55 protein-coding genes, 2 tRNA genes and 5 pseudogenes (2 of these 62 only partly in view) are annotated in these 56,130 nt (G+C 60.5%); 30 read left to right on the plus strand and 32 right to left on the minus strand.

Going from position 1 to position 56,130, the window contains the following annotated elements:
• The 6 genes and pseudogenes from nusB to rlmB form a co-directional block, all read right to left on the minus strand.
• Positions 1-274, minus strand: a pseudogene (nusB, locus tag AC0L4F_RS16640) (transcription antitermination factor NusB); it reaches 162 nt to the left of the window's first position.
• An 80-nt stretch (positions 275-354) separates the two neighbouring features.
• Positions 355-907, minus strand: a pseudogene (locus AC0L4F_RS16645) (6,7-dimethyl-8-ribityllumazine synthase).
• A 6-nt stretch (positions 908-913) separates the two neighbouring features.
• The gene (gene ribB / locus AC0L4F_RS16650) at positions 914-2,026 is read right to left on the minus strand and encodes a 3,4-dihydroxy-2-butanone-4-phosphate synthase (protein ID WP_244690233.1); all 1,113 of its coding nucleotides are present in this window, start codon (positions 2,024-2,026) and stop codon (positions 914-916) included.
• A gap of 81 nt (positions 2,027-2,107) precedes the next feature.
• Positions 2,108-2,743: a CDGSH iron-sulfur domain-containing protein gene (locus AC0L4F_RS16655; protein ID WP_244690235.1), complete on the minus strand. Its 636-nt coding sequence runs from the start codon at positions 2,741-2,743 to the stop codon at positions 2,108-2,110.
• 12 nt (positions 2,744-2,755) lie between these two features.
• Positions 2,756-3,088, minus strand: a complete 333-nt coding sequence (locus tag AC0L4F_RS16660; protein ID WP_244690237.1) for a hypothetical protein — start codon at positions 3,086-3,088, stop codon at positions 2,756-2,758.
• 83 nt (positions 3,089-3,171) lie between these two features.
• Positions 3,172-3,954, minus strand: coding sequence for a 23S rRNA (guanosine(2251)-2'-O)-methyltransferase RlmB (gene rlmB / locus AC0L4F_RS16665; RefSeq protein WP_244690239.1), 783 nt, complete (start codon positions 3,952-3,954; stop codon positions 3,172-3,174).
• Positions 3,955-4,133: 179 nt separating this feature from the next.
• On the opposite strand from rlmB, the gene AC0L4F_RS16670 reads away from it, so the two are divergent.
• Positions 4,134-4,217, plus strand: a tRNA-Tyr gene (locus AC0L4F_RS16670).
• Between the two features lie 330 nt (positions 4,218-4,547).
• Here the strand turns inward: AC0L4F_RS16670 and AC0L4F_RS16675 are convergent.
• From AC0L4F_RS16675 to AC0L4F_RS16695, 5 genes and pseudogenes are all read right to left on the minus strand, one after another.
• A complete protein-coding gene (locus AC0L4F_RS16675) occupies positions 4,548-4,922 on the minus strand; it encodes a hypothetical protein (RefSeq protein ID WP_244690241.1) in 375 nt (124 codons plus the stop codon).
• Positions 4,923-4,952: 30 nt separating this feature from the next.
• Positions 4,953-5,705 (minus strand): annotated as a pseudogene (locus AC0L4F_RS16680) (NADH:flavin oxidoreductase); the annotation flags it as partial.
• 113 nt (positions 5,706-5,818) lie between these two features.
• The gene (locus AC0L4F_RS16685) at positions 5,819-7,339 is read right to left on the minus strand and encodes a tripartite tricarboxylate transporter permease (protein ID WP_244690246.1); all 1,521 of its coding nucleotides are present in this window, start codon (positions 7,337-7,339) and stop codon (positions 5,819-5,821) included.
• A gap of 28 nt (positions 7,340-7,367) precedes the next feature.
• Positions 7,368-7,895, minus strand: a complete 528-nt coding sequence (locus AC0L4F_RS16690) for a tripartite tricarboxylate transporter TctB family protein (protein WP_244690248.1) — start codon at positions 7,893-7,895, stop codon at positions 7,368-7,370.
• A gap of 69 nt (positions 7,896-7,964) precedes the next feature.
• Positions 7,965-8,975 carry a Bug family tripartite tricarboxylate transporter substrate binding protein gene (locus AC0L4F_RS16695; RefSeq protein ID WP_244690250.1) on the minus strand — a complete coding sequence of 337 codons (1,011 nt, stop codon included), beginning with the start codon at positions 8,973-8,975 and terminating at the stop codon, positions 7,965-7,967.
• Positions 8,976-9,682: 707 nt separating this feature from the next.
• On the opposite strand from AC0L4F_RS16695, the gene AC0L4F_RS16700 reads away from it, so the two are divergent.
• From AC0L4F_RS16700 to AC0L4F_RS16725, 6 genes are read left to right on the plus strand one after another with little or no spacing between them, the layout of a single operon-like run.
• Positions 9,683-10,738 carry a Gfo/Idh/MocA family protein gene (locus AC0L4F_RS16700; protein ID WP_244690252.1) on the plus strand — a complete coding sequence of 352 codons (1,056 nt, stop codon included), beginning with the start codon at positions 9,683-9,685 and terminating at the stop codon, positions 10,736-10,738.
• A 25-nt stretch (positions 10,739-10,763) separates the two neighbouring features.
• Positions 10,764-11,636, plus strand: a complete 873-nt coding sequence (locus AC0L4F_RS16705) for an NAD-dependent epimerase/dehydratase family protein (RefSeq protein WP_244690254.1) — start codon at positions 10,764-10,766, stop codon at positions 11,634-11,636.
• Positions 11,637-11,663: 27 nt separating this feature from the next.
• A complete protein-coding gene (locus tag AC0L4F_RS16710) occupies positions 11,664-12,527 on the plus strand; it encodes a sugar phosphate isomerase/epimerase family protein (RefSeq protein WP_244690256.1) in 864 nt (287 codons plus the stop codon).
• On the plus strand, positions 12,524-13,447 hold the full coding sequence (locus AC0L4F_RS16715) for a thiamine pyrophosphate-binding protein (protein WP_244690258.1): 924 nt from the start codon (positions 12,524-12,526) through the stop codon (positions 13,445-13,447). Before AC0L4F_RS16710 ends, AC0L4F_RS16715 begins: the two co-directional genes overlap by 4 nt.
• On the plus strand, positions 13,405-14,307 hold the full coding sequence (locus tag AC0L4F_RS16720) for a thiamine pyrophosphate-binding protein (protein ID WP_244690260.1): 903 nt from the start codon (positions 13,405-13,407) through the stop codon (positions 14,305-14,307). The genes AC0L4F_RS16715 and AC0L4F_RS16720 overlap by 43 nt, the downstream gene beginning before the upstream one ends.
• The gene (locus AC0L4F_RS16725) at positions 14,307-15,743 is read left to right on the plus strand and encodes an aldehyde dehydrogenase family protein (protein WP_244690263.1); all 1,437 of its coding nucleotides are present in this window, start codon (positions 14,307-14,309) and stop codon (positions 15,741-15,743) included. The genes AC0L4F_RS16720 and AC0L4F_RS16725 overlap by 1 nt, the downstream gene beginning before the upstream one ends.
• Positions 15,744-15,896: 153 nt before the next feature.
• On the opposite strand, the gene AC0L4F_RS16730 is transcribed toward AC0L4F_RS16725, so the two are convergent.
• The gene (locus AC0L4F_RS16730) at positions 15,897-16,733 is read right to left on the minus strand and encodes an IclR family transcriptional regulator (protein WP_244690265.1); all 837 of its coding nucleotides are present in this window, start codon (positions 16,731-16,733) and stop codon (positions 15,897-15,899) included.
• Between the two features lie 88 nt (positions 16,734-16,821).
• On the minus strand, positions 16,822-18,630 hold the full coding sequence (gene atzF / locus AC0L4F_RS16735; RefSeq protein ID WP_244690267.1) for an allophanate hydrolase: 1,809 nt from the start codon (positions 18,628-18,630) through the stop codon (positions 16,822-16,824).
• 141 nt (positions 18,631-18,771) lie between these two features.
• Here atzF and AC0L4F_RS16740 point away from each other — a divergent pair, with 141 nt between their 5' ends.
• The 10 genes from AC0L4F_RS16740 (at position 18,772) to AC0L4F_RS16785 (ending at position 27,653) form a co-directional block, all read left to right on the plus strand.
• Entirely contained in the window at positions 18,772-19,674 is a 903-nt protein-coding gene (locus tag AC0L4F_RS16740) for a LysR family transcriptional regulator (protein ID WP_244690269.1), read from the plus strand.
• 247 nt (positions 19,675-19,921) lie between these two features.
• Positions 19,922-21,040, plus strand: coding sequence for a BMP family ABC transporter substrate-binding protein (locus AC0L4F_RS16745; RefSeq protein ID WP_244690271.1), 1,119 nt, complete (start codon positions 19,922-19,924; stop codon positions 21,038-21,040).
• A 1-nt stretch (position 21,041) separates the two neighbouring features.
• Positions 21,042-22,151, plus strand: a complete 1,110-nt coding sequence (locus tag AC0L4F_RS16750) for an ABC transporter permease (protein WP_244690273.1) — start codon at positions 21,042-21,044, stop codon at positions 22,149-22,151.
• Positions 22,151-23,077: an ABC transporter permease gene (locus AC0L4F_RS16755; RefSeq protein WP_244690276.1), complete on the plus strand. Its 927-nt coding sequence runs from the start codon at positions 22,151-22,153 to the stop codon at positions 23,075-23,077. The genes AC0L4F_RS16750 and AC0L4F_RS16755 overlap by 1 nt, the downstream gene beginning before the upstream one ends.
• A 26-nt stretch (positions 23,078-23,103) precedes the next feature.
• Positions 23,104-24,114: a formamidase gene (locus AC0L4F_RS16760; protein ID WP_244690278.1), complete on the plus strand. Its 1,011-nt coding sequence runs from the start codon at positions 23,104-23,106 to the stop codon at positions 24,112-24,114.
• Positions 24,111-24,788 carry a biuret amidohydrolase gene (gene biuH / locus AC0L4F_RS16765; protein ID WP_244690281.1) on the plus strand — a complete coding sequence of 226 codons (678 nt, stop codon included), beginning with the start codon at positions 24,111-24,113 and terminating at the stop codon, positions 24,786-24,788. The genes AC0L4F_RS16760 and biuH overlap by 4 nt, the downstream gene beginning before the upstream one ends.
• Positions 24,789-24,855: 67 nt before the next feature.
• Positions 24,856-26,382: an ABC transporter ATP-binding protein gene (locus AC0L4F_RS16770; protein ID WP_244690283.1), complete on the plus strand. Its 1,527-nt coding sequence runs from the start codon at positions 24,856-24,858 to the stop codon at positions 26,380-26,382.
• A complete protein-coding gene (locus AC0L4F_RS16775) occupies positions 26,382-27,047 on the plus strand; it encodes a cysteine hydrolase family protein (RefSeq protein WP_244690285.1) in 666 nt (221 codons plus the stop codon). Before AC0L4F_RS16770 ends, AC0L4F_RS16775 begins: the two co-directional genes overlap by 1 nt.
• Positions 27,040-27,372, plus strand: a complete 333-nt coding sequence (locus tag AC0L4F_RS16780; protein WP_244690287.1) for a cupin domain-containing protein — start codon at positions 27,040-27,042, stop codon at positions 27,370-27,372. Before AC0L4F_RS16775 ends, AC0L4F_RS16780 begins: the two co-directional genes overlap by 8 nt.
• On the plus strand, positions 27,345-27,653 hold the full coding sequence (locus tag AC0L4F_RS16785; protein ID WP_244690436.1) for a hypothetical protein: 309 nt from the start codon (positions 27,345-27,347) through the stop codon (positions 27,651-27,653). Before AC0L4F_RS16780 ends, AC0L4F_RS16785 begins: the two co-directional genes overlap by 28 nt.
• A 70-nt stretch (positions 27,654-27,723) precedes the next feature.
• Here the strand turns inward: AC0L4F_RS16785 and AC0L4F_RS16790 are convergent, their stop codons facing one another.
• The 7 genes from AC0L4F_RS16790 to AC0L4F_RS16820 all read right to left on the minus strand — a co-directional run bounded on the left by AC0L4F_RS16790 (position 27,724) and on the right by AC0L4F_RS16820 (position 34,557).
• On the minus strand, positions 27,724-28,626 hold the full coding sequence (locus tag AC0L4F_RS16790) for a GIY-YIG nuclease family protein (protein WP_244690290.1): 903 nt from the start codon (positions 28,624-28,626) through the stop codon (positions 27,724-27,726).
• Positions 28,627-29,523: 897 nt separating this feature from the next.
• Positions 29,524-30,378: an HpcH/HpaI aldolase/citrate lyase family protein gene (locus AC0L4F_RS16795; protein WP_244690429.1), complete on the minus strand. Its 855-nt coding sequence runs from the start codon at positions 30,376-30,378 to the stop codon at positions 29,524-29,526.
• Between the two features lie 2 nt (positions 30,379-30,380).
• Entirely contained in the window at positions 30,381-31,244 is an 864-nt protein-coding gene (locus AC0L4F_RS16800; protein WP_244690292.1) for a CaiB/BaiF CoA transferase family protein, read from the minus strand.
• Positions 31,222-31,581 carry a CoA transferase gene (locus tag AC0L4F_RS16805; protein ID WP_244690294.1) on the minus strand — a complete coding sequence of 120 codons (360 nt, stop codon included), beginning with the start codon at positions 31,579-31,581 and terminating at the stop codon, positions 31,222-31,224. Before AC0L4F_RS16805 ends, AC0L4F_RS16800 begins: the two co-directional genes overlap by 23 nt.
• 14 nt (positions 31,582-31,595) lie before the next feature.
• Positions 31,596-33,086, minus strand: a complete 1,491-nt coding sequence (locus AC0L4F_RS16810; protein WP_244690296.1) for a tripartite tricarboxylate transporter permease — start codon at positions 33,084-33,086, stop codon at positions 31,596-31,598.
• A gap of 13 nt (positions 33,087-33,099) precedes the next feature.
• Positions 33,100-33,612, minus strand: a complete 513-nt coding sequence (locus AC0L4F_RS16815; RefSeq protein ID WP_244690298.1) for a tripartite tricarboxylate transporter TctB family protein — start codon at positions 33,610-33,612, stop codon at positions 33,100-33,102.
• A gap of 6 nt (positions 33,613-33,618) precedes the next feature.
• Entirely contained in the window at positions 33,619-34,557 is a 939-nt protein-coding gene (locus AC0L4F_RS16820) for a tripartite tricarboxylate transporter substrate binding protein (protein WP_244690300.1), read from the minus strand.
• A 99-nt stretch (positions 34,558-34,656) separates the two neighbouring features.
• Between AC0L4F_RS16820 and AC0L4F_RS16825 the strand changes: the two genes are divergently transcribed.
• Positions 34,657-35,616, plus strand: coding sequence for a LysR family transcriptional regulator (locus AC0L4F_RS16825; protein ID WP_244690303.1), 960 nt, complete (start codon positions 34,657-34,659; stop codon positions 35,614-35,616).
• A gap of 297 nt (positions 35,617-35,913) precedes the next feature.
• Here the strand turns inward: AC0L4F_RS16825 and AC0L4F_RS16830 are convergent, their stop codons facing one another.
• On the minus strand, positions 35,914-36,834 hold the full coding sequence (locus AC0L4F_RS16830; RefSeq protein ID WP_244690305.1) for a LysR family transcriptional regulator: 921 nt from the start codon (positions 36,832-36,834) through the stop codon (positions 35,914-35,916).
• Positions 36,835-36,953: 119 nt separating this feature from the next.
• Here AC0L4F_RS16830 and AC0L4F_RS16835 point away from each other — a divergent pair, with 119 nt between their 5' ends.
• From AC0L4F_RS16835 to AC0L4F_RS16860, 6 genes are all read left to right on the plus strand, one after another.
• Entirely contained in the window at positions 36,954-38,519 is a 1,566-nt protein-coding gene (locus AC0L4F_RS16835) for an extracellular solute-binding protein (RefSeq protein ID WP_244690307.1), read from the plus strand.
• Positions 38,520-38,646: 127 nt separating this feature from the next.
• The gene (locus AC0L4F_RS16840; protein ID WP_244690430.1) at positions 38,647-39,276 is read left to right on the plus strand and encodes an ABC transporter permease subunit; all 630 of its coding nucleotides are present in this window, start codon (positions 38,647-38,649) and stop codon (positions 39,274-39,276) included.
• Positions 39,277-39,289: 13 nt separating this feature from the next.
• Entirely contained in the window at positions 39,290-40,216 is a 927-nt protein-coding gene (locus AC0L4F_RS16845; RefSeq protein ID WP_244690310.1) for an ABC transporter permease subunit, read from the plus strand.
• 8 nt (positions 40,217-40,224) lie between these two features.
• Positions 40,225-42,192 (plus strand): sn-glycerol-3-phosphate ABC transporter ATP-binding protein UgpC, encoded by a 1,968-nt coding sequence (gene ugpC, locus AC0L4F_RS16850; protein WP_348524114.1) that lies wholly within the window; start codon positions 40,225-40,227, stop codon positions 42,190-42,192.
• Between the two features lie 501 nt (positions 42,193-42,693).
• Entirely contained in the window at positions 42,694-43,041 is a 348-nt protein-coding gene (locus AC0L4F_RS16855; RefSeq protein WP_244690312.1) for a hypothetical protein, read from the plus strand.
• Positions 42,969-43,220, plus strand: a complete 252-nt coding sequence (locus AC0L4F_RS16860; RefSeq protein WP_473446752.1) for a hypothetical protein — start codon at positions 42,969-42,971, stop codon at positions 43,218-43,220. The genes AC0L4F_RS16855 and AC0L4F_RS16860 overlap by 73 nt, the downstream gene beginning before the upstream one ends.
• A gap of 140 nt (positions 43,221-43,360) precedes the next feature.
• Here the strand turns inward: AC0L4F_RS16860 and AC0L4F_RS16865 are convergent, their stop codons facing one another.
• The 10 genes from AC0L4F_RS16865 to nthB all read right to left on the minus strand — a co-directional run bounded on the left by AC0L4F_RS16865 (position 43,361) and on the right by nthB (position 50,366).
• Positions 43,361-44,122, minus strand: a complete 762-nt coding sequence (locus AC0L4F_RS16865) for a CbtA family protein (RefSeq protein ID WP_244690316.1) — start codon at positions 44,120-44,122, stop codon at positions 43,361-43,363.
• 57 nt (positions 44,123-44,179) lie between these two features.
• Positions 44,180-44,563 (minus strand): nitrile hydratase accessory protein, encoded by a 384-nt coding sequence (locus AC0L4F_RS16870; RefSeq protein ID WP_244690319.1) that lies wholly within the window; start codon positions 44,561-44,563, stop codon positions 44,180-44,182.
• An 85-nt stretch (positions 44,564-44,648) separates the two neighbouring features.
• Positions 44,649-45,125: a hypothetical protein gene (locus tag AC0L4F_RS16875; protein ID WP_244690321.1), complete on the minus strand. Its 477-nt coding sequence runs from the start codon at positions 45,123-45,125 to the stop codon at positions 44,649-44,651.
• Positions 45,126-45,155: 30 nt separating this feature from the next.
• The gene (locus AC0L4F_RS16880; RefSeq protein WP_244690435.1) at positions 45,156-46,133 is read right to left on the minus strand and encodes an acetamidase/formamidase family protein; all 978 of its coding nucleotides are present in this window, start codon (positions 46,131-46,133) and stop codon (positions 45,156-45,158) included.
• Between the two features lie 10 nt (positions 46,134-46,143).
• Entirely contained in the window at positions 46,144-46,815 is a 672-nt protein-coding gene (locus AC0L4F_RS16885; RefSeq protein WP_244690323.1) for an ANTAR domain-containing response regulator, read from the minus strand.
• The gene (locus tag AC0L4F_RS16890) at positions 46,812-48,011 is read right to left on the minus strand and encodes a transporter substrate-binding domain-containing protein (RefSeq protein WP_244690325.1); all 1,200 of its coding nucleotides are present in this window, start codon (positions 48,009-48,011) and stop codon (positions 46,812-46,814) included. Before AC0L4F_RS16890 ends, AC0L4F_RS16885 begins: the two co-directional genes overlap by 4 nt.
• A gap of 60 nt (positions 48,012-48,071) precedes the next feature.
• Complete coding sequence (locus tag AC0L4F_RS16895) at positions 48,072-48,602, minus strand: DUF1097 domain-containing protein (RefSeq protein ID WP_244690327.1); 531 nt, start codon at positions 48,600-48,602, stop codon at positions 48,072-48,074.
• A gap of 167 nt (positions 48,603-48,769) precedes the next feature.
• Complete coding sequence (locus AC0L4F_RS16900; RefSeq protein ID WP_244690329.1) at positions 48,770-48,955, minus strand: CbtB domain-containing protein; 186 nt, start codon at positions 48,953-48,955, stop codon at positions 48,770-48,772.
• A gap of 44 nt (positions 48,956-48,999) precedes the next feature.
• Entirely contained in the window at positions 49,000-49,620 is a 621-nt protein-coding gene (nthA, locus tag AC0L4F_RS16905; protein ID WP_244690331.1) for a nitrile hydratase subunit alpha, read from the minus strand.
• Positions 49,621-49,691: 71 nt separating this feature from the next.
• The gene (nthB, locus tag AC0L4F_RS16910; RefSeq protein ID WP_244690333.1) at positions 49,692-50,366 is read right to left on the minus strand and encodes a nitrile hydratase subunit beta; all 675 of its coding nucleotides are present in this window, start codon (positions 50,364-50,366) and stop codon (positions 49,692-49,694) included.
• A 478-nt stretch (positions 50,367-50,844) separates the two neighbouring features.
• Here nthB and AC0L4F_RS16915 point away from each other — a divergent pair, with 478 nt between their 5' ends.
• Positions 50,845-51,228, plus strand: coding sequence for a DUF1636 domain-containing protein (locus AC0L4F_RS16915; protein ID WP_244690335.1), 384 nt, complete (start codon positions 50,845-50,847; stop codon positions 51,226-51,228).
• A 651-nt stretch (positions 51,229-51,879) separates the two neighbouring features.
• Here AC0L4F_RS16915 and AC0L4F_RS16920 read toward each other — a convergent pair.
• Positions 51,880-51,969: transfer RNA gene (locus tag AC0L4F_RS16920), tRNA-Ser, on the minus strand.
• A 253-nt stretch (positions 51,970-52,222) separates the two neighbouring features.
• Between AC0L4F_RS16920 and AC0L4F_RS16925 the strand changes: the two are divergent.
• The 5 genes and pseudogenes from AC0L4F_RS16925 to AC0L4F_RS16945 form a co-directional block, all read left to right on the plus strand.
• Positions 52,223-53,064, plus strand: a pseudogene (locus AC0L4F_RS16925) (SPOR domain-containing protein).
• Between the two features lie 44 nt (positions 53,065-53,108).
• Positions 53,109-54,296, plus strand: a complete 1,188-nt coding sequence (locus tag AC0L4F_RS16930; protein WP_244690337.1) for a D-alanyl-D-alanine carboxypeptidase family protein — start codon at positions 53,109-53,111, stop codon at positions 54,294-54,296.
• Between the two features lie 15 nt (positions 54,297-54,311).
• Positions 54,312-54,920: a dTMP kinase gene (tmk, locus tag AC0L4F_RS16935; protein WP_244690340.1), complete on the plus strand. Its 609-nt coding sequence runs from the start codon at positions 54,312-54,314 to the stop codon at positions 54,918-54,920.
• Positions 54,917-56,050, plus strand: a pseudogene (locus tag AC0L4F_RS16940) (DNA polymerase III subunit delta'). Before tmk ends, AC0L4F_RS16940 begins: the two are co-directional and overlap by 4 nt.
• 8 nt (positions 56,051-56,058) lie before the next feature.
• Positions 56,059-56,130: the 5' end (the start) of a TatD family hydrolase gene (locus tag AC0L4F_RS16945; RefSeq protein WP_244690342.1), read on the plus strand. It continues 729 nt past the right edge of the window; only the first 72 of its 801 coding nucleotides appear in the window; the start codon lies at positions 56,059-56,061; its stop codon lies off the right edge, out of view.

Below are 56,130 nucleotides of genomic sequence, written 5' to 3' on the forward strand. Positions count from 1 at the left end.
GAAACAACCCGCGCAACACCGGATCAATCCGGGCAATCGGCCATTTCGCCACCAGCGCCCGATCGGTCATCTGGTCGATTTTGGCCTGATTGTTCACCGCATCGCCCACCAAGGCGCGGAACATGTCGACATCGCCCTCGTTCATTTCGTCACCGTCATAGGTGGCGCCAAAACGATGTTCGATGAATTCATGCGTGATGCTGGGCACCGATTGGCCGCTGTGTTCCATCTGGAACAACGCCTGCACGGCATACAGCCGCGCGGCGGATCTCATCTTGCGTTTCTGGTTGCCTGACAGGGGTTTGGCCGGTGGTTCAGCCGGGGTGTCGGGGGCCGTGTCGTCGAAATCTTGGCTCATGCGGTCGGGTTGCCTTTTGTCTCACCAGCGATCTGGTATTCGTCCCGGTCGGGGCGGAAACCCACCCCCTTGCGGGAAGCGCCCCACTTACGGCTGAGCGCGATCAGATGCAAGGCCGCAGCCGCCGCCCCGCCGCCTTTGTTGCCCTGCGCCGTATCTGCGCGCACCTCTGCCTGGGGTTTGTTTTCCACGGTCAGGATGCCATTGCCAATGCAAAGCCCCTGCAACCCCAAAAGGGTGATCCCGCGCGACGAATTCGTTGCAGACGGTGTCGTAATGCGTGGTCTCGCCCCGGATCACACAGCCCAGGGCGACATAGCCGTCAAAATTGCTTATCCGCTCTGCAATGCCAATCGCGGATGGCACTTCCAGCGCGCCGGGCACTTCGATCAAATCCCAAGTCCCACCGCATGCCTCGATCTCGGCCTTGGCGCCGGCCACCAGATTGTCGGCGATGTCCTTGTAATAAGGCGCAACCACGATCAAAAGCTTGACCGGCTTGTCAAACTCGGGACGTGGCAGGATGTAATGCGCTTCGGCTTCGGCCATTCTTAATTACTCCGTGATCGGGCGCGTGCCCACAATTTCAAGCCCATAGGCATCAAGGCCAACATATTTCGTGGCTTCGTTGTCGGACAGAAGGATCAGTTTCGACAGCCCCATCGCGCTGAGGATCTGGCTGCCCAAGCCCACTTCGCGCACGGTGCGCGGCCCGTCTTCTTCTGGTTCGCTCAGGACGCGCGCCTGTGGATTGCGGAACAGACACACAACCCCCCGGCCTTCTGCGGCGATGATCTGCATGGCTTTGTGCAGCTCGTCCGTGCCGCCGACCCCAAGGATGTCTTCCAGCGCCTTGAGCGCATGGGTCCGCACCAGCACCGGGTCCGGCGTGGTGATGTCCCCCTTGGTCAGCACCACATGTTCGACGCCCTTGACCAGATCGGTGAACACCCGCAGCGTCCATTCGCCGCCAAAGGTCGAGGTCACGGTCCGGGTGTCGGTTTCCTTGACCAGATTGTCGTTGCGCCGACGATAGGCGATCAGGTCGGAAATCGTGCCGATTTTCAGCCCGTGTTTCTGGGCAAAAGCCACCAGTTCCGGCAGACGCGCCATGGTGCCGTCTTCGTTCATGATCTCACAGATCACCCCCGACGGGTTCAACCCGGCCAGACGCGAGACATCCACCGAAGCCTCGGTATGACCGGCCCGGATCAACACACCGCCATCGCGGGCGCGCAGGGGAAAGACATGGCCCGGCGTGGCGATATCGGCCTCTGATGTGCGCGGGTCGATGGCCACGGCTACGGTGCGGGCGCGATCGGCGGCGGAAATCCCAGTGCTGACACCTTCGCGGGCTTCGATCGACACGGTGAACGGGGTTTCCGTGCGCGAGGAATTATTGGTTGCCATCGGCGGCAGGCCAAGCGCATCAATCCGATCACCCGGCATGGTCAAACAGATCAGCCCACGTCCATGGGTGGCCATGAAATTGATCGCATCAGGCGTGGCCATCTGCGCCGGGATCACCAGATCGCCTTCGTTTTCGCGGTCCTCATGGTCAACCAGAATGAACATCCGGCCATTGCGGGCCTCGTCGATGATCTCTTCCACCGGTGAAATCGCATCACCCCAGTTGCTTTCAACCGGGCCAGGATTTTCATACTTCATGGGCCGCATCTCCTTGCTACAGGGCCGCAATAGTGGATGGGCCGCAGATTGAAAAGCCTATGTGGGGTTCGGTGCGCGGCGTCACAATGGGTCGGCGACAAACCCGGCGTCTTTGTGGCTGCCGTCACAAAACGGTTTTTTCGCCGATTGGCCACACCGACAGAGCACCGCTTTCTCTGTCTGCTTCACCCGCCGCCCGGTGCCGGTTATCACCTCAACCGGACCGGTCAGAACCAGCGGGCCATTTTCGCGTGCCGCCACCGCAACCGGACCGGACAGATCGGGCACCTCCCCCTCAACACTCAGCGGTTCGCCGGTGGCCTGAAATCCGCCGTCGACATGGGAATAGTCGCAATAGGGTTTGGTCTTTGACATGCCGCACCGGCACAGCGTTGCCCGCGTGACCGTGTCATCGCCGATCTGCACCTCGCCTGCCAGCGCCAATGGCCCGTTTTCCAGAACCGCCACGCGGTTGATACGCGGCGCGGCCTCGCCCGGCTGGCCATCGCGGCGTTCATAGCTGAGCGCGCCTGAGGGACAGGTGCGGATCATTGCCGCGATTTCTTCGGCGCTGGCGGCGTCGGGCGCAACCCAGGGCAGGCGGGCCGGGTCAAACACCTCGGGCAATTTCAGGAAACAATTGCGCGCGTGGATACAGCGCGCCATGTCGAAACTGATGGCAATATCCTTGCCCTCATAGGTTTTCGCCTTGCCCATCAATCACTCTCCCTAGTCGAATATGTCTTCGATGGCGTCGAACGCCTCGTCCAGGAACCAGCTTACACCGCTCTTGCGCGACTTCTTCTTTTTCTTTTTCTTTTTGGATTTTTCCGGGCGCGTTTCCCAATAGGGGTTGGGGGTCGCCCCCTTGGAGCCGCGCGATTTCACCGGCTTGCGGGTCAGGTTCTTGCCATCCAGCCGCGCCGCCGGCATCAGTTTGAGATCATGCAGCGGCGCGCCACATGATGCGCAACTGAGCTCATGCCGCTTGTCCCCACGCAGCACCAGCGCCGCGCGGGTGCCGCAATAACAACATGTGGCAATCTTCGTCCCTTGCGGCATCTGGCGCTCCTGTGCCCGTGTGTGTGGCTGTGTCTGTGGCTGTATCTGTGCTAGCTATGCAGCGCAGCCGGGATTTTAACCCCTCAGCTTTGCCCCCGGCTGGCATAAAGCGACACCGCCGCCGCATTCGACACATTGAGCGAGCCAAAGGCCCCGGCAAATTCAATCCGCACCAGCGCATCACAGGTTTCCCGGGTTCGTTCCCGCAATCCCGGCCCTTCTGCACCAAGCACCAGCGCCACCGGGCGGTCGGTCTTGCCCTCCAGCGCCTGTTCAATGGTTTGCTCTGCCTCACCGGCCAGTCCAAGCACGAGATAGCCCATTGCCTGAAGTTCGACGATGGTATCGGCCAGATTGCGCACCTTGAGATAGGGTTGTCGTTCCAGCGCCCCGCTGGCGGTTTTTGCCAAGGCGCCGGTTTCCGGCGCGGAATGGTGGCGCGGGGCGATCACGGCGCGGGCGCCGAACACCTCGGCCGACCGCAGGATCGCGCCAACGTTATGTGGATCAGTGACCCGATCAAGCAGGATCAGACGCTGCGCGCCCGGCCCATCCGCCAGCGCCACATCGGTCAGCGAGCCCCAGTTCAGCGGCTTGACCTCCAGCACCGCGCCCTGATGCACCGATTGCGGGTCAATCACCGCCGGGAACTTGCGCGGATCGGCCTCTTCCGGGGTCATGCCGCTGGCGGTGATCGCCTCGGCCAGTTTGTCGGCCGCATTGCGGGTCACGATCAGGCGCAATTTTTCGCGCGCCGGGTTTTCCAGCGCGTCGCGCACCGCATGGATGCCAAACAGCCAGACGGTCTCTGCCGCCGCCACCCGTTTCGCCTGTTCCTTTTCAACGACCCATTTGGGTTTCTTCATGGCTGATCCTTTCGTTGCGACCACAATGGCCCCTTGTTCAGGCCCGTGCAACGCACCGCCGCTTGGCATGCGCATACCGGGCGAAAAACCTCCCCGCAAGAAAAGATGCCAAGTCGTGAAATTTCCCGGCTTTTCGCCTTGACCTCCCCCCGGCTCATCATTAATCAGCCCGACACAGTGGGCGACAGGCCGCAAGGTGTGGCAGGGGACTGTAACTCCCTCGCGGAGACGCACGCCTGGTTCGATTCCAGGGTCGCCCACCATTCATCATTGATTTGAATGGAAAATTACCCCTACTGGGGCCACGACCCGGGCATTGTCCGGGCGGTGTCATTTTGCGCGGTATTAATGCGCAAATCTGACGGCGGAGGGGTCACCGGGGGTTTCACCGGATTTCGCCGGCTTTCACTGAAGAATTCAAAAGCGAATTCATTTCGCGTCCCCTCCCGCGTTGGATGCGGAGCATGCGCGCACGTCATCCCGCGCGCGGAACAACGCCGCGCGCGCCTCGCGGCACGAGATCCCGAGTCACATTCGCGTCGATGGCCGGGTGTTGATGACCGGGTGTTGAGAGCCGCGGAAAGGAACCGCCGCTAGCTCTGCGCGACGAATTCCGGGAATGTTTCCAGATAGGTGATAAAGGTCTCTGACAGCCCCTCTTCGCGCAGAATGTCAGGGCCAACCGGTGTCTGCCGCCCGACAAAACCGGGACTGTCCGCCATAAGGTCGGGAAAGTTGTGGTGCAATATGCCCGCGTGCCCCAGAACCACGAAATCCGGGGCCAGCGCGTTGATCCGCAGGACATCTTCTGCCGTGCGAATTTTACCGCCAACGCCCATTTTCGCGTCACCGCGCGGCAAGTCCAGATACCATTGGCACAGCGTTTTCTGCTGAAAATTTTCATCATCGGGATATTTGAACACGTCGCGCATCGACATATCGACGAAATCCACCTGCCCCGTAGTCATGATCTCTGTCGTCAGGGCAAGCATGTCCCCAAAGAGCAGACCGTGGCGTTCTGGCGACAGCCGCACGCCTATTGCAAAGTCCTCTCCGCAGGATTTTCTGATTCCGGCAAGGATCTCATGCAGAAGACGGGCGCGATTTTCCGCGGTGCCACCATATTCATCATCGCGGTGATTGAACTGTGGGCTCAAAAACTGGCAGATGACAAAGCCATGCGCGGCGTGGAGTTCAACACTGTCGAACCCCGCCCTGTGGCACCGAACGGCGGCTGCAATGAAATCATCCCGCAGGGCTTTGACAGCCTCAAGGCTCATCGCCTCGGCGCCGGTCTCACGATCAAAGGAGGGCGCTTGCAGAGGCCCGTTGATCAGGTCGCGGGTCGCGCGGCGGCCACCGTGGAACAGCTGGACCGACGCATGACCGCCATGTTGGTGAATGCCGGCGGCCAATCGGGTCAAACCTTCCAGATGTTGATCCCCGAAAACGCCCAATTGACCGGGCCAGGTTTTGCCGACCTCCTGAACATTTGCCGCACAGGTTATGGTAAGACCAAAATTGCCTTCTGCCCGTTTCACCAACCACCTGTATTCGTCATCAGACAGCGTGCCGTCCTCGTTGCTCTGTTGGTTGGTCAGCGGGGCCAGCATAAAGCCGTTTTTCATTCCTTTACCCTGTTTAAAGGAAATCGGCTTGTTAAGATTGCGCATGTGATCAGATCCACCCGGTTCGGAAATACCCTTTTGACCTGTGTAGCCCCAAGGTGGTCGATCCTCAATCAAAAGCATATGGTCTGACAAAAATTGACCGAATTCACCGCACCCGGCGTTTCAAGATACGCCGGGCGTGGCCCGATTGCATCAAATTGGCGCGATCACCGGGCGCCACCCGCAACCGCCGCTCATGCGGTCCCGTTGCGCGCCGCCCCACACTTGCCAAAGCACCAGCGGACAGCCCCCTTGAGCAGACGGCTTTGCAGGGCCAGGGAAAAGACGATCAATGCAAGCAGGATCAGCGCAACCGGCCGGGTCACAAAGGGTTCCAGCGACCCACCCGATCCCAAAAGTGCGCGGCGGATGCTGAAATCGGCCATGGTGCCCAGCAAAACGCCAATCACCGCCGGGGCCACGGGATAGCCGAGCTCCTCCAGCAGATAGACCACAACCCCGAACAGGAACATCAGGTAGACGTTGAACACGTTCAGACCAAGCGCATAAGATCCCAGCACCGCAAGGAAGGCCACCAGCGGCATCAGCACCTCGACCGGCAGGCGCAGCACCTGCACCGAGGCCCGTGCCATCAGAAGGCCAAGCACCAGAATAAATCCCGACGCCCAAAGCAGCATCGCCCCCATCTGTGGGATGAAATTCGGCGCTTCAAAAGCCAGCATTGGCCCCGGGCGCACCCCATGCAGGTTCAACGCGCCAAGCAGCATCGCCGCCGGCGGCGAGCCGGGCACCCCAAGCGTCAGCACCGGGATGATCGCACCACCGATACAGGCATTATTGGCGGTCTCGGCACAGATCACGCCCTTGATGTTGCCCTTGCCAAAGCTTTCGGGATCGGAATCGAGCTTTTTGCCAGTGTCATAAGACGCCCACGAGGCGATATCCTCGCCCACACCGGGGATCGTGCCGACGCCCACACCGATACAGCCAGAGCGCAGAACGCTGCCCTTGTTGCGCCAAAGAAATCCCAGACGGGGCCGCAGGCTGCCGATATGTGGGCGCGCGCCGCCGACGACCTCTCGGTCCCGCAACACGCGGATGATCTGTGGAATTGCAAAGGCCCCAAGGATGACCGGCACCACCTCGATCCCGCAGGCCAATTCCGGGATTCCCATGGTAAACCGCTGATAGCCCTGGATCGTCTCGATCCCGACAGAGGCCAGCATCAGCCCCAGAATACCCGAGATCCAGCCCTTGGCCGGCATGTCCGGCGCGGTGAGTGACCCGCAGATCAAAACGCCAAAGATCGCGAGCAAAAAGAATTCGACCGATGTGAACAGCAACGCCATGTCAATCAGCAACGGTGACACGAGGATCATCGCCAGAAGCCCAAAGACCGTTCCAACCACCGATGCAATGGTGGCGGTGGCAATCGCCTCTCCGCCCTGGCCCCGTTGGGCAAGAATGTGACCATCCAGCGCCGTCGCCGCCCCTGCGGCGGTGCCCGGAATGCCAAGCAGGATGGCAGAATGCGCCGGGCCATAGATCGCCCCGACATAGGCGCCGATCAGCGCAAACATGGCCAATTCGGTCGAAAGATTGAAGGTAACCGTGCTTAGCAAAGCCACGGCCAAGGTTGCCGTCAGGCCCGGAAGGGCACCGAAAACCATCCCGACAAGAACGGAACCGGCCAGCACCAACAGGTTCTGAAAGGAGGCAACGACAAGGATTTGTTCTGCGAAAGAATGTAACATGAAGGTTGGGCGTCCTTTGCGGCGGGCCTCAGGGCACGGGCACGTAGAGATAGGTTGAAAAGACATGCGCGATGCTGACCGGAACGATGACAGAGACCAGCGCAGCGATGGCCGCGCGGCGGGCCAATGTCGCGCCAGCCCCCGGCAACCAGAAGACCGCGATCATGACGAAGACAAAGACCACGCTTGCCAGTTGGAAATTCACCCGCCCCAGCGCGCCAAAGATGTAAAGACCGCTCCAGACAACGATAAAGACAACCCGGTGCACCCGGACGTTCCTTGGCAGGTCCAAGATCCAGGCCATCAACGGTCCGGCGATGTCACGATGACCGCCCTCGGCCACGGCGGACACCAGCACCCGCAGGCTGAACAGGATCAGCAATATCCCGAGGATCGCGGGAAAAAGACCGGGCGACAGATACCATTGTGCCTCTGCACCGGTGCGCGAGGTCTCCCACGGCATCAAGCTGGACTGATAAAGCACCAGCCCCCCAAAGGCGATAAAGAGCAAACAGACGACGAAATCCGCCTTGCGACGGGCCTGACGCGGCAACATGGCATTCTCCTGTGATGTAACAAGAGACCGGCACATGTCGGTGCCGGTCCGCAGGTGCGAAGGGAGGGATCAGGCGTCAGGTGCCAGAATACCAAGCTCTGCCGGGTCGGTCGCGGCGATGCCCAATTCGTGCAGCTTGTAGCTCATCGCGCGCTCCATCGCGTCCAGTTCCGCCTCGGCCTCCGGGCCATAGGCCCCGGACAAGGCCATATAGCGTTCGTTCGCCAGGCTCTGGATCTTCGGGGCCTTCATCGCCTTTTCAAAGGCCGCATCGATCTTGGCGGTGACCTCTTCCGGCAGATCCTTGGGAACCGCCATGCCCAGCCACTGGCGCGCCGGGATCTTCTGGATGTCGGGATAGGTCACGCCCGCCGCCGGGATCGGATCCATATCGCCAAGCTGATAGGGCTGCATTTCAATCATCGCCAATGGCCGGAACTTGCCCGCCTTGATGTATTCGGCCTGCTCGGACACGCTCGACACCACGGCATCGACTTCGCCGGTCAAGGCACCGACCTGCGCCGGTGCGCTGCCCTCAAAGGGGATATAATTGAACTCGGCCTGTGCGCCCTGCCCCAAGGAGAGCGCCTTCATGTGCCAGACACAGCCAAGGGCGCAATGGCCGATCTTGACGCTGCCGGGGTTTTCCTTTGATGCGGTGATAAGTTCGTCAAGGGTTTCATATTTCGAATTCGCATTGACGCTGATCACGCCCGGCGAGCCCCCGACGATGTACCAGCGCCAGTCCTGTGTGCCGGTCTGGTGGTATTCCAGCACCTTGGCCACCTGCATGCCCTCGGACGCGCCCAGCCATGCGTAACCGTCATGCGGCTGGCTCCAGACCTGGTTCATCGCAACACCGCCGCCGCCGCCGGTGCGGTTAACCACGTTGATGCGGCCGCCAAGTTGCTCTTGCATCGCCTCTGCGAGATAGCGGTTGGTGGTGTCGGTGCCACCACCGGCCGACGCCCAGACCGAAACCTCGATTGGTCGGCTTGGGAAATCCTCTGCCAAGACCGTGGATGCGGACAAAGCCAGCGCCAGCGCGCCAAGTCCGAGTGCTGTTGTTGTTCTGTTCATGCGTACCTCCCGTACATACGTTTAAAGCCCCGCGCCGAAGGGTCCGGCCGGGCATTCCGCCGCCCGAATACGGGACGGTCGAAATTTTGGTGCAGTGTGGTGCAGTTCTCCTCGACCAACAGCGTAATAGCTCACATAGCCGTATGTCAAACTACATTATGATATTGAATTCAGAAAGGTCGGACGAGGGCGATCCAACAAGGAAGGCAGAAACAAGTCGTTGTTTTCATTAACCTTACAAAGAGACTGACCGCCCTCAGGCCACCACCAACCGCAAACACAAAGGGGCTTTTCGGGGTTAATCCGACAATTTTCGGGATGCTTTGGCGATATTTCTGGACGATTCTCGGCAACTCGGGATCTAGCGGGCCAGAAATGCCGAATCGGACCTCATATGGCCCATTACCCACCCCAAGACCCGCCGAAACCGTGTCTATATCCCAGGAGAAGACGACGCCCTGCTCAAGCTCACCGGCGACGACACCACCTGCGCGCCCCGCCACGGGGCCTCCTCACCCCCGAACCCCATACATATTAATGCCCGCATACCCGTTGGGGTCATATTCCCACACCTTTGGCCCACAAGTGGCAAGCCAACCCCGGCTTATCCCACGGTCCAATCCCAAATTATGAAGTTATATCCAGCATTATGGATTGACGCCCGGCATTGCGGGATGCTAGCAATTCATCAGGAAAGGGAGGATGGGATGTCAAAGCTAAAGATCGTCACGGTCGGCGCCGGATACTTCAGCCACCACCATTATGACGCATGGTCCCGAATTCCCGAGGTGGAGGTCGCTGGCATTGCTTATGCAAAAGACAGGGCCAAAGCGCAGAAGGTTGCGGACACCTATGAAATTGCGGTGGTGTCCGATGATCTTGAGGGGCTGCTCGACACCGTTCAGCCCGACATCCTTGACATTATATCCCCGCCCGACACCCACCTGCCCTTTGCGCAACTGGCCAAACAGCGCGGCATTCATGCGATTTCGCAAAAGCCGATGGCCACCGACCTGGATCAAGCCCGGGCGATGGCGACACTGGCGCGCCAACCCGGCTCCAGCCTCATCATTCATGACAACTGGCGGTTCAAACCGTGGTTTCGTGAAATCGCCCGGCTTCTGGACGGGGGGGCCATTGGCCCGCTGTACAATGTCACCTTCAGAATGCGGCCCGGCGACGGCCAGGGGCCGAATGCCTATCTCGACCGCCAGCCCTATTTTCAGAAAATGCCCCGGTTCCTGCTGCATGAAACCGGCGTGCATATGATTGATGTGTTCCGTTTCCTGTTCGGAGAGGTGCATGCGGTCACCGCCACACTGCGCCGGTTGAACCCGGCCATCGCAGGCGAGGATGCGGGCTATGTCATGTTCGAATTCAATTCCGGGCTTGCCGGGCTGTTGGATGGCAATCGTCTTGTCGATCACGAGGCCGACAATACCCGTCTGACGGTCGGCGAAATGCTGATCGAGGGTGCAGAGGGCCAGATCCGGCTGGACGGGCGGGCACGGATTTTCATCCGCCCGAATGGCGGCAGCTTTGCCCAGCACAGCTATCAATGGGCCAACCGCGGCTATGCCGGCGACTGCGTGCACGCGCTGCAGCGGCATGTGGTCGACTATCTGACCACGGGCACGGCGGTCGAAAACACCGCCGACGCGTATCTGCAAAGCATGTTGATAGAAGAGGCATGTTACCGGTCCGACAGCCTACGACAGACCGTCGATATCGAAACAATCATACAAGAGACGCACGCGGCCTGATCCGCGGCAATAAGGGAGAGGAAACATGACCGACAAGATCTTGGTAACCGGCGGCGCCGGCCGTCTGGGATGGCACGTCGTCGAAGAGATGAAGACTGGCGCCGAGCTGACCGTTCTGGACATCTGCGCGCCAAGACAGGACCTGCCCTACATCGAGGGTTCGGTTCTGGACTTTGAATTGCTGCAGAAAAGCTTTCAGGGTCAGGACGTGGTTGTGCATCTTGCCGCCATCCCGAACCCGCGCACCGCCCCCGCCGACGTGACATTTCAAACCAACGTCCAGGGCACCTGGAACGTGCTTCAGGCCGCCGAGGAGGCCGGGGTGCGCCGGGTTGTCGTGATCTCCAGCGATGCGGCGACGGGGCTGCACTACAACCCCGAAAACTGGCAGCCGCAATATGTGCCAGTCGACGAAAAACACCCGCTGCGGCCCACGGATTTCTATAGCCTCAGCAAAGAGGTAACCGAGGTGGTGTGCCGTTCCTATGCCTTGCGCGGCAAGACCGAAATCGTGGTGATCCGCCCCACACATATCGTGTTCGAATTTGAATACCCGGAATTGCATGATCGGGGGGCCGATCTCGAGAACTATCATTTCTGGACCTATGTGTCGCCCTGGGACGTGGCGCAGGGCATCGAAAAGGCCGCAAAGGTGCCCGGCATCAACGGAGAGATCTTCTTTATCTCGGCCGAAGATTCACTGGGCGATGAGCCGCTGCTTGATCGGGTGCGCAAACGCTGGGGCATCACGGGCGACGCGGTGCACAAGCCCGAAGTCTATGCCGCCAACCCGACGGCAAGCCTGCTCGACATCTCTGCGGCGCGCGAAAAGCTTGGTTATGCGCCGCGCGTGAATTGGCGCGACATGGTCGCCAAAGTCGCGGCCACCGCCGAATAAGTCCCTGATTTCCTGAGAGGAACTGAAATGTCCACCGCCGACTACGGCCTGAATCTTTATGCCTATACCTTCGATTACACCGCAGCCGAAGCCGTGCGCGAAGCCGCCGCAATGGGCTTTCCCGGGGTAGAACTGATGATGTTCCCCGGCCATCTGTGGCCGCCGGAAATGGGCGCGCCAGAGCGCCGCGCGCTGCGCGATGCGCTGGCAGACACCGGCACGCAGGTGATTTCGATCAACCAACCCAACCTTGACGTGAACCTGACCGCCGCCTCGCCCGAGGCCCGCGACTACAGCTTTTTGACCGTCCAGCGGATGATCGAAACCGCAGGCGAATTCGGCGGCAAATATGTCATCGTCGGCCCCGGCAAGATCAACCCGCTGATGCCCATGGCGGAACAGGAACGGCTGGGCCATTTCCACCGTGCGCTGGACCGGCTGATCCCCATTGCGCGGGGCCATGGGGTTCAGGTGCTGGGCGAAAACATGCCCTTCGCCTTTTTGCCCGATACCGAAACGCTGGTGTCGGCCATCGCGGGCTACACCGCAACCGAGGTCGGCGTGATCTATGACGTGGCCAATGGTCATTTCATCGCGGAACCGCTGCGGCCCGCGCTGGATCGGATCGGCGACCGGCTGAAACTGGTTCATGCGTCGGATACGGGCCGCGAGGTCTATAAACACGATCCCATCGGACGCGGCGACATGGATTGGACAACACTGGGGCAAGAGCTGATTGATTTTGGCTGGTCGCATCCCCCGGTGCTCGAAATCATCGGCCTGTCCGAGGATCTGACCGCCGAAATCAAGGACAGCAGCGCCAGACTGGATGCTGCTGGCTGGGACCGCATTGCCAAGAAACGGCACACAAAAGGGAGGAGCGCGGCATGAAGCGCAGAAAGGGAGCCGACGTCATCGCCGATGTCCTGATTCAGGAAGAGGTGCCGTATGTTTTCGGCATCTGTGGCCATGGCAATGTCGGCATGATCGACGCGCTGCACGAGCGGCAGGACAAGATCAAATTCATCTCGCCACGGCACGAACAGACCGCCGGGCACATGGCAGACGCCTATTACCGGGTGGCGCATAAACCGGTGGCGACGCTGACCTCCTGTGGGCCCGGCTCGGCCAATATGCCGATGTCACTTGCCTGCGCCCAGGCGGATAGTTCGGCGTTTCTGGCCATCACCGCCAACGTCCCGACATCACAGTTCAACCGCGCGCCGTTTCAGGAAAGCTACCAGCATTTTCAGGCAGATTTCCCCTCGGTCGTGCGGCCCTATGTAAAGCGCAGCTTTCAGCCGTCGCGCGTCGATATGCTGCCGACCGCGATGCGACAGGCGATGCATATGATGACCTCGGGCCGCCCCGGCCCCGTGCATCTGGATGTGCCCTACAATGTCTTTCAGGAACAAGACATGGTCGAGCTGCCCGCGCCGCGATCGCTAAGCCCGATCAATCGCACCGGTGGATCGCCCGAGGATATTGCCCGCGCCGCTGACATGCTGTTGGGGGCGGAACGCCCGCTGATCTTTATCGGCCATGGCGTTACCATTTCCGAGGCCAGCGTCGAACTGACCGAGCTGGTCAATCGGCTGGGCATTGCGGTTGCCATGTCGCCCAACGGTATGGGCACTCTGGACATGCAGCACCCGCTGAGCCTTGGCTTTATTGGTCGCAACGGCACCCATGCCGCGAATGAGGCCGGTCGGCGCTGTGATGTGCTGCTGACGCTGGGGGCGCGCTTTGACGACCGGTCGTCAAGCTCGTGGAAACAAGGTTACAGCTGGAACATTCCCCCACCCGTCTGATCCATGTCGACATCGACGTGAATGAGATCGGCCGCAATTATGACCCGACGCTGGGGGTCTGTGCCGACATCCGTACCTTCCTGCGTCAGCTTCTGGCCGAGATCGAACGCCGTGGCGGCGCGACAGAGGCGCGTGCCACGGGCGAGCCTTGGCGGCAAAGGATTGCCGCATGGAAAGCCCAGTGGGAGGCCCATATTGCGCCCGCCTTTGCCGCCGATACCGCGCCCATGCGCCCGGAACGGGTGGTGAAGGAAGTTCAGGGTGTGCTGCCCGAGGATGCGATCCTGGTGTGTGACAGTGGCGTGCACCACAATTGGTTCATGCAATACTGGCAGGCCCGGCGCCCGCAACGGATGCTCAACACCTGGGGCTTTTCGGCCATGGGCTTTGGCGTCAGCGGCGCGCTTGGGGCCAAGCTGGCCGCGCCAAACAGCCCGGTGGTCGCGGTTGTCGGTGACGGCGGTTTCACCATGACACCGCATGTCTTGTGCACGGCGGTGGAATACAACATCCCCGTCGTCTGGGTGATCTGGAACAACTATGCCTGGGGGGCGATCCGCGATCTGCAACTGGGACCGTTCGAAGGCCGGGAATTGAACACCAGCTTCACCACCGCCGACAATTCCCAGCCCTATAACCCGGACTTCAGCGCCATGGCCCGGGCGCATGGGATCGACGGGGTCAAAGTATCGAATGCGGCCGATTTCGGCGCTGCCCTGCAAATGGCCATTGCCGCGAACAAACCCTTTGTCATCGACGCCGAAGTCGATGTGAACGTGAAACCCACCTCGGTCGGGACATGGGAACTGCCGCCGTTGCGGCACCCGGAACCGGCCTTTGGGGCCCCATGGAGACCATGATGAAAGACAACCCGGACATCATTGAGGTGCGCCACCTGATCGGCGGCCAATGGATCGACAGCGACGACAGCGACACCACCCTCAATCCCTTTCACGGCACCCCGGTGGGGCGCGTCGGGCGCGGCACACCCGCGACCATGGACAAAGCACTGGAGGCGGCCCGCAAGGCCGCCCCGCAAATCGCGGCGATCCCGGCGCATGAACGGGCGGCGATCCTGCATCGCGCGGCGGCCCTGATCACGGAACGCGCCGAAGAGATCGGTCTGACAATGTCACGCGAAACCGGCAAGGCCATTGGCGACGCCGTTGCCGAAGTCAGCCGGTCCCAGGACACGATGACGCTTTCCGCCGAAGAGGCCGTGCGGATCGAGGGCAGCCATGTGCCGCTTGACGCCAGCGCCATGGGCTCGGGCAAGCTGGCCTTCATGACCCGCTTTCCGGTGGGGGTTGTCGCGGCGGTCACCCCGTTCAACGCGCCCTTCAACCTGGCCTGCCACAAGATCGGGCCGGCCTTTGCCGCCGGCAACGCCTGTGTCCTCAAGCCCCCACCCCAGGCCGCCGCCACGGTGCACAAACTGGCCGAAATCTTTCAGGATGCCGGCGCGCCCGCCGGGGCCCTGAATGTGGTGCATGGCGGTGTCGAGGTCGGCAAGGCGCTGGTGTCGGACCCGCGGGTCGATTTCGTCACCTTCACCGGATCATCCGCTGCGGGTGCGGCGATCAAGGCCGCCAGCGGATTGCGCCGGGTGGCGCTGGAACTGGGCGGCGCAGGCCAGACCATCGTGCATTCCGATGCCGACGTGGCGAAAGCCGCGCCTCTGGCGGCGAAAAACGCCATGCGTCTGGCGGGGCAAAGCTGCTTGTCGGTTCAGACGGTCTTTGTTCACAACAGCAGGCTGGATGACTTTACCGATCTGCTTGTCACCGAGGTTGCGAAGCTGCGGATCGGCGACCCGCAGGACCCGGCCACCGACGTTGGCACATTGATCGACGACGCAGCCGCGAAACGCGTGGAAAACTGGATCGGCGAGGCCGCAGCCGGTGGTGCCGAGGTGTTGATCGGCGGCACCCGTCATGGCGCGGCAATCGAACCCACGGTGATCCGTGGCCCCGCACCCACCGACAAAGTCTTTTGCGAAGAGGTCTTTGGCCCGGTGGTCAGCGTGGTCGGCTATGACGATATCGAAGCGGTCTTCGACATGATGAACGCAGGGCGCTACGGGCTTCATACCGGGATTTTCACCGCTTCGAACGAGGTGATGATGCGCGCCTATCGCGCCATTCGCACCGGCGGTCTGATTGTCAACGGCACCTCGACCTGGCGCACAGATCAGCTCGCGTATGGCGGCGTCAAGGACAGCGGTATCGGCCGCGAAGGCCCGCGCTATGCGATCCGCGACATGACCGACGAACGCATGATCCTGTTCAACATGTAAATCAGGGTCGACAACAGGGCGGCAGGAACACCCGGAAGACTGTGATTGCCGCCCACCCCGCCAGAAAACCCCACCAGAACACCCGCCGGAACAAGAGGTGCTCCCCTCGTCCGGCATCCTGCCCCGCGCCGAAATTGCTTCGGGGCGGGGTTTTCATTTTTCGGCTGGGTTTTCCTGTGCGGCTTGGTCAACCTCGTGGCCAAGGTCAGCAGACATTGCCGCCGCGACGGATTTGAGCGTCGTCGAAACCTCGCCCACGTGCTGAAGCCCCAGCCGCCAGACCGGTGCCGTAATGCCGATGGCCGCGATCAGCCGTCCGCGAAAGTCCCAGACCGGCGCCGCCAGACAGCGGGCCTCTGGATCGAATTCGCCGTCGTCAAAGGCAATGCCGTTTTCGCGCACCTGCGCGATTTCGCGCTCCAGGCTTTCGGCTTCGGTGATGGTCTTGGGCGTGATCGCATCAAAAGGCGCCTTTTGCAGATAGGCGTCCAAATCGCCCTGCGTCGCACCGGCCAGAACCACCTTGCCGATTGCCGTCGCATGCGCGGGCCGCGCAGAACCGACACGTTCCGCCATTCGGATCGAGGCCGCGCTTTCATGGCGATCAATAATCACGACCTCATCGCCCATCTGAACCGCTATGTGACTGCTTTCGCCGGTCTTTTGCGTCAGATCCTTCAGGAAGGGGGCCGCGACCCGCAGCAATTCCTGTTCATCCAAGGCCCCAAAAGCCAAGGAGAAGATCCGCGGCCCGATGCGGTATTTCTTGGTCAACACATCCTGACGCAGCAATCCAAGCGTATGCAATGTCTTGGTCAGGTGAAAGGTGGTCGATGAATGCAGGCCGACTTCCTTGGCGATGTCGGCCGATCCGATCCCTTCGCGGGCCTTCGCCACGGCCTGAAGTATATTGGTCGCCCGCACCAGCGACTGAACCCCGGCTTCGGGCTTGGCTTCCTTGCCTTTCGGTTTATCCTTGGCTTGAGTCACAAAGCGCACCATCCGTAATATTAAACTCAACCTCACATTACCGGATACATCGGGCAGCGCAACCATTCCAACCCTGGCGATTGCGACTTTACGGTGCTGGGCTGACGAAATCGCGCCAGTTGCCGAAGGAGGTGATGTCCTGCGCGCCGCTGGCACCGATGGCCTCGCAGACAAATCCACAAACAGTCGATCCATCTTCCAAGGCTACATTGCCAAGACCAAGCGGTGACGGAATGCCCGCCAAGAAATCCCCAACTCGTGCAAGCGGCAGATCCCACAGCTCGACCAGGATCGGCGCACCCGATCCGTCGGCCCCGCGCACAAGCCCGGGCCGCGCAGGCGGATCACCGGCCAGCGCATAGAAACGATAGGCGTCGGTCGTGCGGGATGTACCCACAAACACGCCCCCCCGATCGGTCAGTTGATGGTTCAGCGGCAACCCCGTCATATGGGCGCCACAGACCGCCACTGTCAGCATATCGGGCGCATGTTCCGGCATTACATCAGGCAACAATGCGTTCGGCGGCTCAAACGCCCAATCCGTCGCGCCGAGGCTGCGTTGTCCTGCCGCCTCAAGGTCACGCGCGACAACCGCGATTTCAGCATCGCGACCGCGCGCGGCAAGCAGCGTCACACTGCCGGGGCGGCCATCAGGCCGCGCCGGAACAGGCACGGCAATGCCACACATGTCGAGAAGATTGACGAAATTGGTATAGGTGCCGAAATTGGAATTCGGCGTCACGGGATCGGCCTCCAGCTCTGCCACGGTATGGAATGTGGGGATCGTGGGCACACAGAGCATATCAACGCTTGCAAGCGCGGGTTCTGCGGCACGGGCCAGCTCTTTGAGACGATAGATGCCGCGAAATGCATCGACGGCGCTCAAGGCTTCGGCCTTGCGGATGATCTGGCTGGTCACTGGGAAAATGGCCCCCGGATCGCGCTTCAGAAGCGCCTCGATCACCGAATACCGTTCGGCCACCCAAGCCCCTTCGTACAGCATATCCGCGACGGCATAGAGCGGCGTGAAATCAATCTCTTTGATCTCTGCCTTCTTGGCTTTGAGCAAATCAATCGCGGAATAGAAGGATGCCTCCTGCACTTTATCGCCCAAAAACGCGATGCTGGCCTTGCTCGGGATGCCGACCACAGGCGGGGCTTTGCGGATGGCAAGTGGTTCGGCCTTGATCGGGCGGGCAAAGGCATCCGCAGGATCATAGGCGCAGCATACCTCATAGGCCGCATAGGCATCTGACACCGTGAGGGCAAAAATCGAAATCGTCTCGATCGACCGACAGGCGGGCACAACCCCGCTGGCCGACAGCGCGCCAAGCGTGGGTTTCAACCCGACAATATTGTTCAGCGCGGCAGGCACGCGACCGGACCCGGCGGTGTCCGTCCCGAGGGACAGCGGCACAATGCCATGACCGACCGCCACCCCAGAGCCACCAGACGAGCCGCCGGGAACGATTTCCGGGTCAATCGAATTGAGCGGCGCGCCATAGGGCGTGCGGACGCCAACCAGACCCGTCGCGAACTGATCAAGGTTGGTTTTGCCAATGAATATCGCCCCTGCCGCCCTCAGTTGCGCAACGACAAAAGCGTCCTGTTGCGGGGTATAGGCATAGGCCGGACAGGCGGCGGTTGTTTCGATCCCGGCGACATCAATGTTGTCTTTGACCACAAATGGAATGCCCCAGAGTGGTTTGTCCGGGTCAAACGCGCCAAGCGCGGCCGCCTCTGCCAGGGCCTGATCCGGATCCGCCAGAGCCAGGAAAATATGCGGATCATTCACCGCATCAATCCGCGCGAACACCTGTTTGACCACCTCGGCTGGCGTATGCCCCCCCGCATAAGCCGCGTGAATATCCTTAATCGTCATCCGAATCTCAGTCATAGCGCCGCGTCCTTTATGCGTTCCACCTGTGTCTGAGAGTTGTGTTTTATTGCGACCTTTGACGCAAATGCTAATAATACACAAAAGTGCTGCAAAAAATGCATCGCTTGTCCAACGCCCTTTGAGACTGAGAGACCGCGCATGAAACATCTTCAAACCCTGCGATATATAGAGGGCGTTGTGCGCGCCGGATCCATCCGCAAGGCCGCCGACGACATGAATATCACCGCCTCGGCGCTCAACCGACGCATTCAACGGTTCGAAGAAGAGTTCGGATCAGAGATCTTTGAACGTTTGCCCAGAGGTGTGCGGCTGAACCCGGCGGGCGAGTTGCTGATGCAGCATTTTCGCACGCAGGTGTCCGATTTGCGGCGCGTGCAAGATCAGGTTGCCGATCTTTCGGGCGAACGGCGCGGCCACATCGCGATTGCCTGTTCCCAGGCGCTGATCCCGTATTTTCTGCCCGAACAGATTGCGGCCTATCGCAACGAACATCCCGGCGTGACCTTTTCCGTGTCGGTGCGCGACCGCGAGGCCGCAGAACGCGACCTCGGCACATTCCAAAGCGACCTGGCGCTGGTGTTCGAGCCGGTGCATATGGTTGATTTCGAGGTCATCTCACACTGCCCGCAGATCATCCATGCCATCATGCGCAAGGACAATCCGCTGGCGCGCAAGGCCGAGGTGCGCCTGCGTGATTGCATTGACCAAACCCATGTTCTGCCAAGTGCGAGCTATGGTGCGCGCGCCCTGTTGGAGATCAGTGCGAAACGGGGGTCGCGCCCGCTGCGGCCCAGCGTGGAAAGCGACAGTTTCGATTTCATGCGCCATTATGTGCGGCACGAAAATGCCATCGCCTTTCAGATCCCGATTGGCCTTAACATCGCGACTGATGACGATCTTGTCTCGCGCCCGCTGTCGACCCGCGACGTGCCTGTCGGCAGTCTTTTGTTGGGGCAACAACGCGGGCGCACCCTGCCTGTGGCCTCTGCCCGCTTTGCGCAAAAGCTGACCCGCGCGCTGGAGGCATTGCAGGAAGATTGACCAGAACATGCGACTGGCCGGGTTCATGATAGGCGCAGTGCACTGGCGCGGCACAGGTGAGTTGCGGGCAAATCACAGGTGAACTGCGGGCAAAGCCCCGAACAGGACCCAGATCAAAGCGATGCTTTTTTTGCACCGCTTTGCCAAAAAATAAGCAGACGTCAACAGCACTAAACTCTCTTAAGATTTGAGTCGTTGAAATTCATCGGCGCCGCTTGAGGCGCGTGGAAGCAGTTGGAGCGCAGCTATGACCCCCCCTAACACCATGAATCGTCGCCGTTTTCTTGGCACCTCCGCAATGGCCCTTGGGGCAACCAGCCTTGGCTTGGCGCAGTCGGCCCAGGCCCAGAGCAACCTGACAGTCGGCTTTATCTATGTCGGCCCCAAGGACGATTTTGGCTATAATCAGGCCCACGCCGAAGGCGCCGCCGCCGTCAAAGCCATGTCCGGTGTCACCGTTCTGGAAGAAGAAAACGTTCCAGAAAGCCAGGACGTTCAAAACACCATGGAATCCATGATCAATTTCGATGGTGCGTCGCTGTTGTTCCCGACCTCCTTTGGCTATTTCAACCCGCATATCCTTGAAGTTGCGCCGAAATATCCCGATGTCCGGTTTGAACATTGCGGCGGTCTGTGGACCGAGGGCAACCCGACCAACGCCGGATCCTATTTCGGCTATATCGGCATGGGGCAATATTTGAACGGCGTGACCGCCGGCCATGCGACAAAATCCAAGAAAATCGGTTTCGTCGCCGCCAAACCCATCCCGCAGGTTTTGAACAACATCAATTCCTTCCTGCTTGGGGCGCGGTCGGTCGATCCGACAATCACCTGTCAGGTCATCTTTACCGGCGAATGGTCTTTGGCGGTGAAAGAGGCCGAGGCCACCAACGCCCTGACCGATCAGGGCTGTGACGTCATCACCTGCCATGTCGATGGGCCAAAGGTGGTTTGCGAAACGGCGGCGGCGCGCGATGCCTTTGTCTGTGGCTATCATGCCGATCAAAGCCCGCTGGCCGGTGACAAATACCTGACCGGGGCGGAATGGAACTGGGCCAGCATCTATACCGACATGGTCAGCAAAACGATGGCAGGCGCACCGATCGACAACTTTGTGCGCGGCGGTCTGGCCGACAATTTCATCAAGATGAGCCCGCTTGGCCCCGCCGTTTCCGATGCGGCCCGCGCCCAATTCGAGGCCACCAAGGCCGAAATCATCGCCGGCGGTTTTGCCGCCATCAAAGGCCCGCTGAAAGACAACAAAGGCAATGTGATTGCCGCCGAAGGCCAGTCTTTTGTCGAAACCGATGTTGCGATTGAAAGCATGGGCTACCTTGTCGAAGGCGTCATTGGTTCCACCAGCTGATATGAGCATCACATTCCCACAAAAGGCGACCGGGTCACCGGTCGCCGCACAGCTCGTGGCCCGGATCGCGTTGCGCGCCGAGGCGGTCCTGATCCCCGTCGGCGCGCTGCTTGCCGGGTTTGTGGCCTTCAGTCTGTTTCTGCTCTTTCTCGGGAAATCCCCGGTCGAGTTTTTTGCTTTGGTCTGGAAGGGTGGGTTTTCCTCTGCCTTTTCGTGGCAAAACACCCTGTCACGCGTCGCCCCGCTGGTGCTGGCGGCGCTGTGCGTCGCCCTGCCCGCGCGGCTTGGTCTGGTGGTGATTGGCGGCGAAGGCGCGATTGTGCTGGGCGGATTGGCGGCGGCGGTGACCGGCACTTTGGTCGTGGGGCTGCCGTCGGCCATGGGCATGGTGTTGATGGCCGTGGCGGCGATGTGTCTTGGCGGGCTGTGGATCGGGGCAATCGGGGCGCTGCGGATCAAACGCGGCGTGAATGAAACCATCGCCTCCTTGTTGATGGCCTATATCGCCATCGCCCTGTTGAACCATTTTGTCGAAGGCCCGTTCCGGGATCCTGCCAGCCTGAACAAACCATCCACCGCACCAATCGAGACCGCATTGCAGGTCGGGGATATGCCCTTTGTCGCGGCGCATTGGGGGGTGCTTGCGGGGATTGTTGCCTGTCTGTTGTGTTGGGTTCTGATCGAGCGCACGACAATCGGCTTTGCCGCCCGGATCGCCGGTGACAACGTGCGCGCGGCGCAGATCCAGGGTTTGCCGGTTTCCAAACTGGTGATCGGCTTTACCGCGCTTGGCGGCGCATGTGCCGGGCTGGGCGGATATTTCGAAGTGGCCGCCGTGCACGGATCGGCCAATGCCTCCCTGATCGCGGGGTATGGCTATACCGGAATCCTTGTCGCATTTCTGGCGCGTCATAATCCCTTGGTGATCATCCCGGTTGCTGTGCTTCTGGCCGGGTTCGAGGCCTCTGGCGGATTGATTCAGCGCCGCATGGACCTGCCGGACGCAACCGTTCTGGTGTTCGAGGGCATGGTCTTCATCATCATTCTGCTCAGTGAGGCTCTTTATGGTCGCCTTCGTATTTTCAATCCCGGTCTCAGGGGGGCCTCTTGATGGAACCTGTTGAAATCGGTCTGTGGGGCGTGCCCCTTGCCATTCTTGGCGGCGCGATCCGCGTCTCTACCCCGTTTATCTTTGTCTCTCTGGGCGAATGCCTGACCGAACGGTCCGGGCGCATCAATCTGGGCCTTGAGGGCACTTTGGTCTTTGGCGCGATCAGCGGCTATGCTGTTGCCTATGAAACCGGAAATCCGTTTCTGGGCGTCCTTGCGGCGGCCCTTGCGGGGGCCTGTTTCGGGCTTTTGCACGGCTGGATCTGCAAATTCAAAGGCGTCAATGACATCGCGGTCGGCATCGCCATGATGCTGTTTGGCATGGGCCTCGCGTTCTTTTTCGGCAAGCCCTACATCCAACCGCAAGCGCCCGATCTACCGGCGATACCCTTTGGCTGGTGGTCCGATACACCACAGGTGCAAGCGGCGTTGCAGGTCAACATCCTGTTCATTCTGGGGGCCATCCTGGCGGTGGCGATGGCGTGGATGTTCAAATCAACCCGTGTCGGGTTGACCGTCCGCGTGGTTGGCGACAGCACCGATGCGGCCCGCGCCATGGGCATCAACCCCAACAGCGTGCGTCTTTTGTCGACCGCCGCAGGTGGGGCATTGGCGGGCATCGGCGGCGCCTATCTTTCGCTTTATTATCCCGGCAGCTGGACCGAAGGCGTGTCATCGGGCCAGGGTCTTATGGCGATTGCCCTGGTGATCTTTGCCCGCTGGAACCCGATCAATTGCTTTTGGGCGGCTCTGCTGTTTGGCGGCACCGGCGCGCTTGGCCCCGCGCTACAATCAGTGGGCATTTCCGAGGGCTATTATCTGTTCTTTGCCGCGCCCTATGTGCTGACGCTGATTTTGCTGATCATGACCAGCTCGCCAGACCGTGCCATGCAGGGCGCGCCGCTGGAACTTTCCCTCACGAAATAGCACCTGACGAAATAAGGAGAACCGCCATGAATGGTTTTGGTGGATTGAACAAATCGGAAAACGGCGTGGTGATCGGCCTTGTGCAATTGCAATTGCCGGTGGTGGAAACCAAAGCGCAGCTGACGGCGCAAACCGCGCGGGTGGTCGAATTGGTCGGCAAAGCACGCCGCAATCTTGGCACGATGGATCTGGTGGTGTTCCCGGAATACATGCTGCACGGCCTGTCGATGGACACCAACCCCGAGATCATGTGCACCATGGACGGGCCAGAGGTGGCCGCGCTGAAACAGGCCTGTGTCGACAACAAGATCTGGGGCTGCTTTTCCATCATGGAGCTGAACCCCGGTGGCTATCCCTATAACACCGGGTTGATCATCGACGATCAGGGCGAGGTCCAGCTTTATTACCGCAAAATGCACCCTTGGGTGCCGGTCGAACCGTGGGAGCCGGGCGATATGGGCATTCCGGTCTGCACCGGGCCCAAGGGCGCAAAAATCGGCCTTATCATCTGTCATGACGGGATGTTCCCCGAAATGTCGCGCGAAGCGGCCTATAAGGGGGCGGAAATCATGATCCGTACCGCAGGTTATACCGCCCCCATCCGCCAAGCATGGCGGTTCACCAATCAATCCAACAGCTTTTGCAATCTGATGATCACGGCAAATGTCTGTATGTGCGGATCGGACGGCACGTTTGACAGCATGGGCGAAGGGATGATCATCGACCACGAAGGCACGGTCATTGCCCACGGCGAAACCGGCCGCGTGGATGAGACCATCACCGCAGAGGTCCGCCCCGATCTGGTGCGCGAGGCACGGGCCGGCTGGGGGGTGGAAAACAACCCCTATCAATTCGGCCATCGCGGCTATGTCGCCGTCGCAGGCGGCGCTCAGGACTGCCCCTATACCTATATGACCGATCTTGCGGCGGGGGCCTATCACCTGCCCTGGGAGGATGAGGTCAAAGTGACAGACGGCACCGATTTCGGCTTTCCAAAGCCCAGCCGCAAATTTGGCGAAAAGGAACCCGGCCAATGACCACAATCAACAGCACGCCCTATGCCTGGCCCTATAACGGCGATCTGCGCCCGGAAAACACCGCGCTGATCGTGATCGACATGCAGACCGATTTCTGCGGCGCGGGCGGCTATGTCGATCATATGGGCTATGATTTGTCGCTGACACAGGCGCCGATTTCCCCGATCAAGGCCCTGATGGCCGACATGCGCGCCAAGGGGTATCACATCATCCACACGCGTGAGGGCCACCGCCCCGACCTGTCCGACCTGCCGCCCAACAAACGCTGGCGCAGCCAACAGATCGGCGCCGGGATCGGCGATGCCGGACCCTGTGGCAAGATCCTGATCCGGGGCGAAGCAGGCTGGGACATCATCCCCGAACTCTACCCCCTGCCGGGTGAGGTCATCATCGACAAACCCGGCAAGGGCAGTTTCTGTGCGACCGATCTTGAATTGATCCTGCGCACCAAGGGCATTGAAAATCTGATCCTGACCGGGATCACCACCGATGTCTGTGTCTCGACCACCATGCGCGAGGCGAATGATCGCGGTTTTGAATGTGTCATCGCCGAGGATTGCTGTGGCGCAACCGATCCGGGCAACCACGCCGCCGCGATCAAAATGGTCACGATGCAGGGCGGGGTCTTTGGCGCGGTCACGGACAGCGCATCGCTTATCGCGGGGTTGGTGTGATGCAGACCGACATTTCTCACCCCTGCCCTGCGGCCCTGTCTGCCGCTCCTCGGGGTCAGGGGGCCGCATGATCCACACATGTGAAAACGGCGCAATCAGCGTGCAAACCCTGCATACCACCATGCGCTTTGGCGCGTTTACGGCGCTGGACGATGTGTCGATCGACATTCCGGCGGGCACTTTTCATGCCCTGCTTGGCGAAAACGGTGCGGGGAAATCCACGCTCGTCAAATGCATGATGGGGTTTTACAACGCCACCTCTGGCGAGCTTCTGGTCAAAGGCCGAGAGGCGCGCATGACCGACCCCAAGGTGGCGCAGAAGCTGGGCCTTGGAATGGTTTATCAGCATTTCACGCTGGTGCCGTCGTTGACGGGGGCCGAGAACCTTGTGATCAGCCGCGCCGACACGCCGGGATTGATCGACTGGCGGCGCGAAACCCGCGCGCTTGACGCCTTTATGACCAAGATGCCGTTTCACGTGCCGCTTGATCAACCTGTCAGCCGGCTGGCGGCAGGAGAAAAACAAAAGCTGGAGATCATCAAACAGCTCTATCTGGGCAACAGGTTCCTCATCCTGGACGAACCGACGTCGGTTCTGACCCCGGCAGAGGCGGATGAGGTGCTGGGCCATGTGCGTGCGTTGACGCAGGCGGGGGAAATTACGGTATTGATGATCACGCATAAATTCCGCGAGGTCAGCGCCTTTGCCGATGATGTGTCGATCCTGCGGCGTGGTAAATATGTCGGCGGCGGGTCCGTGGCCGACATGAGTATCGAAGATATGAGCCGCGCGATGATGGGCGAGGCCCCCGTCATCAGCACCCGAAGCCGGCGCGACACGGTCAAACAGCCGCTTCTGACAATGAACGGCATCAAAGCGCGGGATCGCACCGGGCTCAAGCCCATCGAAATCGACGATGTGACGCTTCATTCCGGGGAAATCCTTGGGATTGCGGGCATTTCCGGCAATGGCCAAATGGAGCTGATGGAAATCCTGACCGGGCAACGCCGGATGGAACAGGGCGACATCCGCGTCAATGGCGCGCAATATGGCGCCACCCGCGCCGAGGCGCGCGCCCATGCCATCCGCTATTTGCCCGAAGAACCGCTGCGCAACGCCTGTGCCCCACGCATGAGCGTGGCGGAAAATATTGCGTTTCGCATGTTCGACGCGGGCAAGGACGGCAAGACCGCGTTCTGGAATGACAGCGGCGCCATTGCCCGCAATGCCGCAACCCTGATCAAGGCGTTCAATGTAAAAACCAGCTCGCCTGCGGCGCGCATCGCGTCGCTGTCAGGTGGCAATGTGCAACGCGCCGTGCTGGGGCGGGAATTGACCGGGGACGTCAAGGCGCTGATCGTGTCTAACCCCTGTTTCGGGCTGGATTTCGCCGCGGTGTCGTCGATCCGCGATCGGCTTGTCGAGGCCCGAAATCAAGGTACGGCAATCCTTTTGATCAGCGAGGATCTGGACGAAATCATGGAGCTTTCCGACCGCATCCTGGTGATGTCCGAAGGGCGCATCGCCTATGAAACCCCGATTGCGACGGCCAATGTCGAACAGATCGGGCAATATATGGCAGGACATCACTGATGACAGAGATTCACGCGGCCCCCTTCCCCTTTCCCTTTGCGCGCGATCAAATCGGCCTTGTGATGATCGACATGCAGCGCGACTTTATCGAGCCGGGCGGTTTTGGCGCGAGCCTTGGCAATGACGTCGGCCTGCTTGGCGCGATTGTGCCCACCGCCCAACGCCTGTTGCAGGGGTTTCGCGCGGCGGGCCTGCCGATTTTTCACACAAGAGAATGCCATTTGCCGGACCTGTCCGATTGCCCGGATGCCAAACGCCAACGTGGTGCGCCATCGCTCAGGATCGGCGACGCCGGGCCGATGGGCCGCATATTGATAGCGGGCGAGCCCGGCGCAGACATCATCCCGGAATTGGCCCCCGCCCCCGGAGAAGTCGTGATCGACAAACCCGGCAAGGGCGCGTTCCATGCCACCGGATTCGACGCGATGCTGCGCGACCGCGGGATACATTTTCTGATCTTCGCAGGTGTCACCACCGAAGTCTGTGTTCAGACCACAATGCGCGAGGCCAATGACCGTGGCTATGATTGTTTGATCGCCACGGATGCCACCGAAAGCTATTTCCCCGCATTCAAAGCCGCAGCAATCGAGATGATCACCGCGCAGGGGGGCATCGTCGGCTGGGCCGCTCCGACCAACAAAATTCTGGAGGCCCTCGATGACTGATCCCAAATCATTCCAAAACCTATTGCCCGACGATTGGGCCAACCTGCCTTTTGAACCCTTCCGGGAGGGAGTCGAAATCTGCCATCTCTGGCGCGGGGGGCCGGATGTCGCACTTCTGCGATATGCACCCGGCGCCTCTGTTCCGCGCCATCGCCACACGGGGCTTGAAACCATTCTTGTCCTCGCAGGCACCCAAAGTGATGACACAGGCAGCTTTGCGGCCGGCTCACTTGTGTTCAACCCAAACGGAACGGAGCACCGCGTGTGGTCGGACGAAGGCTGTACCGTCCTGATCCAATGGGAAAAGCCGGTCGAATTTATCTAGGTTCGGGCGGTATTGATCCTGCGGTGTTAGCTCAACAGGTTCTGGTGGCGGTAAGGACGCTCCGCAAGACGGACGCGTTTCGTCTTGCGCTTGCACCCCGCTCGATCACCCGACGTGGTGAAATCAACGATTTCCGGGGCTATCCCCTGCCCTTGCGCGCGGCGAAATCAGAAATGCGGCTTGCAGGATCGCGAAGCCAATGGGCCAATCGAATAGAAAAAACAGGGATCGGCCACAAAGGACGGCGGGATTACAATTTAGCGCCCACCGCTCTTTCCTAATCCAGTATAGAATTCTCTGAGCTCAGGGATTGCACAAAAAAACCTACAACCGACTTCGGGGCAGAATGACCTATTGATCACTGCCGATTGCTTCTGCAATTTCCAAGTCCTTCCAATCAGCATAAGTGAGGTTTTTTCCCTCGACAAGCCAATCAGTTCGGCCATTGCGCGATGTACCGAAGAGAAACACGGCAGCGCCACTTGGGCTTTTGAATTCGGTGTCTTTTCTCAACACAAAATTACCGTTACCCATGTCCGCGGCAACACCACTGGACAGCAGCCGATCTCTTACGGCTTTGCTGGCAGATGCCAAAAACGATGACTTCTCTTTCAGGCTACCTGTACTGCCCTCAAGAACGACAAACCGGCCGTCAATCTCGGTTGCTCTTGCGTCAATTCCGGCTCTGGCGTTTTGAAGAGTAAAAAATACATCGTCTTCAACCGCGGAATTAACCCTGGATGTCGCTTCAAGTTTATTACTGGCCAGTTTTCGGGTGGGGAAAAAGTCGATGCCAAGAACAGGGAGCGCTAACCTAACTTCCTCAAGGAAGCTTTCCATGTCGGAAATGTCTGCCTCAGGCAACTTGTCAAAATTTGGGTTGGTCTTGTTATCAACGGTGACTTTTCCAGATTCGTGAGCAAAATCAAGCAAACGACCTTCCAGATACTTGACGTGTGCTTTGGTCAAATTCATGTCCTTGCTGCTGACCGACACGAACCTATCCCAAAAATCCTTCTCTTTGTTGTGGTTGACAATACGGCTCTTCAACTTATCGGCTTCGCCGACATATATCTTTTGATCGCCTTGATCGTTCTCATCAGGTCCGACCAAAACATAGACCCCAGTGCGTGAAACCTCAACGCGAGCGAGCGCCGTTTCAATCCGAGTTCGTGGTGAAAACAGGATATGGCCGCTCCAATTTCCAATCTCGACCGTCACGATCCCAGAAGCAGACCCATCAACCAGATACAACTTCAGAGACCGACCATTTCCCATTTCCGAAGACCCTTGATACCACTTTGATTGAAAATCCTCCTACAACAGCAGGTGGCAGTTGGAAACCCGAAGAACGACGAAGCGGGACCGCATACTGTCGTCAACTTAAAACATATAAGGCATTGCCAAGAATGACCTGGAAGTTCGCTTACGTTGTTTACAAGATCACTTTCCCAAACGAAAACATCTACATTGGCAAGGATAATCTATCCATTACTGATGGGGTGCGCCCGTAGAATTGACGGAGCGACTGTCACGCGTGTTGCCGATAGGCGCGATGCAACGTGCCAGCGAGTTTTCAGGTGACGGCATGACCGAAAGAGGAAGGGCCTGTCGCCCAATGGCGGGGGCGCAGTCTTTGTTCCAATTGATTTCCATGCGGCAAGCAACGTCCACCCCCCCCCTCGAGCCCACACCGCCGTCTGCCATGGAGCGTTCCTTGAGCAACGGACGTTGCTTGCGATTTGATACTGACGTGGATGCCGTGTGATCGGTCCGGGTAACCGGGGTTCAGTATTTTCTTGCCCGTGGGGTGACGGATACGAGGAAAAGCATCGCGGAGCTTTCAACGCTGGCACGGGATGCATTCCGTCAGAAGCTTGTCCGTGATCAGTGATCAGGGGGGGAACAGCGCCGCCGGGAGCGGTATTGTCACTTTGCGCCTGACGCTCACCGCCCTGAACGGCCGTATCCCAATACTCACGGATGCTGCGGAGCGGCAAGCGATTGCTGGCATTCACAGTGCTCGCGAAGCCTCGACTGCAGTCCGCGACGTGTGGGCTATCGGCCGATGTCGCTCTGATGCCGGCGGATTGGCTGGCGCTATTATGGTCGCAGGGCACAGGCACTGTACGGTGCCGGGATGCCGGTACGTCAGCCAGACAGCGGCCCTCGCGCGATAATGGACTGGGCCCGGGTCACCAGCGGCAAATCGATCATCTGGCCATCGAGCTTCGTCACGCCTTGCCCCTTTCTGGCGGCGGTCTCGGCGGCCTCTACGACTCGTCGCGCCCATCCAAGCTCGGCCTCGGTAGGCGAAAAGACGTCGTTGAGAACCGCCACCTGGGCCGGATGTACCGCGTAGCCACCAGTGGACCCGATGGCGCGGGCGTATGTGGCAGCGGCCCGCAAGCCATCGATGTCACGAAAATCGGACATGCCTGCGGCGACGGCGAAAGAGGCGACCGATGCCGCCCGCGCGGCCTGGTTGACCTGTTGAACAGCGGGCCTCAGAACATCCGGCGTGGCGGCGACGCCCATCGACGTTGCATAGTCCTCGACACCAACCGTCATTGCAACGAGCCGAGGGGACGCCGTCGCGATTTCTCGTGCATTCAACACCGCAGCCGCCGATTCAAGCATGCTGACGAGACGGATGTTGCCCGCCGGAAGGCCCCGTTCCTTCTCCAACTCGCCGATCATGGCATCGACGGCACGGACCTGCGCCGCAGTCTCGCAGAGCGGAAGATGGATCGCCGAGACGCCTTCGATCACGCTGGCTTCGAGGTCGCGAAACGCCTGTGTCCAGAGCGCATTGACCCGAACCGTCACATCGACGTCCGACGCGAGACGTGAGACCGCGTCTGGCAGCGCCGACCGCGCTTCGTCCTTGCGGTCGGGAGCGACGCTTGCTTCGAGATCAAGCACGATAGCATCGGCGCCGCGGCTCGCGGCCTTGGCGAGAAACTTTTCTTCCAGAACCGGTATGAAGAGTAGAGAGCGCCACATGGTCACGCGCCTTCCTTAGCGCGGCAGGCTTTGCCCGGATCATCGACGCCAAGCTCGGCCAGGATCTCTGCGGTGTGCTCCCCCAGCCTTGGCGCGGGCGCGCGTACGGCACCCGGCGTGGCGCTCAGACGCGGAAATGTCTGGTGCATCGGCAAACGTTCCATGCCCTCGTATTCGAAATCCTGCAACACCTCGCGGCCACGGATATAAGGATGGTCGATCAGATCCGAGATGTCGCAAATCGGGCCGACGGTCACGCCTTCTGCTTCGAAAAAGGCGAGGTTTTCGTCAAGCGTCCGGGTCGTCATGTTCTCGGCAATGATGGCGTCAAGCTCTGCCGCATGTTCGACCCGTGCGCGCGACGTTGCGTACCGTGGATCGTCGTTTAATTCGGGCCGTCCAATGGCGGCGGCAAGCTTCTCCCACATCGACTGCATAGAGGCCGACATCGCGATAAACTTGCCGTCCTTCGTCGGATAGAGCCCGCGCGGGGCTGCGACTTCGCTGGAGTTCCCCATACGCTGCGGCACCTTGCCCGTCGTCTCGTATGCCGCTGCCCAGGGGCCGAGGATGCCGAACAGCGGCTCGAACAGCGAGAGATCCACGACCTGGCCTTTGGCCTCGCCCTTGTCGCGGGCGATCACGGCGGACAGGACACCACCGAACCCGGCAAGGCCGGCGACCATGTCGGCCAAAGCGAGCGGCGGGAGAAGCGGCGGTTTGTCTTCCCAACCTGTCATCGCCGCGAAGCCGGACATGCCTTCGATCAGGCTGCCAAAGCCCGGTTTGTCCTTGTACGGTCCCGTCTGTCCCCAGCCCGACACGCGCACGATGATCAGTTTTTCATTGGCTTGCCAAAGCTTCATCCGGCCCCATCCCCCACTTTTCAAGCGTGCCGGGAACGAAGTTCTCGCAGAGGATGTCGGCGCTGGCGATCAGTTTGTCGAGCACTGCGCGCCCTGCCTCCGAGCGGAAATCGAGTTCCATGCTCCGCTTGGAACGCGCGTAGACCTTCCACCAGCTTTCGGCTTCACCGAAACGGCGCAAATCGTCGCCCTTGCCGGGGCGTTCGATCTTGATCACGTCGGCCCCGAAATCGGCCAGCATGTGGGTCATCATGTTGCCAGCGGCAAGCCGCGTCATATCGACAACGCGCAGCCCGGTGAGCGGACCTTTGGCATCAGGTGTGTAAGGGGTCTTCATGGAATTCCTTTCCATTAGCCGTCGGACAGGCGGTTACGATCGCGGATCAGCAGCCACGCCACGAACGGGGACGCGGCAAACAGGACCAGCGCGAATGGATGATCGAGGATGGCGGCGGGGTTGCGGCCGAGCAGGATCACGGATTGACGGATCGAAAGTTCGATCATCGGGCCGAGCACGAGCCCGATGATGAAGCAAACGATGGAGATCTCGAGCTTCAGCATGAAGAAGCCCAGCACCGCGAAGGCCAGCATGACGCCGACGGCGAAGAATCCGCCCTGGCTCACGTAAATACCTACGACACAGAGCAACAGCACGATGGGATAGATGACGAAGGGTGGGACCTTCACAATCAGCGCAAACGCACGAAGCCCCAGGGATCCGATGATCAGCACCATGACATTGGCCATGATCATCGCCGCAAAAAGCCCGTAAACCAGCGACGTATCGCGCTGAAAGATCAGAGGCCCGGGCGTGACACCATGGATCAGGAAGGCACCGACCAATAGGGCGGCGGTAAGGTTGCCGGGGATACCCAACGTTAAAAGCGGGATCAGGTTCGCGCCTGAGACAGCAGAATTGGCGCTTTCAGTTGCTGCAATACCCTCGGTCGCGCCGGTGCCGAGTTTCTCAGGCGCTGTCGAGAACCGTTTGGTGGCGGCGTAGCTGAGAAAGGCAGCGAGCGTTGTGCCAAGCCCCGGCAGTGCGCCGATGGCCGTTCCGATACCCGCCCCACGCAGGACAGTGCGTCTCAGGTTCAGGAATTCACCAAAAGTCAGGCGATCATCCCCCTCACTGTTGGCAACGGCCCTGCTGGCATCGGGGCGGTAGCGACGGCCCTCCTGCAGCCTCAGAATGATTTCGGGTACAGCGAGAACGCCGATGGCAACGGCCGCGAGGGGAAGGCCATCAAAGAGGTCGACCTGTCCGAAGGTAAAGCGCGGCGCAGCGGTTTCCGGGTCCACCCCAACTGTGGCAAGAAAGGCGCCAAGCGCCGCGGCAAATATTCCCTTGGTCAGCGAGCGGCCCGACAGCGAAGCGATCAGCGTGAGCGAAATCACCAGGATTGCTGCAAGTTCGACCGGTCCTGCCCGAAGGGCAAAAACTGCAAGCGTGGGCGCCAGCAGGATCAGCACAAGGTCAGAGCAACTGTCCCCCGCGACGGAGGAATAGAGCGCGGTCTGCAGGGCCTTGCGCGGTTTGCCGCCCTTGGCGAGCGGATGTCCGTCAAGGGTCGTCGCGGCAGAATGCGGCTCGCCCGGCGTGTTGAGCAGGATGGCCCCGATTGCGCCGCCGAAGCCACCCCCCTTCATCACGCCCACCAGCATGCCGATCGCCGCGAGCGGCGCCATCGTGAAAGTCAGCGGGATGGCCACCGCGATGGCCATTGGCGCATTCAGCCCCGGCACCGCGCCAATCACGATCCCGATCATGACGCCGAGCACGACCGACAGAAACGTCGTCAGCGACAGCGCGTCGAGCATGGCTGCAAAAATGATATCCATGTCTTGTGTCCTGTCAGGGCAAAGGTAGTTCCAGGCCCCACCAGAACCCGGCATAGATTACGGCGGGCGCGGCCAATGCGTTGAATGCATAAGCCCAAAGCGGGGCATGGGTGTGGATCAGCGTGAATGCGATCAATCCCAGGGGCGCGGCGATCCAGAACCCCGAGTAAGGCCTTCCGATCGCGTCTCCGACCACCCCCATCACGATCAACATGAGCGCGACCGCAAGGATGCAAAGTGCGAGGTGCCCGGAATCCTGCCACGTCAGTCTCCCGGCCAATGGGTCTTCGCCCCCAAGGCGAAGGTTCCCTGCAATCAGCACGGTGCCAAGTGCGGCCATGAGCCAGGCCAACGCGCGAGGCGCAAGGCTGGGCGGAAGTCCGAAGGCCCCCGCGTCATTCACCTGGGCCGGGATGATCCAGAAAAGAAGTAGAAGGCTGAACAGGACAATCACGATCCCAAGGATCAGATCGGTCGCAAAACCCGGCGACGTGGTGCCGCCGGGCCCTTCGGGAGAACGTGACATCGCGCCCTACTCCGAAATAAAGTCAAGCAGACCACGATAGGCCCGGACGTCGGAGGCGATGCCATCGGCGGTCTCAGTCCCGGTCTTGAATGTCTCGAAGCCGCGGAACTTGTTGTTCACGAAATCCTTGAACGTGTCGGATTGCACGGCTTGCGCCAACGCGGATTCCAGCGTCGCCACGGCGTCGGCATCCATGTCGTCCGGCCCAAAAAACACCGCGGCCTCAACGGCGCTGACGCCATAGCCAAGCGCGTCCAGCGTCGGAATGCCGGGATGCTCCTCGATGCCTTCGGGGTTCAGGGCGGCGACGACCTTCAGCGCGCCGTCTTCCATCATCGGCAGCGCGTTCGAGCCCGAAAACGCCAGGTCCACGTGACCACCAAGCACCGCCTGCCGCGCACCGGCTCCGCCCCGGGTCGGCACGATATTGACAGCGATGTCTTCCTTTTTGCCGACATACTGCATGATGGCGCGGTCCAGCGGGATGATCGACGCATAGTTGATCCAGCCACGTTCCTTGGCGGTTTCAAGCATACCGGCCCAGTCATCAAAAGGAGCCTCCAGCGGCGCGGCCATCACGGTCCGATAGCCATGCGTGGTGGCGATGAAGGTCACATCGTCCGGCGTATAGGCGACGCTTCCTGTGAGCGGGGTGAACGAGAAAGTCGTCGCAACAGCAAACCCGATCGAATAGCCGTCTGGGTCTTTTGCGCGGACATATTCTGTCGCGACCGCACCACCGGCGCCTCCGCGATTCTCGACGATGATCTTCTGCCCCAGCGTGGCCTCCATCTCGGCCGCCAGGATACGTGCTGCGGTGTCGCTGCCTCCGCCCGCGCGAAAGCCAACCACGAGGTTGATCGGCTTTTCCGGGAAATCGGCCCAAGCCGGTGCGGCAAACGCCATCGTGGCTGCCACCAGCGCGAGTGTCTGTGAATGTTTCATGTTGGCTCCTCCCAAACCGCACGCAGAGCACGTGCCTTTCGCACATCCTAAAGGACTGATGTCGCGATACAGAAATACAATGTTGATCTAGATATTATAATGAATCATTATATCCCTGTGATAGAGAACAAACATATCCGCAGCTTCCTGCGCGTTCTGGACCTGGGAAGTTTCTCAAAGGCGGCCAGATCATTGAATATTGCGCAACCCGCGCTCAGCCAGCATGTGAGAAAGCTGGAAGACGCGCTTGGAACGCGGCTATTGGATCGCAGCGCGCATGGTGTTTCGGCAACGGACAACGGTCGCGATTTCAGCACCCATGCGCGCGAGATCCTGACGCTGGTCGAACAGGCAGAGCGACGCTACCGACGAGGCGTCGACGAGATTTACGGCGAGGTTCGGCTGGGCCTGCCCGGGTCGGTCTGCCCGGTGCTGGCGCCACCGCTGATGCTGGCCGCGAAGGAGAAGTTCCCGGGCGTGCGGCTCCAAATATTCGAGCTCATGAGCGGCGATCTGGCAGAATACCTGCGCGAGGGTCGTGCGGATATCGCGGTACTCTTCAACGTTCAAGAGACCGATGATCACACATCCGAAGCGCTCTTGACCGAGCGATTGCACCTCATTGGTGCCGCAGATGCCCCACTTGTCCAAGGCGACACGGTTGACGCGCAACAGCTTACCAAGGTGCCTTTGGTCGGTACGCGACCACCACACGGGTTGCGACTTGTCCTTGAGCGATGGTCGAGTGATTCTGGCATCACCATGAACTTTCAGTTCGAGGCAGACGCACCCTCGGTTCTCGTCAGGCTTGCCTCGCAAGGATCGTGCTATTCGATTGTATCCAAGGCGGCAATTGCGCATGAGGTGCTTGGTGGATCGATCCGAGCCGCAGAGATTGTCAATCCGCCTATCCAACGAACCGTCTGTCTTGCTTCCTCCAAACGGCTTCCCCCCAACAAGGCCCGCAACGTCGTGTTTGATCTGACGCGCGATGTGGCACTTGCGCTGCTATCGCGTTCCAAATGGGCAGGGGCGTCTCCGGCGACAAGCGTACGCTGATCGTCAAATGGAAGTCCTCTGGTAAACAGCGTGACCAATTTACAGATTTGACCAATTTACAGAGCAGCCAATGGCCGAACCGAGCCTGCGTAACGGCCCGAGGTTAGATTAGGCAGCGCATATTCGTCGGTGATCCTTCCCTTCCTTAAACCGCGCAGACATCCCGAGCGTGGCCCCCTTTTGCGCCGGTAAATGCCCCCATATCTCCGGATTGACACATCGCACATTAAATCAACCTGGCAATACCGCTGACAGACGCCCCCCCCGGATGGAAATCTTTCGCAACAGTAGACACCCTCAGAAGGAAATCTTTTCCGATACCTCTGTCAGCACGTCTTCGCACATCTGATGAACGGCCGTTACCCGCGCGGTTTGCATCTGTCGCCGGGAACGCGCGACCACGACGTTGCAGGGGGCGACCGGTTCGGCGATGTGCAGCCGCTGCACCTGGTTTTCGCGGGTGGCGAAGCCACGGCGGATCGTTTGCAGGAAATAGATGCCATAGCCGAAATTCTCGGACACCAGTGCGGTCATCAGGCGCACTGACTTTGGGTTCATCTCGACCATCGGCGTTTGGCCAAGTTTTCGGAACATCCCCAGGACATGCTGGCGCGTGCCCGGTTCATCCAGCAGGATCAGCGGCCGATCCTTGAAATCGGCCAGAGATACAGTGTCGCCAAACCGGTACTCGGTCTGGTCAGAGACGCCGATATGCGGGGTCACGCTGACCACGGAGGTCATTTCCACATCCGCCTCGGTCAGGAAATCATAGGTGATGGCCAGGTCGATGTCGCCTTCGCGCAGGCGCTCGATGATCTCGGTCACACCGAATTCAAAGATCTGCACCTTCAGGTCGGGATGCTTGCTTTGCAACCGGCGCAGCACCGGCGGCAGGACGATGGAGGAAAAAGCCGAGACTGCCCCAAGGCGCACCGTGCCGCGCAGGGTTTCGCCCAGGCCGATGGTCCGCCGGGTGAAAGCATCGAATTGTTCCAACAAGGCGGTTGCCTCGACGATGAATTCGGCCCCCGCGTGGCTTAGCGACAGGGCCCGCGACGGTCGCCGGACAAAGATCGAATACCCAAGTTCGGTCTCCACCGTTTTGATCGCCGTGCTCAGGGCGCTTTCGGAAATCCGTTGTTCCCGCGCGGCTTCTTGCAGGCTTGTCGCATTCGCAACGGCGACAACATACCTTAAGTGTCTGATATTGTTAATCATCGGTTTTACAGAACTGCAACATACTTTTTATTTTATTTTCTCGATCCATGCGATTGGGCACAAGCCTCCTCGTGGTGCAATTCGCTTTTGTATGCACCTTTATTACAGGAGTAATTGTCTTGAAGAACCATATGCTTGCATGCGCGGCCCTGGCCTCTGTTGCCGCGACCTGCGCCCCTGCACAGGAACGCGTGACCTTTGATTACTGGTATGGCCTGTCCGGCCGACTGGGGGAAACGATCCAGGCCACCTGCGACCGTTTCAACGCCAGCCAGGACAGGTATGAAATCAACTGCGTCGGCCAAAGCGGCTATGCCAATGCCGTGCAAAACACGATTGCCGCCTTTCGCGCGGGCAAGCACCCGACCATCGTGCAGGCCTATGACGCGGGCACGGCAGATCTGTTGATGTCGGGGGAATTCTACCCGGTGCACCAGATGATGGACGACTTCGGCATCGCGGTCGATTGGGACGACTACTTCCCCGGGATCGCCAATTACTATGCCAATTCCAAGGGCGAGATGGTGGCGATGCCGTTCAACTCGTCCACCCCGGTGATGTATTACAACGCCCGTGACCTCGCCGCCGCCGACATCGCCGTGCCGCAGACCTGGGAAGAGTTCGGCGCTGCCCTGGTGGCGTTGAAAGAGGCCAACCCCGAGCGTTGCGCCTATGGCTATTCGCCGTCGTCCTGGGTGGACATGGAGCAATTTTCCTATGCCCATGGCGTACCGATTGCCACCAACAACAACGGCTTTGATGGGTTGGACGCAGAATACGTCTATAACACCACCGTGGTTGTCGATCATGTTCAGGACATCAAGGATTGGTATGATGCCGGCCTGCTGGAGATAAAGACCAATGCCGGCGGCATGAACGCCCGCAGCGCCTTTGGTCAGGATGTCTGTTCCTTCTACTTCGGCTCGATCGCGTCACACGCGTCGGTGCATGCGGCGGCGGTCGACAGCCTTGATTGGGACGTGGCGATGATCCCGGTGTTCGAGGGCACCGCGCGTCAGAACACCGTCATCGGGGGCGCGGCGCTTTGGGTGCTGTCCAACAAAAGCGAAGCGGAATACCGCGGCGCGGCGGAATATCTGAACTTCCTGGCGACGCCGAACTCTGCGCTCTTCTGGTCGACCGAGACCGGCTATATCCCGGTCACCCTGTCGGGCTATGACCGGATGCTTGAAACCGGTTTCTATGACGCGGCGCCCTTCAAGGGCCGCGAAACGGCGATCGCGTCGTTGACCCATACCGAGGTCACCCCGCTGTCGCGCGGAGTCCCGGATCGGCGGGTTTCTGCAGGGCCGCAGCGAATGGACCGCGATGATGCAAGAGATCCTGTCGGGCCAGATCGGCGTGCAAGAAGGGCTCGACCAGACCGTGGCCGAGATGAACAAGATCGCCCGCAACTTCGAGCGGACCTACCGCGGCGCCAGCTTCCCCCTGATCGCATCCCGGTCGGTCCGGTCCCCGAGCACGTGCGAGGGCCGGGCCGACCCCGATTTCCCTTTCCACGGGCGCCGTCGTCCGACCCCAGGTGTAGGAGAACCCCCGATGCGTCACGCGCGCTTCAAGAACCCTTGGCTGGTGGCCGCGCTTGTCGCGCCGCAGCTTCTGATCGTTTTCGTCTTTTTCTACTGGCCGACAGCGCAGGCGATCTTCTGGTCGCTGACCTTTGAAAAACCATGGGGCGGCGGCAGCGAATGGGCGGGCCTGCACCATTTCCGCGAACTTCTGGGCGACCCGCGCTATTGGGATTCCGTGCGGGTCAGCCTGCTTTACGCCGTGGGCACGGCCGCCCTCGGCATGGGTTTGGCACTGGTGCTGGCGCTGTTCGCCGACCGGCAGCTGGCGGGCTATCGGTTATACCGCGTCGGGATGATCTGGCCCTATGCGGTGGCGGCCCCGGCAATCGGTCTGGCCTTTCGCTATGTCTTCAACCCCTCGGCCGGTATCATGTCCTATCTCAACGCGGTTCTGCCCGGGCTTTGGGACCCGGTGATGACCGGCTGGCAGTCGCTGCTGATGATCATCATCGCCGGCGCTTGGAAGAACATTTCGTATAATTTCATCTTCTTCCTGGCGGCGCTGCAATCGATCCCGCGCGGGTTGGTCGAGGCCGCCGCGCTGGACGGCGCCGGGGTCACCCGGCGGATGCGGGATATTCAGCTGCCGCTGATGGCACCAACCTTCTTTTTCGTGCTGGTCATCAACATTGCTGACAGCTTCACCGACAGTTTCGGCATCGTCGATACGATGACCGTTGGCGGGCCTGCACGGGCCACCAATCTGCTGGTGTACCGGATCTATTCCGACGGGTTCCAGGGGCAGAATTATTCCTCGGCCGCCGCGCAGTCGGTGATCCTGATGGCGTTGGTGATCGCGCTGACCGTCCTGCAGTTCCGCTTTGTCGAGCGCAAGATCCACTATACCTGAAAGGCCGGACCCCATGGTCGAACGCACACCAATCCTGAACATCCTCACTGATCTGATCCTGCTGTCCGGGCTGATCCTGCTGTTGGGACCGATCTATCTGGTCTTCGTCGCCTCGACGCAAACCCTGCAAGAGGTCAGCGCCATTCCCGCCCGCCTGCTGCCCTCGTCGCATTTCTTCGAGAACCTCTCCACCGTTTGGCAGCAGTCGGATTTCCAGACCAAGTTCCTGAATTCGCTGATCGTCGCGGTGGGCGTCACATTGGGCAAGATCACCATCGCAGGGATCACCGCCTTTGCCATCGTGTTCTTCGACAGCCGGGCGCGGATGCCGGTTTTCTGGCTGATTTTCATCACGCTGATGCTGCCGCTCGAAGTGCGCATCGTGCCGACCTACGCGGTGGCGGCCAATGCACTGTCACCGTTTCAGACCATGCTGGACGGGCTGGGCATCACCGCGCTGGTACGGGGCCTGACGGGCATCGAGATCGCATTGGACTGGAGCCTGCTGAACAGCCATGTCGGCCTGATCCTGCCGGTCATCGCCACGGCCACCGGCACCTTTTTGTATCGGCAATTCTTCCTGACCATCCCTGATGAAATGGTCGAGGCCGCGCGCATGGACGGGGCCGGGCCGTTGCGGTTCCTTTGGGACATCCTCGTGCCGTTGTCGACAACGAACATGGCGGCGCTGGCCACGATCATGTTCGTCTCCGGCTGGAACCAGTATCTCTGGCCGCTGCTTATCATCACCGATCCCGCCTATAGCGTCGTCGCGCTCGAACTGCGCACCCTGATCCCGGACGGCAGCACCACCGGCGGCGGCATCCCATATTGGAACCTCGCCATGGCCGGTGCCTTGATTGTCATGGTGCCCCCGGTCCTTGTCGTCATCGCCATGCAGCGTTGGTTCGTGCGCGGCCTTCTGAACACCGAGAAATGAGTCCCATCATGTCTGCTATTACCTGTCATTCCCTGCGCAAATCCTACGGCGGCGCCGACATCATTCCCGGTCTCGACCTACAGGTGCGCAGCGGGGAATTCATCGTCATCCTCGGCCCGTCGGGCTGTGGCAAGTCCACGCTCCTGCGCATGATCGCAGGGCTGGAGGCGGTCACCGCTGGCACCATCGAGATCGCCGGGCGCGATGTCACAACGCAAGAGCCGCGCGCCCGCGACTGCGCCATGGTGTTCCAGAACTACGCCCTGTATCCGCACATGAGCGTGGCCCAGAACATCGGCTACGCGCTGAAAATCGCGCGGGTGCCACGGGCCGAACGGGACCGTCGTGTCCGCGAAACCGCCGCGCTGGTGGGGCTGGAGGCCTTCCTTGAGCGCAAGCCCGGGCAATTGTCAGGCGGTCAGCGGCAACGCGTTGCCATGGCGCGCGCCATAATTCGCGATCCGGGCGTTTTCCTCTTTGATGAACCCCTTTCGAACCTTGACGCGTCGCTGCGCGGGCAGATGCGTCACGAGATCCGCCGCATTCACGACCGAACCGGCGCCTCCTCGGTCTTTGTCACCCATGACCAGCACGAGGCCATGACGCTGGGGGACCGGATGGTTGTCATGAACAACGGTCGGATCGAGCAGATCGGAACGCCGCGCGAGGTCTATGCCCGCCCCGCCACCGTCTTTGTTGCGGAATTCATCGGCTCCCCGCCCATGAGCCTGCTGGCCGCCGAGGTCAATCAGGCATCCGGGGTGCTGCGGTTTTCCGACGGCAGCACCCTGCGGGTGGGGGATGCGGTGTTGTCTGCCTGTGCGGGCCGCGACCTGCGTCTGGGGTTGCGCGCCGAGGCATTGACCTTTTGCCCGCTCGACACGGCCGATCTGGTCGCACAATTCGATTTCTTCGAAGAGCGCGGCCACGAGGGGCTGCATTGTCTCCGCTTCGGCGCAGGGTCTCTGGCCGTCCTGTCACGGGACAAGCACCGGCTGACACAGGGGGCCGAAGTGGGCCTGCGTGTGCCAGGCCAACGCCCTTCATATCTTCGACGCGGACACCGGGTACCGCATCGACACGCATATCGAAAAGGAGGCCGCCGCATGAAGCTGGCCAGTTACAATATCCAGTACGGCACGGGGCGCGACGGATGCGTCGATCTGGATCGCATCGTTGCCGAACTGGGCGACGCCGACTTGATCGCGTTGCAAGAGGTCGAGCGATATGCCGAACGCTCTGGCATGGTGGACCAAGTGGCCGAAATTGCGCGCCGCCTGCCGGGGCATTTTTGGGTTTACGGGCCGGGCATCGACCTTGATGCCTCGGAGGTCCGTTACGACCGGATCGTCAACCGGCGCCGCCAGTTCGGCAATATGGTGCTGTCGCGATGGCCGATCCTGTCGTCGATCAATCACACGCTGCCCAAGATCGCGCTGCACAAAGTCATGCACATGCAGCGTACGCTTGTCGAAACCGTGATCGACGCCCCCGGAGCCCCCCTGCGTTTTGTCTCGGTGCATCTTGATCACATCTCGACCGACACCCGCATGCCGCAGGTGGACTATATGGTGGAAATCGCACTGCACGGTCCCGAACGGGGCCCCAGCCTGGGGGGGCGTGGACCGGACACCCCTTGGCTGGACCGCCCCGAACCGCCGCAGCCGCGCAGCGTGATCGTGATGGGCGACATGAATTTCCTGCCCGGATCGCCCGAATACAGTCGGGTCTGTGGCGCCATGTCGAAACGCTATGGGCGGACCACACGCGCCGGCGGGCTGCTCGACGCGTGGACGCTGACCGGCCACGACGAGCACGAAGGCGACACACTGCCACGCGACACCCGCCCAGAGCCGATGCGGATCGACCATTGTTTCGTCAGCGCCGACCTCGCCCCGGCCCTTCGCAACATGCACATCGACAACACGGCCTGCGGATCCGATCACCAGCCGATCTTCGTCACGCTCGACACCTGAGCCCGCGCCCGGTTTCGGCCGGGGCCTGCGACCGCATTGCCTCGATCCAAGTCCCATTCGCTTCTTTGGAGTTTCTATCATGCCCGCCCAGACCGACCTGCCGCTTGTTATCGGCCATCGTGGTGCGTTGCATGAGATCGTGAATTTCGTCGTGCAATAACGGGTCGAGACCGGGCGCGATATCGAGCTTTGGATCAATTTCAAGGACAGGTTCGACACCTATGGTCCGGCCTGGATGTTTGCGGAAACGCAACCCGGCAATTGCCACCCGCCCAGATCAAAGCGTTCGCCGCCAGCCATGGCACATAGGCCAAGACGGACCAGGTCGACGCAGAGCTCATCGCGCGGTTCATGCTGTTTTGCCCGGATGCGGGACGCGCACGGCCACATAAAAAATTACGCCTTATCAAGATATTGCCATCAAATCGCGGGTAGTTGGTCGAGACACGCAAACGACTTCTGGCGCAGATCAAAGCGCAAGGGAATCTGGGATCGGCAGATATGTTCGATGCCATGAACGCCAAGTTGAAAGACATTCTTGATCGCCAGATTGCAGGGTTGGAGGTGCGGATCGAGCAGACCCTGGCCTCGGATGATGAATTGGCCAGAACTGCCGACATCCTGCGTTCCGTTCCCGGGATCGGCCCCGTCGCCAACACTATGCTGATCGCCGTCCCTCTATGGTTTGCCGATTGCAAACCACTGCCGGGCAGTGGGTGCCCGAGCTTGGCCAACTCTCGGGTGAGCAGGCCGCCGCGCTTGCAGGCCTGGTTCCGATCGCACATGACAGTGGTGCCATGCACGGCAGGCGCGCCATCGGAGGCGACCGCCGACTGTTACGGCACGTGATGTTCCAGGCGGCGCTCGTCGCCAGCCATCACAACCCGCTCCTGAAAACCATCGCCGACCGTCTTCTTGCCGCCGGAAAACCACACAAGGTTGTCATCACAGCCGTCGCCCGCAAGCTCGTCACAATCGCAAACGCGCTTTGCAAGTCTCGTTTCAAATGGCCCAATCATGTCACCTGAGAAATACAGTTGCTAGTCTTCTGCGAGGCAGGAAGAGGCAAACATGTCAGGTTACATCTGTGAAACGGCAGCCGAAAATTTTGGACGCCGTTTCACATCGCGACAGGGGCAATGCCCCAGAGAGCCGACAAGAGAACAGGCTACCCTTGGTTTGGCACCGGGTCTGCCGAGTGTCCGCCTTCGACAATATTGAAGCGTTGGCAAAGCCAGCCCGCGGCCCCGCCGATCAAAAGCCAGAAGATCAACCCATGTGCCAGCGCGGCAACGGCGAATTCAGCCGACAGGTGGGCCGGAACCGCAGAGACCAGGGATCCGCCATGCGGAAGTTGCGGCGCCCCATAGGCGTGTGGCGCGACAATCAGCAACAGCCCCAATGCCAGTTTCATCGGCGTTGAAAAAGCGCCAGAGCGGCTTGTCATCACCCACAGCCCGCCTGCGGTCAAAGCAGCGGTGGCCACCCACCACAATTGTCGGCTTTCGAGGGCCGCAGCGGACATGCCGGGCAGTTCCGGCGGCAAACCGAAGAACGGTGCAAGGCTGAAAGATACAAAACCGGCGGCGCCCCAGATCAGGCCGGACCGGGCATTGACCTCCCCGCCGCGCAGGTAAATTGCCGCCAGCAGAAGCAGGGCAAACCCCATCCCCCCAAACAGATTGGCCCCGGCGGTCACAATGGTTCTTTGAAGGCCATCCTGCGGCGCCCATTCACCTTCTTCGCCATGCGCATGGCCGTGGTCATGATCGTGACCGTCAGCGGCCGCCATCTCTGTGACAGGGGCCGCAACCTCGAATGTTTCCGCCTCAAGGATCAGCGGCAGCACGTAGATGGTTTGGAAAATCGTCGCTCCGACCCCGCTCAGGAGCCCGGCGAGAAGCGCGATGCTGACAAGCTTCTTTATCATTTCATGTTCCTTTTTCAGTCGCCCGCCAAGCGCGCGCTTGGCCGCGCCGCGCGGCACTCAGGCGTAGTTGGCGAAGAACGAATACTCGTGTTCACCGTCGGTGATCTCGGTCGTGCGCTTGTCGATTTCTTCTTTCGTGACCAGGCCCTTGTCGACGGCCAGCCGCTCCAGCGCCGCCAGCCATTGCTCGTAATAAACCCAGAACTCGTCGTTCAGGTCGTGCGCGTTTTCCCAATCGCCGATGCATTTGATCAGGTTCTTGCGAAAATCCTCGTAGTCGATGACCTTTTCCTCAGAGAACGCCAGGACGATACCGAAAGCCCGGCTTTGCCAGGGTTCGTCAAATTGCAGCCGGTCACAGCGTTTGGGCGGAGCCGCCTTGCTGTCTTCCAGTCCTTTGACAAATCTATCTTCCATGCCGGCGATGGTTTCAGTGCGCATTGTTGGTACTCCTTGTGTTGGGTGTTGGATGGTGTGACCGATGGTCCAAAGACCGGCGGCCCCCTTCTTGAGGTGGCCCCGGACGTCAGGGCTGGTTGAACAGGGTGATGCTGTCGGCGATGGGCGTGCCCGCCACCGACAGCATCCGGTGATCGTTGGAATAGAGCCCGACCCTGAGGTCGACCTTCCCGGTCGGCAGGTCAGCCAAGTGGAACCAATTGCCGTAGAGCCGCGCCAGCTTGTGTCCGTTCACATAGATATGTGCATGGCCCTGCCCCGGGATATGCGTCGTGCCGCTTTGGGCAGGCGCAAAGGCAAAGTTCGCGGTCTCGGCATGAAGGTTCCAACCGGTTTCGGGATCGGGTTGGGCGGAAATGCGGATCGTGGGGGCGCCTTTTGCCGGGATATCAATCATCGCATGCGCCGCATGTGCATGGCTGTGCCCGTCGCCCGCACCATGGGCAGGCGTTCCGGTTTGCAGGGCAAGGGTTTCGTTTGCCACCACATATCCCACACCGCCCAAGACGATGCCCAGAACCAGCGTCCCCAGAATCCTGATCATGTCATTTCCTTCTTCGCTGCATTGAAAGGCTCAGGCCAGATAGGTTTTCAGCACCGAAGCGCCGACGGTGTATTTTGGATCGACGATATTGCCGACACGCAGTTTTCCGGCCTGGGTGAGGAAGAAATACGCCTCGTAGACGTCCCAGCCGTAATCGGCGATCATCCAGTGGATCAATTCGCGATAGGCGATCCTTGCCGCATCCTCGAGCGGACGCGCAGAGCCCAGCGTCATGATGAATCTCTCGTTCTCCAGCCGTGGCCAGGCAATCGGGCTTTTCTTGATCAGGTCGATCTGGATGGTCACCGTGGCGGGCATTTCAACCGCCGTACCGCACAGTTCGCCATCGCCCTGTGTGGCGTGGCAATCGCCCAGATAGACATAACCGCCTTCGGCCAGAACCGGGAAATAGACGATCGCCCCCGGTGCCACGTCTGGCACATCCATATTGGCCCCCCAATAATCCGGTTGCAGCGATGACACCGCCTCGATTTCCGGGCTGACGCCGAGCGTGCCGATAAAGGGTTCATACGGCAGGGTTATCCGGTCGTTGAACTGGATGCCCTCTTCGGTCACATTCATCTTCATGACCTTTTCGGGCAGCGGATCGTTCAGCATCGCGGTGTTGGCAGTGCCAACCAATCCGCCGAACTCGGGGATCAACGCAGAGGTCCCCACCGGTTGCGGACCGCGTGGCAGGATAGAGTGAATTCGAACGGCAATCACATCCCCCTTTTCGGCGCCGGCCACATGGATCGGCCCGCACTGAGGGTTGAGGAACGGCACGTTCAACCGCTCTGACGGGCTGGCTGTCGTGGAATCCAGCTGACCTTCAAAGGCATCATGCGTGTCGGCCACCACGATGTCCCCGGGCTGGATATGCAACACCGGCTTCGCAAAGGGACCGTAGGTATAATGATATGTGCCCTGTACCTCGGCGGTCAGCCGATGGGTCTTGCCTGCAACGCCCTGGGCGACACCCTTGGTCGTCATCCAGGAATTCTTCATCCAATCCACTTTAGGATCCTCCTGTTCTATTGGCTGACGCGCCTGCGCCAAGCCTCTTGTTTGGTGAGTTTGGGTTTGTTCCGCTTTCCGCCAGCGTCTTCAGCGGGGTCAGCGAACCTGTCGTTTCGATCTGCTCGCAGAGAAATTCGACAGACACTTGCAGGCGCATAGCCTCGGACCGCAGCAGGTCATAGGCCGCCTGGCTGTCGATGGTCATGCAGGACTGCACCAACGTGATAGCAGCCACCACCGTCGGTCGGGCGCGCAGCCGTGCATTCAGGTCCTCGACCTTGCGCATCAATCTGGTCCGAACCTCGAAATCATGGAACGCAACCACAAGGGCCGAAAAGATGCCGGTCGGTTGCAGGGGTTTGACCAGATAGGCCGAGGGCATCTGACCCAGCGTCCATTCGATCCGCCCCGGTGCCTCGCTGCCCATCAGGGCGATAAGGGGGATCGGCGCCTGCCCCCGTTCCCATCCGAATTGCTGATCATAGCCACGGTCCGCGTCGAAAAAGATGACGTCATAGCCTTCGGGCGAAACATTGTCGGCCGGCCAGATGCTTTCCGTGCAAAGCCCAAGCCGCCCGAGCTGGGCCGTTAGAACGGCGGAATTGTCGCCGGGCGGGTGAACAATCAACGCCCGCACATTGCGGAAATTTGGCAGTCCACGCCGTTTCATTGGGCCGCCCTTTCATCGGGCGAAGGTGCGTCTCCCAGGCGATGGGCATCGAAATCCACGAGATAGGGATCGGGCCGCATCGGGGCATCGCAGGTGTGAAAGATATCGAACTGTCCAGAGGTATTCGAAACCGCCAGCGCCGGGGTCAGGAAACAATGATTGTTGCCCGGATCAATCCAGATCCTGCCCTGAGGGGCATCGAACCGAACGTCGTAGAGTGCGGATTTCACGGCATCGAGCTCCTGCGTGCCCGCCTTCTGCAACGCACGTGCAAGAAGATGCGTCGTGTTATAGGCCGCCTCGGAGTTGGCCGATGTGACCATATCCGCCCCGTATCGCGCCCGGTATCCGGCGATGAAACGCGCATTGCATTCGCCCGGCGTGGATTGGAAGTAGACGCTCGACGCGATATGTCCGTCGGCCGCGTCCGGGGCCAGCCGGGCCAGTTCCGGTTCCGACAGCGTGTGACTGCACACCGGCATCACGTTGCAGGTCAACTCGGGATTGGCCTGCCGCGCCGCCTGCATCGCTCGCATGAAAGCTTCGGAGGACACCCCGATCAGCGAACTGAAAATATAGGACGGTCGGCTTTGAACGATCTCGTCGATAATCTTGTCGACCTCGACTGACCCCACCGGCACATACCGCTCCCAGAAGTCCCTTGCGCCGTGTTCGGTCACGCATTCGCGCATGATCCGGTTGCTTTCCCATCCCCAAATGTAATCCGAGCCGACGCAATAGGCGCGGTTGCCGAAATGCTGCAACATGTGGGACATCAGCGGCACCATGTGCTGGTTCGGCGATGCCCCGGTGTAGATCACGTTGTTGCAGTGCTCGAAGCCTTCGTAGTGTGAGGGATACCACAGCAGACCATCGTACTTTTCGAAGACCGGGATGACTTCCTTGCGGCTGGACGAGGTATAGCAGCCGACCACGTGTTTCAGCCCCCCCTGTTTCAGAAGCTTGCGACTGATGGCCTGATAGGCTTCGAGATCCCCACCCGGGTCCAGGATCACGGGATCCAGCTGAAAGTCGAACTGCGGGTCCGCGTTGACTTCGGACAGGGCCAGCAGCGCCCCGTTCTGAAGTTCCTGCGCAATCCCGGCGTAGGGGCCGGTGGTCGAAAAGACGATGCCGATGCTGATCTTTTCTTTTGACGACGTGGGTGTCGTCTGGGTGTTTTCAGATGTGTGCATCTGCAATCGCCTTTGTTGTTCTCACTCGATACCGGACCCCTGAACCAATCTGTGTCGGCCTCAACCGGCCACCTCTGTCGGCCCTGCCAGCAGCTCGGATCCCTTAGCCGAGGACAGCCCGAAACAGGCGCCCAGCACCATCGACACCGGCACCACCACGTAAGAGCTGTGGAAGGACAGCGACCAAAGCGCCTCGACGGTGAACCGGTCCGGCGTTTGCAGCAAAAAGGCGAAGGTCGCGGCATAGCCAAAGGTCGTGCCGGGAATGGAGGTCAGCGCCGGGATGTTTGCGGCCAGAATATAGAGCGCGATGCTGACCGCGACGACAAGCGCCGCCCAGATCGCATTGCCGATGACCGCCCCCATCGGGACCGCAACGATGACCAACGCGGCAGTCGAGGCAATGAAGACGCCGAAAGCGTTGGAAATAATCGTGGTTCGAAAGGCCGCCGTGTCGCCGCCGAGGGCGTAGAAGCAGGCCCAGGCCACAAAGGCCGCCCAGATCAGGATGGTCCCCATCGTGAGAAAGAACCAGACTGCGGCAAACCCGCATACCGAAACACTGATGGCTAGTGACGTGATCTTGGACATGGTGTCCTCCTTGTTTCCCGCGCGCAGTCCGCGACCCGGGTGTCTGTTGTTCGTTGTCCGCGGGTTCGCGGTGCGCCCATTCAGTCAGGGCAGCCAGCACGACCTGTTCAGGACAGATCTGCCGCCGGTCTGACCGCCGCCTTGGCGGTCAGACCCTGTGCGCGCGATCAATGGCAGGGAAAGCCGATCGCATGGCGCGTGTCGTGTGCCGTGTTATGCGCCATCGAGGTGTTGGACAGCCCCACACCAAAGACAAAAACAGCACCCAGCGTGAAGAGAACGAGAGAGAATTTCAGCCGTTCGGAAATCCCGGCGACCCGGTTGTCCTGAACGGTGATGGTTCCATTTTGCATTGTTTTCATATCCATATTCGTGGTTTCGATTGATAGTTTGGCCGTCAGTTGACGGTCACAACGTCCAGCCCCTGCATCGCCTCTGTCGAGATCAGTTCAGCCAGCTTTTCCTCGCTCCATCCTTCGGTGCCGTCCGGGCGCGCGGGAATGACGAAAAAGCGGATCTGCGCGCTACTGTCCCAGATCTCGATTTTCGTTCCGGCGGTCAGTTCGACTCCGAACTCCTTGAGCACTTCGCGCGGTTCACGCACGATACGCGCCCGAAATGCCGGGTCCTTGAACCAGTACGGCGGCAGTCCCAGCAGCGGCCAGGGCCAGCAGGAACACAGGGTGCAGGTCACGATGTGATGCACCGAGGCCGTGGACTCGACCGCCTTGAGGTTCTCACCCTCAATGCCGTCGCGGATGCCCAGTTCGGCGATCGCGGCGTTACAGTCGGCCAGCAGCCGCGTCTTGAACGCCGGATCTGTCCAGGCACGTGCGACAACCTTGGCGCCGTTGAACGGCCCCATTTCGGTGTCGAAGAAGTTGATGACGCGATCGACCGTGTCTTGGCCGATCAGGTTCTTTTCCCGGAACAGGGATTCCAGGGCCTTGGTGCGCGCGGCATAGTAGGACTCAGTCTCGCGCAGGTGGTGATGGTGGCCGTGGTCTTTGTCTGACATGTTCGTTTCCTTGGTTTCTTGGGTGCATGGTCAGTGCGCAGGCACCGGACATGCGGGCCTCGAGGCGCGGCTCAGGCGGCTTCCAGGTAGGTTTCAAAAACTTCGCTAAAGAGCGCGTCATCTGTGTCCGGCCGCTCGGGCCAGATGTCGCGGGTCATGAATTTGACCCGATAGATTGGCTGGGGCGTGCTGATGCTGTCGGTGGGAACGCTGTCGGTGTAGAGGATCGCCTTCGGATAGACCTCTTCGACGACACCAACCTTGTTGCGCAGATAGCCGATCAACCGTGTGTGCACCGCAGATGCCGGATCAAGCACACGCACCAGCTGCCCCACTTTGAATTCCGGATTCAGCGCCACATCGCGATAGGGATTGTCGCCGGTGAACATATAGTCGACCACCTGGTCGGTGACGGCCGGGTTGCCCTTTTCCGGCAGCGGCGCATCCGGATTGTCGAGGTAGTATTCCGTCAGCTCTTCGAGCTCGGCCTCGTTGATGTAGTTCCGCTCGACCAGATAGGCGGTCATCCCGCCCAGCCATTTGATGTAATAGCGGTACTTGAAGTAATCGAGCGGGTTCATCCCCTCTGCCTTCACTCGCAGATGCGGCCAGGCCCAGATGCCGGTCCCCATCATGCACATGTGAACACCGAAGAGCTGTTTTTCCCACTCTTCGACAAAGACCTTCTTTTCAGTACTGACGGGGCCCACGTTTTCGAGGCCACCCAGGAATTGTTGCAACTTCATAGTCGCTCCTCCGTGTTGAGCACAAAAAAAGCCCCCATGATCCGTCGGATCTTGGAGGCCACATTGCCGTGCGCTGAATGCGCTTATTTCCGGACCGGATCGTCTCTGGTCCACGCTCAAATCGTGGCATGATGATTTTCATCCAACAAGAACTTTTTTGGGACAGCCTCCTTGAAACGCGGAAATCAACCCAAAATCAGCGTATTCTGACGGCTGTCGCCTAAATTTTAATCCTTGATCTAAGCGCTTAATTTTATGCACTTTTTAGCCGCAGATCGTCGCCATTTGGGCCTTTCAACGGCGCGCGTGCAAAAAAGTTCAGGTCATCTGCATGTTTCAATTCGAAATCGCGTACCCCGCACCAGAATCGCCTGTTTTGCGGGTCGCGACGCCCCGACCGACAGGCTTGCGGGGGATTTCGACTTGACCCTTTTGCGCCACGCTCTTCATACTTCTTGGCTCACACCAACTGCCGGAAATGATCGCTGAACACGTGACCGCGAACCTGCACGAAATCCATATATGCCGAACCTGCGGCAAGACGGACGAAGCCCCCACAGGGCCCGCTCTGGCCCAGAGGCTACGCGCAGCTCTCACCAAAGAGGCGGCGTTTTCAGGCGTGAAGGTGCGCGACGCACGCTGCATGCTGACCTGCGGCTCACCGGTTGCCGTCAGTCTGACCAGCCCTGAAAAAATGTCCTATCTCTTCGCCGACGTGGACACGGAGCACGATCTGGACAACTTGCTGGCTCTTGTGCGGCTTTACATGGCAAGCCCTAGCGGCACCATAAACGATGCGCGCCCCATCGGACGCTTGCGCCATTGCCTAAAAGGACGTCTGCCAGCGCCTTTTGTAGACTGAGATAAGAGGAGCCTTTGAAAGGTGTGTCAGGCATCGACATCCCATTGTTTTCAAAGGGATATCGAAGGATATTACTTGGATTGTGTAGTGACTCTTGGATACGGGAAATGGGTTACCGCGATCCAATGCGGGACGCCAGTTGCCGACAGATTGCACCACAACCGTGACACCTCTCACCGCGCTGTCGTGTGTTGACCTTATGCGCTAGACTCACCCTGCGCCGCGAAGACCGATGAAGGGGCTGCAAGCCTCGCCCAAACGCTGTGGCAAGAGATAGACCGCCCGCCTGCCGGTTGCTTAGATCAATTTGCCGCGAGGGTTCATTGGTGCAAACGGCGTATCATCACCACATTGTTGAAGGCGTTCACCGCCTTTTTTGCGCGGGTTCTGCCACTTGCGAAGTTGATCGGGGCAATTGCCCCGGGTCTGCTCCCCCGCAAACTCCCAATAGAGCGCCAGCGCGCAAGACACGGTGATCTCTCCCGCGCTGCTTGACCGCCATGTTCACCTCCGCGGCCGGCGAATAACGCATACCGATTTGGATGGCAAAATGCACAGCAAAAACAGAGGCTTCCGCCGACCGACCCGACACCCCTATGTATCTTTCGACTACATCTAAGGAGGCTTACGCCAAGAGCCCAAAACGGTAAGTGGCGGAGGAGGTGGGATTCGAACCCACGGTAGACTTTCACCTACGTCGGTTTTCAAGACCGGTGCATTCGACCACTCTGCCACTCCTCCGCGTTTTGCCTCGTTAAACGGCGCTGACTGATTCTGCAAAGCCGTCTTGAAGGATTTCCGCCGATCGCCGCCGGCGGGCCTTTTCTTGCAGGCATCCTCGCGGTAGACTGGCCGCGAAGACGATGTGCAGGCAACAGTCAAAGACCGGAAAACCGGCAGGCGCCCTGAATTCGGGGCAACAAAGGCGAAGGGCAAGTCGATGAAATCTCAGCAAGGTACCTTTTGTGGTCCAAGGCGCGCAGTACGCGGTGCAATGGCCCGAAGGATTCTCGCCGCCAGCAGCGCATTGGTCCTGTTGGCCGCCTGTGAAAACGGAGCGGAAATGCCGGGGTTCCTGCAAAAGCGCGACACCGGCGACGCACAGGCAGCAACGCCGTCCAACCGATCGGTGACACTGGTGGAACGCGACGTCGAGGCGCCGAATGTGTTTCAGATCACCGAAGCCGGCCTATGGGACGGCCGTCCCTCGCTTGGCGGGGTTTGGGTGGCGCACCCGGATGTCAACGACCCCGAGCGGGTGATCATCCGCAACCCGTCGAACGGAAAATTCGTGATTGGCGCATTGTTCCGCAAGGAACGCTCCAACCCCGGTCCACGACTACAGGTGTCATCGGATGCGGCATCGGCGCTCAGCCTTGTGGCGGGACAGCCGACCAATCTGAATGTCACCGCCCTGCGCCGCGAAGAAACGCCGCAAGATCCCGAAAATGCCCAGCCCGGCGGGTTGGACGCGCCGGATGATGTGATCGCGACCGACCTTGATCCGATCGAGGATCTGGCCACCGCAGCCATTGATGACACCCCCGCCGCCGCCCCGCGGCGGCCCCGCCGACACCGACGCCCGCGCCGGTGACCTCGTCGCTCAGCAAGCCCTATATTCAGCTTGGTATCTTCTCGATTGAAAAGAACGCCAACAACACCGCCGCCGCCATGCGTTCCAAAGGGTTGATCCCAACGGTCAAAAAACAATCGAGCCAGGGCAAAACCTTCTGGCGGGTGATTGTCGGCCCGGCGCAAAGCACGCAGGAGCGGTCGGAAATCCTGTCCATCATCAAATCGGCTGGCTTCGCTGATGCCTATGCCGTGTCCAGTTAACCGCCCCGGATCCTTGGGGCCAAAACCGCAGAACCGGAAATGACATGATCCGCAGCACCCTTGCCGCCACAGTCCTTGCCGCTGCCGTCGCATGCGGCGCCGCCCTGCCCGCAGCGGCCTTTGATACCCCGGCCCGCTCCGCCTTTGTGGTGGACATCGGCACCGGCACCGTTTTGCTGGCCAAAGATGCCGATACCCCGTTGCCGCCGGCCTCGATGTCCAAATTGATGACGCTCTACATGGCGTTTGAGGCGATCCGCGATGGCCGTTTGCAGATCAACGAAAAACTGCCGGTGTCGCAGCATGCGATGTCTTATGGCGGGTCGACGATGTTTCTGGACACAACTGACCGCGTCCGCGTCGAGGATCTGTTGCGCGGCATTATCGTCCTGTCGGGCAATGACGCCTGTGCGGTGATTGCCGAAGCGCTCAGCCCGGATGGCACCGAAGCGGGGTTTGCCCGCTATATGACACGCCGCGCCCAGCAATTGGGCATGACCAACTCGACTTTTGCCAATTCAAACGGCTGGCCTGCTGCCGGGCATCGCATGTCGACCCGCGATCTGGCGCTGATTGCCCGCCGCATCATTGTGGATTTCCCGGAATTCTATCCGATGTTCGCCGAAACCAGCTATGCCTTTGACGGGCGTGCGCCGCAGAACGTCAACAACCGCAATCCATTGCTGAAGCTCGGCATTGGTGCGGATGGGTTGAAAACCGGCCATACGCAAGAGGCCGGGTATGGGCTTGTCGGTTCCGCCAAACAGGGCAACCGCCGGGTGGTCTTTGTGCTTTCCGGTCTGGACAGTGAACGCGCCCGCGCCGAAGAGGCGGAACAGGTGGTCAATTGGGCTTTCCGTCATTTCACCCAATCCCGCGTCGCCCAGCAAGGTCAGGTCGTGGCCGAGGCCGACGTCTGGATGGGGGCGGAAATGCAGGTCGGGCTGACCCCGGCCGAGGACATCGAAATGCTGGTGCCTGTGCTGGATGGCGGCAAGGTCCGCGCCGAAGTGGTGTTCCAATCGCCAATCGCCGCCCCGATCGCCAAGGGGGACAAGATCGGCGATATGATCATCACGCTGGAGGGTCTGCCAGAGACCACAGTGCCATTGGTGGCGGATCGCGACATTGCCTCTGGCGGGTTCATGTCGCGGGTGACCACGGCGGCGAAGCTGCTGGTCGAACAATGGGGCAGCTCCACAGCCGAGCCCAGCCCCGAAACCGCTTCCTGATCGCGACGGGCGGCGATGTTCCTTTCTTTTGAAGGTATAGACGGGTCAGGGAAATCCACCCAGGCCCGGCGGCTTGCCGAACACCTGCGCGCGCGGGGGCATGAGGTTGTGCTGACCCGTGAACCCGGCGGTTCCCCCGGGGCCGAGGAGATCCGCGCATTGGTGCTTCAGGGGGACCCGGATCGCTGGTCTGCCGAGACCGAGATCCTGCTGTTCACTGCCGCGCGTCGCGACCATTTGGAACGCACCATTCTGCCCGCGCTGGAGGCCGACAAAATTGTGATCTGTGACCGCTTTGCCGACAGCACGCGCATGTATCAAGGTCTGTCGCGCGGTGATTTGCGGCCTGTTGTCGACCAGTTGCACAGCCTGATGATCGGGCGTGATCCCGATCTGACGCTGCTGATTGATATGGACCCGGCGCTTGGCCTGGCCCGCGCCAAAGGCCGCAACGGCATTGAAGAACGATTTGAAGATTTCGGCGCCGAATTGCAGGAAAAGATGCGCGCCGGTTTTCTGGCACTTGCCGCAGAGTTTCCGGCCCGGTTCCGGGTGATCGACGGCGGGCGCGATATGGATGTGGTGGCGGCTGACCTGGCCAATCTGATAGACGCCCACCTATGAGTGATGATGTCCCCCAGCCAGACCAGATCGACGGCGCGCCACATCCGCGCGACACCCCGCGCCTGATTGCACAGGAGGCCGCCGAACAGGCGTTCCTGACGGCGGTGGGTTCTGGCCGGTTGCATCACGGCTGGATGATCGCCGGGCCGCGCGGTGTCGGCAAGGCAACGTTGGCCTGGCGGATTGCCCGGCATTTGCTTGCCAACCCACCGGGCGCAGACGACGGCGGCATGTTTGGTGCCCCGCCCCCGCCGGATACGCTGGATGTCGCTGCGGATCATCCGGTTGCCCGCCGGATTGCCGCCGGCTCAGAGCCGGGATTGTTCCGCCTGGTGCGTCCCTGGGACGACAAGGCCAAGCGCCTGCGCGCCGAAATCACCATTGCCGAAGTGCGCAAATTGAAATCGCGATTTGCGCTGTCCGCGGCGGATGGGGGCTGGCGGGTGGTGATCGTCGATGCGGCCGACGACATGAACCCCAATGCCGCCAATGCGCTTTTGAAACTGCTGGAAGAACCGCTGGCCGCTCGACCCTGTTGCTGGTCACCCATCAACCCTCTGCCTTGCTGCCAACCATCCGGTCGCGCTGTCGTATGCTGAACCTGCGTTCGCTGGCACCACCGGACATGTCGGCGGCCATGCAACAGGCGGGCGTCGACGTCACCCCGGAAGAGGCCGATGCGCTGGCCGCCCTGTCCGCCGGATCGGTGGGCGATGCCATCCGCCTGTCGCTGAACGAGGGGCCGGCGCTTTATGGTGCGATCATTTCCCTGCTCGACAGCCTGCCCCGGCTGGACCGCGCCCGCGCGCTGAAACTGGCCGAAGCGGCCACCGCACGCGGCGCCGAAGACCGGGTCAACACCATCTTTTCGCTGCTGGATCTGGCTTTGATCCGCCTGGCGCGCAGCGGCGCCACGGGCCAGATGCCCCTGCCCGCCGCCGCCCCGCGCGAGGCCGAGGTCTTTGCCCGTCTGGCACCCGATGCCCGCCGCGCCCGCGCCTGGGCCGAGATCGGCCAGGAGATTGCCGCCAGAACCCGTCATGGCCGGGCGGTCAATCTTGACCCTGCCGCGCTTGATCCTAGATACGATGATTAAACTCCAGAAAACCGCGACCGACATGGCCGCCTGAGGCCGGATATGAGCACACCAAAAATCACCGACAGCCACACTCATCTCGACTTTCCTGATTTCGAGGGGGAGCGCGCCGAC

This window comes from Marinovum sp. J2-8 (assembly GCF_055808435.1).

Bases quoted from the DNA above. Each gene is read 5' to 3' on its own strand.
- AC0L4F_RS16805 (WP_244690294.1), bottom strand. From the start codon at position 31,581: ATGAAGACCCCTTACACACCTGATGCCAAAGGTCCGCTCACCGGGCTG.
- AC0L4F_RS16695 (WP_244690250.1), bottom strand. From the start codon at position 8,975: ATGAACAGAACAACAACAGCACTCGGACTTGGCGCGCTGGCGCTGGCT.
- AC0L4F_RS16865 (WP_244690316.1), bottom strand. From the start codon at position 44,122: ATGATAAAGAAGCTTGTCAGCATCGCGCTTCTCGCCGGGCTCCTGAGC.
- AC0L4F_RS16775 (WP_244690285.1), top strand. From the start codon at position 26,382: ATGACAGAGATTCACGCGGCCCCCTTCCCCTTTCCCTTTGCGCGCGAT.
- AC0L4F_RS16675 (WP_244690241.1), bottom strand. From the start codon at position 4,922: ATGACTACGGGGCAGGTGGATTTCGTCGATATGTCGATGCGCGACGTG.
- AC0L4F_RS16755 (WP_244690276.1), top strand. From the start codon at position 22,151: ATGGAACCTGTTGAAATCGGTCTGTGGGGCGTGCCCCTTGCCATTCTT.
- AC0L4F_RS16725 (WP_244690263.1), top strand. From the start codon at position 14,307: ATGAAAGACAACCCGGACATCATTGAGGTGCGCCACCTGATCGGCGGC.
- AC0L4F_RS16660 (WP_244690237.1), bottom strand. From the start codon at position 3,088: ATGCCGCAAGGGACGAAGATTGCCACATGTTGTTATTGCGGCACCCGC.
- AC0L4F_RS16870 (WP_244690319.1), bottom strand. From the start codon at position 44,563: ATGCGCACTGAAACCATCGCCGGCATGGAAGATAGATTTGTCAAAGGA.
- AC0L4F_RS16700 (WP_244690252.1), top strand. From the start codon at position 9,683: ATGTCAAAGCTAAAGATCGTCACGGTCGGCGCCGGATACTTCAGCCAC.
- AC0L4F_RS16880 (WP_244690435.1), bottom strand. From the start codon at position 46,133: ATGAAGAATTCCTGGATGACGACCAAGGGTGTCGCCCAGGGCGTTGCA.
- AC0L4F_RS16705 (WP_244690254.1), top strand. From the start codon at position 10,764: ATGACCGACAAGATCTTGGTAACCGGCGGCGCCGGCCGTCTGGGATGG.
- nthB (WP_244690333.1), bottom strand. From the start codon at position 50,366: ATGAAGTTGCAACAATTCCTGGGTGGCCTCGAAAACGTGGGCCCCGTC.
- AC0L4F_RS16745 (WP_244690271.1), top strand. From the start codon at position 19,922: ATGACCCCCCCTAACACCATGAATCGTCGCCGTTTTCTTGGCACCTCC.
- AC0L4F_RS16820 (WP_244690300.1), bottom strand. From the start codon at position 34,557: ATGAAACATTCACAGACACTCGCGCTGGTGGCAGCCACGATGGCGTTT.
- AC0L4F_RS16915 (WP_244690335.1), top strand. From the start codon at position 50,845: ATGATCGCTGAACACGTGACCGCGAACCTGCACGAAATCCATATATGC.
- AC0L4F_RS16750 (WP_244690273.1), top strand. From the start codon at position 21,042: ATGAGCATCACATTCCCACAAAAGGCGACCGGGTCACCGGTCGCCGCA.
- AC0L4F_RS16830 (WP_244690305.1), bottom strand. From the start codon at position 36,834: ATGATTAACAATATCAGACACTTAAGGTATGTTGTCGCCGTTGCGAAT.
- AC0L4F_RS16840 (WP_244690430.1), top strand. From the start codon at position 38,647: ATGGGTTTGGCACTGGTGCTGGCGCTGTTCGCCGACCGGCAGCTGGCG.
- rlmB (WP_244690239.1), bottom strand. From the start codon at position 3,954: ATGAAGAAACCCAAATGGGTCGTTGAAAAGGAACAGGCGAAACGGGTG.
- AC0L4F_RS16740 (WP_244690269.1), top strand. From the start codon at position 18,772: ATGAAACATCTTCAAACCCTGCGATATATAGAGGGCGTTGTGCGCGCC.
- AC0L4F_RS16825 (WP_244690303.1), top strand. From the start codon at position 34,657: ATGAATCATTATATCCCTGTGATAGAGAACAAACATATCCGCAGCTTC.
- AC0L4F_RS16770 (WP_244690283.1), top strand. From the start codon at position 24,856: ATGATCCACACATGTGAAAACGGCGCAATCAGCGTGCAAACCCTGCAT.
- AC0L4F_RS16655 (WP_244690235.1), bottom strand. From the start codon at position 2,743: ATGGGCAAGGCGAAAACCTATGAGGGCAAGGATATTGCCATCAGTTTC.
- AC0L4F_RS16930 (WP_244690337.1), top strand. From the start codon at position 53,109: ATGATCCGCAGCACCCTTGCCGCCACAGTCCTTGCCGCTGCCGTCGCA.
- AC0L4F_RS16785 (WP_244690436.1), top strand. From the start codon at position 27,345: ATGGGAAAAGCCGGTCGAATTTATCTAGGTTCGGGCGGTATTGATCCT.
- AC0L4F_RS16795 (WP_244690429.1), bottom strand. From the start codon at position 30,378: ATGTGGCGCTCTCTACTCTTCATACCGGTTCTGGAAGAAAAGTTTCTC.
- AC0L4F_RS16760 (WP_244690278.1), top strand. From the start codon at position 23,104: ATGAATGGTTTTGGTGGATTGAACAAATCGGAAAACGGCGTGGTGATC.
- AC0L4F_RS16690 (WP_244690248.1), bottom strand. From the start codon at position 7,895: ATGTTGCCGCGTCAGGCCCGTCGCAAGGCGGATTTCGTCGTCTGTTTG.
- AC0L4F_RS16845 (WP_244690310.1), top strand. From the start codon at position 39,290: ATGGTCGAACGCACACCAATCCTGAACATCCTCACTGATCTGATCCTG.
- AC0L4F_RS16715 (WP_244690258.1), top strand. From the start codon at position 12,524: ATGAAGCGCAGAAAGGGAGCCGACGTCATCGCCGATGTCCTGATTCAG.
- AC0L4F_RS16890 (WP_244690325.1), bottom strand. From the start codon at position 48,011: ATGCACACATCTGAAAACACCCAGACGACACCCACGTCGTCAAAAGAA.
- atzF (WP_244690267.1), bottom strand. From the start codon at position 18,630: ATGACTGAGATTCGGATGACGATTAAGGATATTCACGCGGCTTATGCG.
- ribB (WP_244690233.1), bottom strand. From the start codon at position 2,026: ATGAAGTATGAAAATCCTGGCCCGGTTGAAAGCAACTGGGGTGATGCG.
- nthA (WP_244690331.1), bottom strand. From the start codon at position 49,620: ATGTCAGACAAAGACCACGGCCACCATCACCACCTGCGCGAGACTGAG.
- AC0L4F_RS16710 (WP_244690256.1), top strand. From the start codon at position 11,664: ATGTCCACCGCCGACTACGGCCTGAATCTTTATGCCTATACCTTCGAT.
- AC0L4F_RS16900 (WP_244690329.1), bottom strand. From the start codon at position 48,955: ATGCAAAATGGAACCATCACCGTTCAGGACAACCGGGTCGCCGGGATT.
- ugpC (WP_348524114.1), top strand. From the start codon at position 40,225: ATGTCTGCTATTACCTGTCATTCCCTGCGCAAATCCTACGGCGGCGCC.
- AC0L4F_RS16855 (WP_244690312.1), top strand. From the start codon at position 42,694: ATGTTCGATGCCATGAACGCCAAGTTGAAAGACATTCTTGATCGCCAG.
- AC0L4F_RS16800 (WP_244690292.1), bottom strand. From the start codon at position 31,244: ATGAAGCTTTGGCAAGCCAATGAAAAACTGATCATCGTGCGCGTGTCG.
- AC0L4F_RS16895 (WP_244690327.1), bottom strand. From the start codon at position 48,602: ATGTCCAAGATCACGTCACTAGCCATCAGTGTTTCGGTATGCGGGTTT.
- AC0L4F_RS16885 (WP_244690323.1), bottom strand. From the start codon at position 46,815: ATGAAACGGCGTGGACTGCCAAATTTCCGCAATGTGCGGGCGTTGATT.
- AC0L4F_RS16810 (WP_244690296.1), bottom strand. From the start codon at position 33,086: ATGGATATCATTTTTGCAGCCATGCTCGACGCGCTGTCGCTGACGACG.
- biuH (WP_244690281.1), top strand. From the start codon at position 24,111: ATGACCACAATCAACAGCACGCCCTATGCCTGGCCCTATAACGGCGAT.
- AC0L4F_RS16815 (WP_244690298.1), bottom strand. From the start codon at position 33,612: ATGTCACGTTCTCCCGAAGGGCCCGGCGGCACCACGTCGCCGGGTTTT.
- tmk (WP_244690340.1), top strand. From the start codon at position 54,312: ATGTTCCTTTCTTTTGAAGGTATAGACGGGTCAGGGAAATCCACCCAG.
- AC0L4F_RS16685 (WP_244690246.1), bottom strand. From the start codon at position 7,339: ATGTTACATTCTTTCGCAGAACAAATCCTTGTCGTTGCCTCCTTTCAG.
- AC0L4F_RS16875 (WP_244690321.1), bottom strand. From the start codon at position 45,125: ATGATCAGGATTCTGGGGACGCTGGTTCTGGGCATCGTCTTGGGCGGT.
- AC0L4F_RS16780 (WP_244690287.1), top strand. From the start codon at position 27,040: ATGACTGATCCCAAATCATTCCAAAACCTATTGCCCGACGATTGGGCC.